Origin of the sequence: Kutzneria sp. NPDC051319 (assembly GCF_040682195.1) — a bacterium.
GTDB lineage: Bacteria > Actinomycetota > Actinomycetes > Mycobacteriales > Pseudonocardiaceae > Kutzneria.
The window spans coordinates 1-51,591 of the sequence record NZ_JBFBAM010000067.1 but is presented as its reverse complement, the minus strand read 5'-3'; the positions used below and the strand labels follow the sequence as shown (position 1 = coordinate 51,591).

The following is a 51,591-nucleotide window of genomic DNA, read 5'->3' as shown; positions in this document are numbered from 1 at the left end:
GCCCCGCTTCACACCGAAATGCAGAATCGGGCAGATCTGAGACTTGAGGCTCAGATCTGCCCGAAACTGTAATTCAGTGTGCCGGAGAGCGGGACTCGCCGGGGTGTGTCAGTTGCTGAAGGTGCGACGACGCTCGCCGCCGTAGCTGCGACCCTCGCCACGGGGACCGCCGTGGCCACTGCGGCTGCCGCGCTCGCCGCCGTAGCTGCGGCCGCCACGCTCGGCGGAGGAACGCTCGCCGCCGCGGTCGCCCCAGCTGCGACGCTGGCCGCCGCCGGCGCCGCCCGGACGCGCGGTGCGCACCTTGGGGACGAACTCCGGAATCGGCTCGCCGCTCGGGATGCGGGCGCCGGTGATCCGGACCAGCTCCTCGTCGCCGGGGCGCACGTTGGTGCTGGTCGGCTTGACGCCGGCCCGCGAGGTCAGGCCGTGCACCGCGCGCCGCTGGTCGTGCGTGACCAGGGTGACGACGGTGCCGGACTGCCCGGCGCGGGCGGTGCGGCCGGCCCGGTGCAGGTAGTCCTTCGGGTCGGCCGGCGGGTCCACGTGCACGACCAGGCTGACGTCGTCGACGTGGATGCCGCGGGCGGCGACGTCGGTGGCCACCAGCACCGGGGTGGTGCCGTCACGGAACTCGGCGAGCACCCGGGTACGGGCGTTCTGGGCCTTGCCGCCGTGCAGCGCGCCGGCGTTGACGCCGATGGAGCGCAGCTTCTTGGCCAGGCGGTCGACGTGGTGCTTGGTCCGCACGAACATGATCGTGCGGCCATCGCGGGCGGCCACCTCGTTGATCACGTCGGGCTTGTCGTCGTTGGACACCATCAGCAGGTGGTGGTCCATGGTGGTGACGCTGCCGGTGGGCGGCGACACCGAGTGCACGACCGGGTTGTTCAGGTACTCGCGGACCAGCTTGTCCACGTCCCGGTCCAGCGTGGCCGAGAACAGCAGCTTCTGGCCGCCGGGGGCGACCAGGTCGAGAATGGCCCTGACCTGGGGCATGAAGCCCATGTCGGCCATCTGGTCGGCCTCGTCCAGCGCGGTGAACTCCACGTCGGACAGCACGCAGGTGCCCTGCCGCACGTGGTCGGACAGCCGGCCCGGGGTGGCGATCAGCAGGTCGACGCCGCGGCGCAGCTGGTCGGCCTGGCGGGTGAACGAGGTGCCGCCGACGACCGTGCGGCACCACAGGCCCAGCGACCGCGCGTACGGCGTCAGGGCGTCGCTGACCTGCATGGCCAGCTCACGGGTGGGCACGAGCACGATGGCCCGCGGGTGCAGCGGCTTGGCGTGGCCGCCGTTGAGCCGGCTCAGCAGCGCCAGGCCGAAGGCCAGCGTCTTGCCGGAGCCGGTCTGGCCGCGGCCGAGCACGTCCCGGCCGGCCATGGTGTCGGGCAGCGTGGCGGCCTGGATCGGGAAGGGCTCGGCGATGCCGTTGGCGGTCAGCGCCTCCAGCAGCGGCTTGGCCAGGCCCAGCTCCTCGAACGAGGGCATCGGGCCCTCGGGCAGCGTCGAGGGAAGGTCCTCGGCGATGCTGGGGGCGTAGACCTCGACGGGCTTGCTGCTGCGGCGGCGGTTGGGCCTGCCGCCACGGTAGCCCCCGCTGCCGCGGGAAGAAGAGGAAGAAGAAGAGTTGCCGTAACGGCGGTCGGACGATGGTGCGGGCACAAAAAACCTTCCGGAACGTGGCACGTCACGGGGAAGGGCGCCGCGAGAAGCCGCGGAGATTCACAAGGACGGGCCCGGCGCGCTTGGTCGCGCCGACGGTGGGTGGGGCGCACCGCAAACCAGTCTCAGGTGGCAGTGGCGCCACAGCGATGCGCGTTAACTATAACTGATCACAGAGCCGGTCTGTTCCAGCAGCCCAGTGACCTGAGTTACCAGGCGCGGCCGCCCCGGTGGACGGCCGCGTCCGGCGGTCCGCTCAGCTCATGCCGGCCTCGGCCAGCAGCTCGCCGATCAGGCCTTCCGCGTTCGCCAGTTCCACGGGCAGGCCCTTGCTCGCGAACCAGGACGTGACATTGCGCACGTCTCGGGCCAGGAACTCGGGCCCGCGCGGGTTGGCCACCACGTCGACCACCTGGGGCAGGTCGATCAGCATCAGGCGGCCGTCGTGGACCAGCAGGTTGTACGCGGACAGGTCGCCGTGGGCCAGGCCCATCGACGCCATCGACCGCAGCGCCTCCACCAGCTGGTACCAGAGCTCCCGCAGCTCCGCGCCGACCGGCCGCAGCTGGGCCAGCCGGGGCGCGGCCGCGCCGTCGCCGTCGCCGAGGAACTCCAGCAGCAGTTCCGTGCCGGTGCGCTGCACCGGGTACGGAACCGGCGCGCCGACCGTCCACAGTCGACTCAACGCGGCGAACTCCGCGACCGCCCACTGCTCGGCGATCAGGTTGCGGCCGAAGGTGGTGCGCGTGGCGATGGCCCGCATCTCGCGGGACTTGCGCAGCCGTCGGCCCTCCAGGTAGCCGGCGTCCCGGTGGAACATCCGGTGCTCGTTGCTGCGGTACCGCTTGGCCGCCAGCAGTACGGACCGGTCCGAGCCGGGCAAGGATCGGCGCACCAGGAACACGTCGGCCTCCTTGCCGGTCTTCACCGGCCCGAGCTCGTGGTCGACCGCGGCGGCCTCGGTGATCAGCCAGTCCGGCCGGGGCTCGGGGCCCAGGTCGCCGTCGCCCCACGTTGACCAGCGGTCGGCCCCCTCGGGCAGCGCCGTCGCCACTGCGTCCGCCGCGTCGGAGCGCGCCTGAGCGAGAAGCCCCCTGGCCTCCTCGGTCAGGCGGCCCCGGCGGGCGGGGCGGGTTTCCTCGTCGTCGAAACGGCGCTTGCCGCGCCGCCGTTCGGGCATGGAAAAGTCGGAATCGTGCTCGCGCACTGGTGAGGTCTCCTCAAGAAAGAACTGGGAAGACGCCCCACCGAGCAGGTACTCGCCGCGCGGACCTCAGGTCCAGCGCTGTGCTGACCTCAGCGGGACGCCGGGACGAGTGCAGGCCACGCCCCGAACGACAGTCGTTGCCATGAGGGCACCTCCTCCGGTCGATCCACGCTCTACCTGAACGATCGGCGCATCATGCCGCCGACCGTCGGGACCCCGCAACCGAATTACGGCTTGCGGCCGACCGCCGCGTAGACGGCCGAGTCCTGCGGCCGATCGTCGACGTCCTCGGGCGACTCCGGGTGCCACTGCGGCGTGAACACCACACCTGGCTCCACCAGATCGAATCCGTCGAACATGGCCGTGAAGTGAGCCTTGGTCCGCGGCGTCACCGGGTTCTGGCTGGCTCGCATGAGGTCCACCAGCTGCCGGACCTGGTCGCCCATCGAGTCCTCGGTCACGTGCGACAGCGCGAGAAAACTGCCGCCGGGCAGGGCGGCGCGGTAGCGGGCGGCCAGCGCGAGCGGGTCGTCCGCCTCCGGGATGAAGTGGTAGACGGCGACCGAGAGCAGCCCGATCGGGCGGCTGAAGTCCAGCATCTTCCGGGTCTTCTCGTGCCCGAGAATGCTGTCCGGGTCACGCAGGTCGGCCTCGAAGGCCACCGCGTTGGGGTTGTTCTCCAGCAGCAGCTCGCTGTGCGCGACGGCGACCGGCTCGTTGTCCACGTAGACGACCTTGGCGTCCGGGTTGGCCCGCTGCGCGATCTCGTGCACGTTGCCGGCGGTCGGGATGCCCGAGCCGATGTCCAGGAACTGGTCGATGCCCTGCCGGCACAGATGGCGCACGGCCCGACGCAGGAACGACCGGTTGAGCCGGGTGAACTCGTAGACGCCGGGCGCGGCCGCGGCCAGCTTGCGGCCCAGCTCCCGGTCCACCTCGAAGTTGTAGCTGCCGCCCAGGAAGAAGTCGTACAGCCGCGCGGCGCTGGCCTTGTCGATGTCGACGTTCTTCGGCGCCCAGTCCGGCCGTTCCACCCGCACCCCTTCCGTGCGTCACCAGTCCGCGTCGACGGTGCCCGCGATGATCATCGGTTCCACCTCGAAGGGCAGCGACGGCGGCCCGAAGTGGTCGCCCTGCCCCAGTTCCACGCCCAGCTCCCGCAGCGCCGTGGCGTGCCGCTCGTGGTTCACGCCGACCGCGTACACCGGCAGTTCGGCCAACCGCGCCGCCGACACCACGTCGCTGATTGCCCGCTCGGCCGCCGGCTCAGGCTTGTCGTCCGCGCCCAGCGTGGCCACGAACTCCGGCGCCAGCTTCACGCCGTGCACCGGCAGACCGGTCAGCCCGTGCGGGCAGCCGGTGGCCGTCATACCCGTCACCAGCAGCCGGAAACCCAGCTCCTGGAACACATCCAGCACCTCGGCCGGATCGCCGTCGGCGTCCCGCAGCACGCTGTTGTCGACCTCCAGCGCGAGCTGGTCGTACCGCGCGCCGCTGGCCTCGACCACGGTTCGCAGCAGCGCCACGATGTCCTGGTCGCGGACCATGCGGTTGGGCAGCGCCACCGACACCGGCGGCGTCCGGTCGCCGTGCTCGTCGTGCCACTGCCTGGCCTGGTCGCAGGCCTGTCGAATGGCCCAGCTGCCCAGCGGCAGCATGTGCCCGGTCCGCTCGGCCAGGTGGAGAAAGTCCTTGGCGGACAACACACCCTGCTCCGGGTGATCCCAGGACAGGATCGTCGAGAAGCCGGCCAGGCCGCGGTCGCCGATGCGGGCGATCGGCTCGAACTCCACGGTGAACTGGTCACCGCGCAGGGCCGCCGGCAGCTGTGCCGCCAACTCGAAGTCGCGGCGCTGACGGCTGCCCCGATCGGCCTCGAACAGCGCCCACTGCGCCCGGCCGTCCTGCTTGGCCCAGTGCAGGGCCAGCTCGGCGTCGGCCAGCAGCTGCGCCGGATCCGAGCCGGCGGCGGCCCGTTCCACGATGCCCACGCTGGCCGTCACCGAGTACTCGCGGCCCTCGGCCACCACCGGATCGGCGATCCGAACCATCGCCCGCTCGACCACGCCGATCATGTCGGGGGTGGTGGACCGCACCGTGAGCAGCGCGAAGCGGTCGCCGTCGACCCGGCCCAGCAGCCCGTTGTCGTCCTCGACGACGGCGCGCAGCCGGTCCGCGGTGGTCTTGAGGATCTTGTCGCCGACCTGGTCGGACACGCCCGCGTTGATCACCGACATGCCGTCGAGGCCGAAACACGCCAGCCCGATCCGGTCACCCGGGCCGAGTCCGCCCACCGCCGTCTCCACCTTGGACACGAACAGCGCCCGGTTGTGCAGGTTGGTCAGCGGGTCGTGGGCCACCTGGTGGGTCCAGCGGTCCTGGAGCAGGTGCAGGTCGGAGATGTCCTCGATCATCACCACCGGGTAGTCCGGCCGGCCGTGCTCGTCCTTGATCAGGGTGACCGCGATGTGCACCCAGATCGGCTCGTTGTCGCTGCGCAGCATCTGCTGCTCGGAGCGCAGCGAGGTGAACTGGCCGTTGATCAGCTTGCGGTAGGCCGTGGACACTTCCTCGGCGTCCTTGCGCGGCATCAGGTCGTACGGCGTGCGCTGGCGCAGCTCGTCGGCCGAGTAGCCGAGCATCTCCTGCATGGCCAGGTTGGAGCTGACGATGTGGCCCTGGATGTCGCCGATGGCGATGCCCACCACCGACTCGGTGAACACGGTGCGGAACCGGCGCTCGCTGGCCCGCAGGGCCTTCTCCGCGGCGTCGCGGGCCCGGAACACCGCTTTCTTCAACGTTTCCTGCTGCTGGAAGATGTGGTCGCGCAAGGAGTCGACGTAACCGCCGGCGACGGCGCCGAGCAAGTCCACCAGCCGGTCGTCGTCGGCCTCGGGCCGCAGTTGGCGGCCCAGCACCCGGATCGTGGCGTCCAGCGCCTTCGGGCCGACCAGTTGGGTGGCGACCAGGCCGCGGCCGACCTCGATCGCCTGCGTGTGGTCGAACGTGTCGGCGCGCAGCGAGGCGGTCAGCAGCTCGGCGAAGCCCGTCAGGATGACCTGGAGCTCGCCCCGCGACAGCGGGACGTTGCTGGTCGGCAGGACCGCGCCGGTCCACAGCCGCGCGAAGTCGGCGAGGCCGGGATACATCGCCCCGCCCTGCTCCGGTTCGCCCGTCATCCCGCCTCTCCAGCCGTGATCAGACGACTGTAGCGCCGACTAGTCGGTCACCACGAGGTCAACCGAGGCGTCCCCGGTCTGCCGCAGCGTCAGCCCCGCCGCCGTGCCCGCGCGGACCAGCCCGGACAGGGTTGCCGGCTCCTTCTGGGCCGTCACCAGGACCCGCGCGAGTCTGCCCTTGTACGCCTTGTTGTGGTGGCTGACCGTCCGGCCGTTGGGCATGATCACCTTCACCGTGACGGCGTGCGGGATCCGGGCCAGCGCCGCGTAGGCGCCGCTGCGCATGTCCACCACCAGCTCGTCGGCCTCGGCCAGCACCGGCTCCAGCTCCGGCCGCCACAGCGAGCTCAGCGTGCCCACCCCGGGCAGCGAGCTGCCGCCGGACAGACGGTAGGCCGGGATCGGGTCGCCCGCGCGCACCACCCCGAACAGCGCCGACGCCACCGCCAGCCGCCGGTCGGCGCGCGCCTTCTCGGCCCTGGACAGGGTTTTCGCGTCCAGCGCGTCGTAGAGCACGCCCGTGTAGCGGGACAGCGCCGGCGCCGTCGGCGACGTCAGCAGCTCCGCGTTGCGGTGCACCTCGTGGTGCTGGCGCTCGGACAGCTCCAGCGCCCGCAGGCTCGCCGGCATGTCCTCGGCCAGCGTCACCAGCGCGTCCGACAGCTTGCGGCGCAGCGGCGTCAGCTCGGGGAACGACAGCGCGTCCAGGTCGAGCGGGCCGCCGGCGCCGCCGTCGGACTTCGTCTCGGACGGGGGTAGCAGCACCAGCACCCACCGAGATTACCGCGACCGTCGGCGGCGGTCGTGCCAGCGGTTTCCCGGCGGGTCTTGTCCGGCCGACGTGATAGCGCTTACACTCGTTTCGCCTCCGCCGAAAACCACTTTCCCGTGGTTCCGCTCGCCCCTGTGCAATTCCGAGCGGATCCGGGTTGAGGAGGCTGTGCGTGTCTCGAAGGATTCGCATGCTCGGCGGTATTCTGGCCGCCGCATCCCTGCTTCTGCTCGCGCCCAACGCCTATGCCCAGGTCGAAAGCGGCAGCTGGAAGACGTGGAGCCCCGGTTACAAGGTCCAAACGGCCGGCTGCGGCTCGGTCAGCGGCTCGACGTTCAAGCTGACCTGCTCCAGCTCCAGCGGCGAGCAGCGGGCCGAGCGCCGCTACGACACCTACAGCAGCGGCACCCACCAGTTCGAGGGCTATTTCAAAATTAACAGCATGGGCGGCAGCCGGATCAGCCTGAAGCAGACGTTCAACGAGAACAACGGGCCGTTCTTCCTGCTCGCCGTCGAGGCCGGCGGCCGGCTCTACGACGTCGAGGGCGGCGCCACCATTTCCAGCGGGGCCACCGTCGGCACCACCGTTCGCGTCAATACCGTGAACCAGGTCGGTTCATCCCATCGCACCTACATCAACGGTTCGCTGAAGAACACCGTCTCCAGTCCGAGCGGCAGCTACTACGACAAGTTCGGCTCCTACCGCACCGCCAGCGGCCAGGGGCCGATCTCCGTGACGTGGAGCAACATCAAGTTCTGGACCAAGTGAGCCGGTGACCGTCCGTCCGGGCCCTCACCCGGACGGACGGTCATCCTCCCCCTGCGAGGCAACCCCGTGAAACGTGCGCTCGTGCTCTGCTGTGCCGCCGTCGGGGCGGCGCTGACCGCCTGTTCCGCCGCGGCCCAGCCCCTGGCCGGCACCACGCTGGCCGCCACGATGACCTCGCCCGTCGACATCAGGCTGGACTGGACCGGGACCGATCCCGCCGCCGCCGGGCGGATCGTCGAGTTCGCCACCGCGCCGGACGGGCCGTGGACGACGCTGCAGTTCATGCCCGTGCGTCAGGACACCTTCACCCATCCCGACCTGATGCCGCAGACCTCGTTCTACTACCGCCTCCGTCCCTACTACGGTCCCGCGTCCTCCGCCGTCTCCGTCACCGTCCCCGGCGGTTCCGCGGGCAACGACACCAAGGACTGGCCTTCCCCCGCCACCCTGCCCGGCGGGCCGGCGGCCACTCACTCCGTCCACTCCGGCTCCGCCTCCGGCGCCCCGTCCGACCTGAAGGCGAAAGTCCTTCAGTCCAACGGGATTCTCCTCACCTGGACCGACAACGCCAGCGACGAGGAGGGCTACCTGCTGGAGGACAAGCCCGCCGGGGCCACCGACTACAAGGTGGTGGCCGTGGTGGACAAGGACATCAACTCCTTCGCCCTGATCACCCTGCCCGACGAGGACACCGCCTCCTACCGTGTCCGCGCCTTCTACTACGGGCCGTCGTCCAATGTGGTCACCCGGAAGACCGGAGGGGAGTGAGGTTCGGTCGAGGCCCGTGTCCGAGGCGGCACGGGCCTTGGCCTGTCGAGGAACAGGGCGGGATACGCTGCCGGTGGTGCCTCGAAACCGTGTGACCGGAGGATTCGGATGACGGCAGGGCGAGTGGTGCCCACGCAGGACGACGTGCTCGGATACTTCGAGACGCTGTCGAACTGGGGGCGGTGGGGGGATGAGGACGAGCGCGGGACGCTGAACCACATCACCGACGACGTGCGGCTGGCGGCGGCGCGGGCGGTGCGGCATGGGCGGAGCGTGTCGTGCGCGTGGGAGGTTGCCGTGCCGGGGGACATGGAGCGGTCGACGACGACGTGCCCGTGCTCCGCGGACATGCCGGGCGCGGAGAACATGCCGGCGGCGTTCCACAACGACCGGCGCTGGGGCTATTCGTCCGAGCGGCTGGGCATCACCTTCCACGGCAACACGCTCACCCACATCGACTCGCCGTGCCACATCTTCTGGGACGGCAAGATGTACAACGGGCGGCCGCACTCGTTGGTCGACGCCGCAACGGGATCGGCGTGGGCGGCCGTCACGGCGGCGGCGAACGGGATCATCACGCGCGGTGTCCTGCTGGACGTAGCACGGGTTCGCGATGTGCCGTGGCTGGAGCCGGGGCAGGGCGTGTTTCCCGAGGACCTCGAAGAGGCTGAGCGCCGCCAGGGTGTGCGGGTCCGCCCGGGCGACGCGGTGCTGCTGCGGACCGGCCACGGCCGCGCCCAGCATGAGGCCGTGGAGGGCGGCGGTTTCGCGCAGGCCGGTTGGCACGCCTCCTGCCTGCCGTGGCTGCACGAGCGCGGGGTCTCGCTGATCGCCGCCGACACGCCCCAGGACGTTCAGCCGTCGGGGTACGACAACGTGTTGATGCCGGTCCACGCCGTCGGCCTCGTCGCGATGGGCCTGTGGCTGGTCGACAACTGCGACCTGGAGGCCTGCGCGACGACCGCCGCCGAGCTCGGCCAGTGGGACTTCCACCTCGCCGTCGCGCCGGTCCGCTTCGCCGGCACCTCCGGCAGCCCGGTCAACCCCATCGCCACCTTCTGACCGAGCGAGGCGACGCCGGCAGCTGAGCGGGAATCAGGCGAAGGCGGGGGCGGTCTCCAGCAGGTCCAGAAAGGCCTGCTGGTGGACGGTGAGGTCGTCGCTGGAGTACAGGGTGGGGTTGGCGTCGAAGTCGATGCGGGGGCCGCCGCCGGCCTGGCCGCCGTGGACGGTGATGGCGAGGTCCTCGACGGGGCCGGCCGAGAGGGTGTGGGCGACAGCGGGGGAGCCGTCGAAGGAGAGCTCGTAGCTGATGGGGTTGATGTCGACGACGGGCCCGTAGAGCCGGGGCACGTGGAGCTCGTGGCGGAGGAGTTCGGAGCGGTAGCGCTCGTGGGGCTGGCACACCTTGACCTCCTCGGCGATGTCGCCGGCGAGCTCGGTGAGGGTGGCGCCGGGAGGGGTGAGCACGCGCAGCGGCATGGTGTTGGACGCGGAGCACGGCACGTTGAGGGCGGCGGTGCGGCGGCGGCACATGCGGGGGAGGCCGAGGACGACCTCGGAGGTGCCGGTGACGTGCCGCAGGTAGGCGGCGACGGCGGCGATCACGACGGCGGACCAGCTGGTGCGGCACCGGCTGGCGACCTCGGACCAGTCCTCCAAAGCGGTGCGGGGCAAGGAAACGGTGCGACGGAGGACGCCGGCGGACGGCGCGGCGGTGCCCTCGACGAGGCTGATGGGCATGGGCACGTCGGCGAAGCGGTCGAGCCAGAAGCGGCGGTCCCGGCGCCAACCGGCGGACAGGGCGTAGGCGACGTCCTCGTCGACCACGGGTCGTAAGGGGTCGAACGGTTCGCCCTCGAAGCCGCTGTACAGCTCGGAAACGCGGCGGTCCAACAGAAACAGGCCGTAGCGGTCGAGGGCGACGCGGTGACTGCGGTGGTACCACAGGGCACGGTCGGGCGACACGGTGATCAACGCCTGCCGGAACAGGGGACCGTCGGCCAGGCTGACGGGCGAGGCGAGGTCGGCCCGCATCCACGACAGGGCGGCGGTGACGGGGTCGGGCGACGAGCTGAAGTCGACGGTCTCCAACCGAAACGGCCGGATGTCGACGACGTCCTGGCAGCCGGTGACGGCGAACCGCATGTGCAGGGCCTCGGCCTCGGCGACGGCCTGCCGGGTGGCGGCCTCGAAGCGGGCGTGGTCGACGGGGCCGGCGATGTCGACGTACTCGGCGACGTTGTGGGCGGCGCCGCCGGCATCGGCCTGGTGGCCGGCGAGGACGCCGTGCTGGGCGGCGGACAGCGGCCACCGGGACGTCGAGAACGCGGTCATGCTCATCCCCCTGAGGTGACGGTGGCCAGCGCCGCGCGGGCCCGGGCCCGTCCGTGCGCGACGACGGTCCTGGCAACGTCCGGGTCGAACCGGGCGAAGCCGGACACCTCGAACTCGTCGGACGGCTCGACCAGCACGAACCGGGGAGCGGCCCCGGGTCTGAGCTCGGCCAGCTGCCGGGTGTGCTCGTAGTCCCGGAGCACGGCGAAGCGGGCGACGTTCTCGAACGCCAGGCCCAGCGCGTCGCCGAGCGAGGCGGGCTCGCCGGACTGCCGCCCGCACGAGGAGGTCACGACGACCACGGTCGACGGCTCGTAGGCCATGGCCGGCCGCAGCGGCGTGTTGGCGACCATGCCGGCGTCGACGTAGCTGCGGCCGTCGATGTGCACGGGCGGGAACAGGATCGGGGCGGCGGCGCCGGCCATCAGGTGGTCGACGGTCAACGCCACCTCGGTGAAGCCCGAGCCGGCGGGCGCGGAGTTGGTGAAGTGCACGACCTCGCCGCTGCACTCCTCGACGGCGGCGATGACGACCCGCACACCGTCCCGAACACGCAGCCGTTCGCCGCCCAGGGCGGCAGCCAGCGTCCGCCGGGCCGGGGCGGTGTCCAACAGCCAGGTCCAGCCGACGGAATCCAGGGCGTAGCCCATCAGGTCGCTGGTGGGCAGCCGGACCAGGCCGGCGGGCCGCAACAGCCGCCAGAGGTCCAGCCGCGGCTTGTAGACGTCATGCCCCTGCAACGACGTCCACAGCTCGACCAGCCGCTCCGGCGAAAGCCCGGCCGCCAGCAGGCCGGCGTTCAACCCGCCGGCCGACGTGCCGGACAGAACCGAGGGGTGCAGCCCCTCGTCGGCGAGGCCCTGGGCGACGCCCGCGCCGAAGTACGCGGCGGAGGCCCCGCCGCCGGACATCACCAGCGCGACCTCGTCGCTCACGACGTCAGCCTCGGCCGGTAGACCTGCCACAGCGAACCCAGGAAGAACGTGCCGAACCGCTCGAGAACCCCGGGGCTGACGGCGCGGATCGTCGTCAGCTCACGCAGGAAGTCCAGCCGGCCCAGCGTCATCGTCCCGGCCCCGAGCGTGACCCCGTCGGCCAGCACCTTGGTGTGCAGGGTGGTGGTGTCCGGCCAGATCGACGTCGGCGGCCCGGCCCGCAGCTCCTTGTGCCCCCGCAGCTCCAGCCGGCGGCCGTTGCCGTCGGTGAACGGCAGCCGGTACCGCATGCGTCGGCGGCCGCCGACGGACTCGGTCACCATCAGCTGGACCCGGCCCCGCGAGACCAGCAGCCGGCCGCCCAGGGCCTGGCAGTCCAGCCAGCCGGTGGCCCGGGCCTCGTGCCGTGGGTCGGCCAGGAAGACGTCCATGTCGTCGATCGCCACGGTCACGTGCACGCGCAGCGGTACTGGTCCCTCTCGTTCACCGAGGGTGACCTGGCCGGCCATCTCCTCGGTGAACGAGAGGGCGGCTGCACCGGTCCGACCCCCGCTGAGACGGGCCGGTGCGGCCGGAGTGGCCTGCGTCGTTCCCCCTGAACGGCGCTGACCACCGCGCGCGGGCGACCTCCCCGCCATCCCGCGCGCGAGCAACAGATGATCGCAGAGACGGTCGGCCATCGCGGCGATCGTCAGTGAGGGGTTCGCGCCCACCGGCCCCGGCATGGCGGCGCCATCGGCAACGTACAGGCCCGGGTGGCCGAACACCTCACCGTAAGGGTCGCAGACTCCCTCGCCCGGGTGGCGGCCGATCGGCGCGCCGCCGAGCGGATGGGCGACCGCGAGGCGCTTGCGGAACCAGAGCGGGTTGTCGACGTACTCCCCGCCCAGGGCCGAGGTGATGTCCTTCATGGTGCTGCGGACCCGGTCGATGTAGGTCCGGCTGGTCTCGGTCGTCCAGGACACGTCCAGCTCGCCGTCGCGCAGCCGCATGACGCCGTCCGGCACGTCGCGGCCCATGCCGAGCAGCGGCAGCGAGCAGTTGGACAGCGAGCCGGAGCCGATCAGCTGGCCGATGCCGTGCTCCAGATGGTCGGGGCCGGCCCAGCGCAGGGCCGCGCGCAGCCGGTTCAGGCTGAATCCGGCCAGACGGGACAGATCGCCCCGCACATCCATGTTCTGCACGATCCAGTCGAGGATCACCGGATAGCCGGAGTCCTGGATGTAGAAGCCCCGGCCGACACTGCCGTCCTCGTCCACCTCGTCGGGGACGCGGATGGTGCTGGTGATGACCGGCCCGCGGCTGGCGTGCATCGTGCGCGGGCGGCCGTCGCGGCGGGTGTGCAGGGCGAACGACAGCATGTCGCCGTTGCCGCTGAACCGGCTGCCCAGCGTCGGGCTGAGCCCGGGCAGGTGCGCGCGGTTGCCCAGCAGCAGGCGGGTGGTGCCGAACGAGCCGGCGGCCAGGATGAGCTGCTCGCAGTCGATGCGCTTGGACACCGAGCTGCCGTCCATGGCGTGCAGCAGGTAGCGCACCTGGTAGCCGGGGCCGCCGGGGCGGATGGCCTGCACCTCGCACAGCGTGCGCAGGTCGGCGCCGGCCGCCTTGGCCGCGGACAGGTAGGTGTGGTCCAGGCTGTTCTTGGCGCCGTAGTTGCAGCCGAAGTCGCACTCGCCGCACAGCCGGCAGGTGAGCCGGGGCTGCCCGTGCAGGTTGCCGTAGGACGGCTCGATCACCGGCAGGCTCAGGCCCGGCGGCCCGCCCGGCTTGGACGCGAAGGCCACCGCCAGCGGCGGCAGCTGCCAGTCCAGCCCGAGCTGGACGGCGGCCTCGCGGAAGGCGTCGGCCTTGGGCACGGTGGCGAACTGCGGGTCGTCGTACGGGTAGCGGCTCGGCGTCAGCATCGCCTCGACGGCGTCGTAGTGCGAGTCCAGGTCCTCGCGGCTGATCGGCCAGTGCTCGTAGCCGCCGCCGGGCAGCTCCGCGTCCTTGACGAACCAGCGCTCGTCCTTGCGCAGCAGCACGTTGGCGTAGATCAGCGAGCCGCCGCCGAGGCCGGCCGAGACCACCGAGTCGAAGCCGCGGAACTCCAGCACGTCGAACAGGCCGTAGTCGCCCTGGTCGGGGTCCCAGAAGTTGTGCTTCATCTCCTCGGGCGTGCGGGCGAAGCTGTCCGGCGGCCAGGCCCGACCGCGTTCCAGCACGACGACCGACAGGCCGGCGTCGGCCAGCCGGTGCGCGGCGACGGAGCCGCCGAACCCGGAGCCGACGATGACCGCGTCGACGGTCTCGACCCGGGGCATCAGCCGGCCGCCCGCTTGAGGAAGTCCACGATGTGCGGGAAGACCTCGAGGTCGGCGTGCTGGCCGATGAACGGGTCGAGGTGGCCGTAGCCGGGCAGCGTGCGCAGCTCGTGCCGGCCGGGGGCGGCCTCCTCCAGCCGGCGGTGGAACACCTGCTGGGAGTCGACGAACACCCGGTTGTGCGTGCCGGTGAGCAGCAGCAGCGGCGTGCGCACGGCCCCGAGGTCGGCGGTGTAGTCCTCGCCGGTGTCGTAGGCGACGGCCCGTCCGGCGAAGATGATCTTGCGCACGTGCCGGTCGTAGTGCACGCCGCTGGCCTGGCACAGGTCGCCGATCCGCTCGTGGGTGACCCGCAGCAGGTTGCGGTGCTCGTACATGGCCGGCCAGCCCGAGCCCCACATGGCGCTGAGCATGTGGCAGGCCGGCACCGAGCACTCCGGATGCAGCACCGACATCAGCTTGGACACCGCCCAGCCGGTGGTGAATGCCGGCGCCTGGTCCCACTGCGGGTCGAGGTAGGGCTGGTTGAGCCCGTACTCGACCACGTCCGGGCCGGCGACCAGGCGCATCCGCGACCACAGCGGCACCCGCGGCGTGAGGCCGACGCTGTTGCACACCATGCTCGCGATGTCCCCGACCGAGCCGCTGAACAGGCTCATCAGGAAGGACACGGAGCCGAGGCAGTGCGCGACCACGTGGATCCGCCGCCCCCCGACGTGGCGGCGGAGCTCGGCGAGCGCGGCGGGATAGTCCTGGCGCGCGAGGTCGTCGAGGGTGAAACGGTGCGCCGACTTGTTGTACGGCAGCCGGTTGCTCATCCGGGAGTCCAGCGTCCACACCTCGCCGAACCCGTTGTCCAGCAGCTGGGTGACCAGGTTGCGGTGCTCGGGCATGACGTACATGTCCATGGACGAGGTGAGCCCGTGCACCAGCAGCACCACGTCGTCGACGTGGTCGCGGCGGAAGCGGGTGAGGGTGAGGCCCAGGCCGTCCATCGTGGTGACCGGGTGAACGCTCGCATCCGCCTCGCGCACACCCTCGAGTGTGTACAGCGGGATCTCCCGGTTCATCGCGCCCCCCAGCGACTCGGTGGATGGTCGACGTCACCCTGACGGACCAGCGTCCCCATTTCCATCGTGGTAAACCACGACATTCGGTGTCCGGCCCGGCGTGACCTGGGTCTGAACGAGGTACGCCCAGGTCGGGGCCCATGTCCGCTGCGTGACCGTTTTTCCCGTGTTGGTCTCGTTCGGACAACGCGCCCGGGCCGGGATCGGTTGCCCGTCAGCTCTGGTCGAGATGCGGGCCCAGCACCCGGCCCAGGCCGCCGCGCGCCGGCACGCCGGTCTTGCCGAACACGCGGGTCAGGTGGGTCTCCACCGTTCTCAGGCTCAGCGACAGCCGCTCGGCGATCTGCGCGTTCGTGCGGCCTTCCACGACCAGCCGGGCGACCTCGAACTCCCGTTGCGACAATCCGAAGGGCAGCTCCTGGCGACGGCCCATCCGCGGCACGGGCACGCGCTGCCCGAGCCGCCGCTGCGCCTCGGCGGCCTGGGCGTGCAGCCCGCGGGCCCCGGACGTGGCGAACAGCTCGGCCGCGATGGCCAGCTGCTTGAGGCCGGCGGCGCGGTCGCCGGAGGCGGCGAGGCTCTGCCCGGCCCGCAGCCGCGCGCGGCCCTCTTCGAGGCGGTAGTCCAGGCTGGCCAACGTGTCCGCCGACTGCAGGGCCAGCTTGGCCGAGGTCGTTGGATCCGTGCCGCTGAGCGCGTGGGCCCGGATCAGGTCCGCGACCGCCACGTTGACCTCGTGGTCGGGGTGCCGGATGGCGTCGGCCCGGTCGGCCAGCGGCAGGCCCGCGCTCGGGTTGCCGGCGATGGCCTCGGCGTGGGCCATGGCCTCCAGGCAGATCAGCAGCAGCGTCTCGTCCCGCACGCCGCCGGACTCGAAGGCCTCGCACGCCGCCTCGACCGCGGGCCGGCCGGCCTGGAGATCACGGGAGTAGATCAGCACCAGGCTGCGCGCGCACTCGGACAGCACGGACCAGTAGACCTTGCTGGGCTGCTGGTTGCACAGCGCGCTCTCGCTCGCGGCTTTGAGCGCCGCGGGGTACTCGCCCGACCAGGCCAGGATCAACGCCTGCGAGGTGAGCGCCATCGTCTGCGCCTCGCCGGAGCCGACCAGCCGCGCGATGTCGCAGCCCTCCTCGGCCACCGGCGCGGCCTCGGCCAGCCGCCCCAGCCGCCCCAGCGCGAAAGCCTTGGCCGCCAACAGATACGCCAGCACGAACTGCTGACCCGTGGACCGGGCGATCTCGATCACGCGGTCCAGCCGGGTCAGGGCCTGGGCGTGCCGGCCGACCATCAGCTCGGCCCAGCACAACCACGCGGTGGTGTCCATCCACGGCGTGATCTCCGCGATGGTCAGCTGGGCCATCAGCCGGTCCACTTCGTCCAGCAGATCCAGCGCGCCCGGGATGTCCCCGGCGATGTAGGCCGGCATCACGCCCAGCGCCGCCGTGGCGAACGCCGTGGCCGGGTCGAGGTGGTCCAGCTTGCCCATCTCGCTCAGCATCCGCGCACACTCCGCGGCCTGGCCCGTGCCGATGTACTCGACGGCCAGCCGCAGGTACAGCGGAGCGGCCTCGACCACCAGCGGATTCGGCAGCTTGCGCAGCTCCGTGAGCAGGACCGCCTTGGCGGCCTCCCGCGAGCCCAGCATCCGCTCCATCGTGGCGCACAGCCGGGCCGCGATGGCTCGCCGCGCCAGATCCTCGGCCGGCAGCAGTTGCAGGGCCTCGCGCGCGGCCTCACGGCCCTCGCGGAGCTGACCGCTGCTCAGTTGGGCGTTGGCCAGCTCTAGCAACAGGTTGCAGCGCGTCGGGCGCGTGGCGTCGTTGTCCGGCAGCAGCCGCAGCGCGCTGCCCAGCCAGTGCGCGGCCGTCGCCGGCGCGCGTGAGACCACGGCCCGCGCCGCCGAGGCAAGCTCACCCACGGAGGCGAGGTCGCCGAACGGGGCCGAGTTCACGACGTGGTGCGCCAGCATCTGCGGCTGCGCGCCCTTGCCCCGCAAGAAGTGTGCCGCGCGGCCGTGCGCGCCCATCCGCCAGCCGGCCTTGGCCGAGGCGTAGGCGGCGTTGCGCACCAACGGATGCCGGAACCGGAACCGCGCGGCGTCGGGGCGCACGACGTCCCGCGCCACCAGCTCGTCCAGCGCGGTCAGGGCGTCGGCCTCGGCGATCTCGCCGGCTGCCGCCACCGCCGCCGGCTCGAACTCGTCACCGACGACCGCGGCCGCCTTGGCCACCAGCTGCCCGTGCTCGCTCAGGCTCGTCAGCTCCATCAGCAGCGCCGCTCGCACCGTGTCCGGCACCTCAGCCGTCATCGACGGGATCGCCGCGTTCAGCGTGTCCCGCTGCGCCGGCACGCTGCCGCCCATGCGGGACAGCGCCTCCAGGTAGAACGGGTTGCCGCCGCTGGCCTCGTACAGCTCCTGCCGCCGCGTGCGGTTGACGTCCGGGCCGAGCAGCTCGTCGGCCTCCTGCTCGGTCAGCGGCACCACGTCCAGCCGCACCCGCCGCGTCGGCTGGGCCAGTGCCAGGGCGGCGCTCAGCTGCGGGGAAGCCTGGCCGGGGCGGTAGGCCACCGCCACCACGATCCGGCCGCGGGGAGCGTGCCGCAGCAGGTGGTCCAGCAGCTCCACCGAGCTCTCGTCGGCCCAGTGCACGTCGTCGAGCACCAGCATCAGGCCGCCCGACTCGGCCAGCAGCTCCAGCAGGTTGCGCACCGCGCGGAACAGGCGGTAGCGGTCGGCCGCCTCGGCCGGCACGTCCGTGAGGATGCCGGCGAACACCGAGCCCAGCAGCCGGCGCTCGCTGTCCGACAGCCGGGTCAGCTGCCGCTCCGACAGCGTCTCCAGGTGGTCGTCCAGGGCGTCGGCCAGCGCGGCCAGCGGCGCGTCCCGCTCGAACTCCGAGGCCCGGCCCATCAGCGTCAGCATCGCCTTGCCGCGGGCCGCCGCGACCGCCTCGGCCAGCAGCCTCGACTTGCCCACCCCGGGCTCGCCCACCAGCTCCAACAGCTGGAAGGCGCCCTTGCCGGCCCGGTCCAGCGTCTTGTCCACCACGCGCAGCGCTTCGACGCGTCCGACCAGCGGCGTCCGGCCGGGGTCCTCCGCTGTCCCCCGGGTGCGTTCGCGCCGGCCGGTCACGGCACCTCGCAAGGGTGGGGTACGGGAATGAACATCGGCGTCAAGGGTGCCAGTCCTGGGCCGTTTCGGGCAAGAGACGGAAAGGCCGGGTTAACCCGCAATGCGAATTCACCGGACAATTCCGATGCCGCGTGATTCGTATCACCCTCGTATGGGGGAGAAGACGTTCGGCGTCAGCCCCTGATCATGGAGAACCGGACGGATCGGACCGGGTTGTCCACATTGGTGTCGACCAGGCAGATCGACTGCCAGGTGCCCAGCGCCAGCCGCCCGGCCAGCACCGGGATCGTCGCGTACGGCGGCAGAAGCGCAGGTAGAACGTGGTCCCGGCCGTGACCCGGCGTGCCGTGACGGTGCCGCCACGCCTCGTCACGGGGCAGCAGCTTCTCCAAGGCGGTCAACAGGTCGTCGTCACTGCCCGCGCCCGTCTCCAGCACCGCCAGCCCGGCCGTCGCGTGCGGCACCCAGACGTGCAGCAACCCGTCGACCGCTCCTTCCTCAGCCAAAAATCGCTCGCAGTCGCCGGTCAGGTCGTACACGACCTCGGCCGATCCGGTCCTGATCTGAATTTCCACACTCCGCACAGCAGTGAACGGTACTTTCGCCGCGCGTGCCGCGCGGCGCGACCTCGCATCCTCAGCGTGCCGGGCGTCGTAGGTTGGCGGTGTGCGCGAAGCCTTCGGCCAGACCTTCGACACCCCTGCCGGCTATCTCAACACCGCGAGCATCGGGGTCCCGCCCACCGCCGTCGCCGACGCCGTCTCCGCGGCGGTGGAGCGCTGGCGAGGCGGCGTGGACGTGCCGCCCGGGTTCGACGTCGATGTGGCGGCCGCGAGGACGGCCTTCGCGGCGCTGGTCGGCACGGATGCCGCCCGTGTGGCCATCGGGGCCAGCGCGGCGCAGTTGGTGGCCATCGCCGCCGCGTCCGTGCCGGACGGGTCGCGGGTGCTGGCGCCGGCCGGCGAATTCACCAGCACCACGTTCCCGTTCGCGGCGCAGGCGCACCGTGGGATCAAGATCACCGAGGTGCCGTTGGCCGAGATCCCGGACGCCATGCGGGACCACGACGTGCTGACCGCCTCCGTGGTGCAGTCCAGCGACGGCGCGTTGCTCGACCTGGCGGCCGTGCGTCGCAACAGCGAGGGCGTCACCGTCGTGCTCGACGTGACGCAGGCGCTGGGCTGGCTGCCGCTGAGCGACCTGGGCTGGGCCGACTACGTGATCGGCGCGAGCTACAAGTGGCTGATGGCGCCCCGTGGCGCGGCCTGGATGGCCGTTCACCCGGACGTGCTCGACCGCTCCCGACCCATCAACGCCAACTGGTACGCCGGCGAGGACCCGTGGCAGACCGTCTACGGCCTGCCGCTGCGGCTGGCCGGCGACGCCCGCCGCCTCGACCTCTCACCCACCTGGTTCGCCCAGGTTGGCGCGGCTGTGGCCCTGCCGTGGCTGGCGTCGCTGGACATGGAGGCCGTCCGCCGCCACAACGTCGGACTGGCCAACGACTTCCTCGCCCGCCTCGGCCTCCCGCCCGGCGACTCCGCCATCGTCTCCGTCGACGCCGACCCCGAACGCCTCGCCGCCGCCGGCGTCCGCCACTCGCTGCGAGCCGGCCGTGTCCGGCTGTCCTTCGCGCTGAGTAACACCCCCGACGACGTCGACCTCGTCTGCCAGGCCCTGATTCGGTGACGCGCGGTAATCCCGGCCTCCGAATCGTGTCGGAATCGGTCACCCGTTACGGTGCTGGTTGTGTCGGAGTCGTACCCCCAAGATCAGGCGACCTGGCGGACCGCCCCCGTGACGGCCGGGCCGGCTGACACCTCGCCGTTCCAGCTGCCTCCGGAGTTCTACGACGCGGAGCCCGCCGGCGGCGGCCCCACCCCGCCCGACCGGCGCAACAAGCTGCTGCTCCAGGGCCTGGGGCTGGTCGCCGTCGCCGTGCTGTCCGGGCTCGTGTTCTGGGGTGTGCAGCCCTCCCACGTCGCCGGCGTGGCCGAGGCCGCCTCCGGCCAGGTCAACAGCGCCGGCAAGTACACCTTCACCCGGGTCGCCGGTCCCGCCACCGACACCAACTGCGCCCAGCACGCCTTCAGCCAGACCCAGAAGTTCCTCCAGGAACACCCCTGCCAGCAGCTGATCCGGTCCCTGTACTCGACCGTCCTGCCCGACGGCACCGCCGCCGTGGTGTCCATCGTCGACGTGAAGATGCCCGACGGCGCCGGCGCCGAGCAGCTCCGGCGGATCACCAGCAGCGACAACACCGGCAACGTCTACGACCTGCTCAAGGACGGCGGCGTCGCGGTGCCCGGCATGCCCACCACCGCCCAGCTCCAGGACGGTGGCTACGCCGCCGCCACCACCGGCGACGTCACCACCATCGCGCTGACCGCCGTCGTCAACGGCCACCAGGACAAGCCCAAGCTCAAGGAGATCAGCACCGACGCCCTCCGCCTCGCCGGCAAGTGATGCAGGGAAGGACGCCTTACCCTCGTTGAACGCAGGGAAGGACGCCTTACCTGCATGGCGGCCCATGCAGGTAAGGCGTCCTTCCCTGCGTTCAGGGCTGGCCTGGGAGGGGTGGGGTGGAGGGGGTCTGGCCGGCGGTCTGGCGCCAGGTCATGGCGCGGACGGCGGCGTCGGTGAGGGCGTCCAGGGCGGTCTTGCGCAGCGCCGGGTCCATGGTGTGCTCCAGCACCGAACGCCAGGCCGCCACGGCGTCGGTCTCGGCCGACACCAGCAGCACGAAGGCCGAGGCCTGGTTGGTCAGCGGCTGGGGCGTCGAGTAGCCGGGCTCGGCCGACTTCGGGGTGGCGCCGGCCTTCTTGACCAGGGTGATGGTGGCGTCGCGGCGGGCGGTGTGGGCCTCTGCGCCCTTGGCCAGCGCGGGGTCGGAGGCGGGCGGCAGGAAGGCGCCGGCCAGGCCGTAGGCCCAGATCGCGGCGTGCTCGGCGGCCAGGGCCTGCTGGAGGGAGTCGGTCGCCTGGTCGGGCGAAGGGGACGTCACGAGAGCAGCTCCTTCAGGCAGGCGCAGCCGGCGACGACGGAGCCGACGAGCCCGGCGCGGTAGGTCGGGGCGGTCAGCGCGACCTGGCTGGCGGCGTCCTGGGCGGCCCCGAGCGAGGCGGCCATACCGGCGACGCCGGCGGCCTGGTCGGGGTAGCTGGTGCCCTGAGGAGGGCTCGACGGGGCCGCGGACGAGGTGGTCGGCGGCGGCGTGGCCCGGTCGATCTCCTTGCGCAGAGCGACGGCCTGGGCGTCCCGGTTGGTGGCGATGAGCTGGAACTTGGCGGCCAGCGCGGGGAACCTGCCGGCCAGCCCGCGGGCGGTGGCGGCGTCCTGCGCGGCGGCGTCGGCCAGTGCGGCCAGCGGGTCCGGCGGTGGCGGCGTGGTCGGCGTCGGGGTGCACGCGGCGACGGCGGGCGCGGCCAGGACCGTGAGCGCGCCGAGGCGCAGAAGGGCCCGGCGGCCGAGCTGAGGGGTCACGGTGAGTCATCTTGCCAGCAATCACCCGACCCACTCCGGTCCGTGTGCGTCTGGACGGCTCAGCGACGAGATACGCTTGGCGACCACGACCGGCGAACGGCATCGCCGGTCGATGTCGTCACGTCCGCGTGGCGACCGAGCAACAACGACCAGGGGAGTGAGAACGTGTCCAGCGCGCCGCGCGGGGAGATAACCGCGCAGCTCGAACCGGTCGTCCGGGATGCAGTCTCGGCGATCGGCTTCGATCTCGAGCTGCTCGACGTGCAGCAGGCTGGGCGTCGCCGACTGGTCAAGGTGGTGGTCGACGGCGAGCAGGGCGTCGGACTCGACGAGATCGCCGAGGCCAGCCGCGCCGTCGCGGCCGCGCTCGACGAGCACGACCACGTGCTCGCGGGCCCGTACACCCTAGAGGTGACCTCGCCCGGCATCGACCGGCCGCTGACCGCGCCGCGCCACTGGCGGCGGGCGAAGTTCCGGCTGGTCAAGGTGCGGCAGACCGACGGGGCCGAGTTCCTCGGCCGGGTCGGCCGGGTCACCGACGAGACGGTCCAGCTGCTGGTCGACGGCCAGCTGCGGGCGCTCGCCCACGGCGCCGTCGAGCGGGCCGTGGTGGAAGTGGAGTTCCGGCAGCCGCCGGTCGAGGATTTGGCGCTGCTGGAGCGCGGCTGTCAGGAGGAGTCCGAATGAACGTCGACATCGCCGCACTCCGGACCATCGAGCGGGACAAGGACATCCCGTTCGAGACCGTCATCGAGGCCATCGAGACCGCACTGCTGACCGCCTACAAGCACACCGAGGGCCACCGGCCGCACGCTCGGGTGGACATCGACCGCAAGTCCGGCCTGGTCCGGGTGCTGGCGCAGGACATCGGCCCGGACGGCGCGGTCGAGGAGGAGTGGGACGACACCCCGGAGGGCTTCGGGCGTATCGCGGCCACCACCGCCCGCCAGGTCATCCTCCAGCGCCTGCGCGACGCGGAGCACGAGCGCACCTTCGGCGAGTTCGCGGCCAAGGAGGGCGAGATCATCGCCGGCGTCGTGCAGCGGGACGCCCGCGCCAACTCGCGCGGCATGGTCGTCGTCCAGATCGGCGACACCGAGGGCGTGCTGCCCCCGGCCGAGCAGGTTCCGGGCGAGCGCTACGAGCACGGCGAGCGCGTCAAGTGCTACGTGGTCGGCGTGTCCCGCGGCGCCCGCGGCCCGCAGATCACCCTTTCGCGCACGCACCCCAACCTCGTGCGCCGGCTTTTCGCGCTCGAGGTGCCCGAGATCGCCGACGGCACGGTCGAGATCCCGGCGGTGGCACGTGAGGCGGGTCACCGTTCGAAGATCGCGGTGCGGTCCACGGTGCCCGGCGTGAACGCCAAGGGCGCCTGCATCGGCCCCATGGGCGCGCGCGTTCGCAACGTGATGAGCGAGCTGGCCGGCGAGAAGATCGACATCATCGACTTCTCGGAGGACTCGGCCACGTTCGTCGGGAATGCCTTGTCCCCGGCCAAGGTTGTCTCGGTTCGGGTGCTCGACGAGCGGGCCAAGACGGCCCGGGTCGTGGTGCCGGACTTCCAGCTCTCCCTGGCCATCGGCAAGGAGGGTCAGAACGCCCGGCTGGCGGCCCGGCTGACCGGCTGGCGCATCGACATCAAGTCCGACGCCGAGGTGGTCGCGCCGACCGGTCAGGTATCCGGTTCGGCAGAGTGAGTCCGAGGGGATAGAATCTTCTGTGGTTCGTCGTTCAGAACCGGCACCCCCGTCCACCGGTCCCATCCGGACGTGCGTGGGATGCCGCGCGAGGGCGTCGGACTCCGAGCTGCTGCGCGCGGTGGTCAGGGACGAGACGGTGGTCCCCGACCCGAGGCGCAGGCTGCCTGGCCGGGGCGCGTGGTTGCACCCCGATCCGGTGTGCCTGCGCGCCGCCGAGCGACGTCGGGCGTTCCCCAGGGCCCTCCGGGTCACGGCGGCGCTCGATCTCGCGGTTCTGACCGCTCACATCGAGTCGGTCGCGGCTGGGGGATGTGCGTCGCGGGACGACCCCGCGGTGGATGAGTAGAAAAGGCAGGTCGACCCGTCATGAGTCAGCCGTGAAGCTGAAGACATGATCGCGCGACGATAGGACGAGGTCGAGCGGGACTTTGCCGCCCGGCCTCCCTAGACGAGGAGAGCAGTGGCAGGCAAGGCCCGAGTGCACGAGCTCGCGAAGGAGCTCGGCGTCACGAGCAAGGAAGTGCTCAACAAGCTCGCCGAACAGGGCGAGTACGTGAAGTCCGCGTCCTCGACGGTGGAGGCCCCCGTGGCCCGCCGGCTGCGGGACGCCTACGAAAAGGGCGACACCAAGTCCAGGGGCGGCGCGCCGAGGCCCGGCCCCCGCCCGGGACCGCCGGCGCCGAAGACGGCTCCGGCCGAGACCGGTTCCGCGCCCCAGGGTGCGTCCACCCCCAAGCCGGCCGGCGCCCCCGGCCAGCGTCCTCCCATGCCCGGCCCGCGTCCGGGTCCCCGCCCCGGCCCCAAGCCGGCGGAGACCCCGGCCGCAGCTGAGGCCGCTCCGGCTCCGGTCGAGGCTGCTCCGGCTCCGGCCGCGCAGGCCCCGTCCGCTCCGAAGCCTTCTCTGCAGCCGCAGCTGTCCAGCCCGGCCCCCGAGCCGGCGGCCCAGCAGCGTCCGCAGCAGCAGCCGTCGCAGCAGGCCCCGGCCGCCGCGTCGGCCGGCCAGCAGGCCCCGTCCCGGCCCTCTCAGGGCCAGGGCCAGGGTGGCGGCCGTCCCGGCAGCGGTCCCCGTCCCGGCCCGCGGCAGCAGCCGCAGCAACAGGACGGCGGCTCCACGGTCCCGCCGCGCCAGCAGGGCCCCAAGCCCGGCCCGCGCGCGCCGCGGCCCGGCAACAACCCGTTCGGTGTGGGCTCCAACGCGCCCGCGCAGCGTCCGGCCGGGCCTCGTCCCGGCCCGCCCGCGCAGGGTGGCGGCGGCGATCGTCCGCGTCCCGGTGACGGCCGTCCGGAACGGGCCCCGCGTGGGGACCGTCCGTCCGGCGACCGCGGGGACCGCGGTCCCCGCCCGACCCCGGGCAACATGCCGCCTCGGCCCAACCCGGGCATGATGCCGCCCCGACCGGCCCGTCCGGCCGGTGGTGGCGGTGGTGGCCGTCCCGGTGGCGGTCCTGGTGGCGGCGGCCGTGGCCCTGGTGGCGGCGGCGGTGGCGGTGGCTTCCGTGGCGGTCCCGGTGGTGGCGGCGGCGGTGGCGGCGGTTTCCGTGGCGGTCCCGGTGGGGGCGGCGGCGGTGGCGGCGGTGGCTTCCGTCCCGGTGGGGGCGGTGGCGGCGGCGGTGGTTTCCGTCCTGGTGGCGGTGGTGGCGGTGGTGGCGGTGCCGGCGGTGGCGGTTTCCGTCCCGGCGGTGGCGGCGGCGCCCCGGCCGGTGGCGGCGGCTTCCGCGGTGGCGGCGGTCGTCCGGGTGGTCCCGGTGGTCGCGGCGGCGCCGCGGGCGCGTTCGGCCGTCCCGGTGGTCCCGCGCGTCGTGGTCGCAAGTCCAAGCGCCAGAAGCGTCAAGAGTTCGACAACATGCAGGCGCCCAGCGTCGGCGGTGTCCGTCTGCCCAAGGGCAACGGCGAGGCCATCCGGCTGCCGCGCGGCGCGTCGCTGACCGACTTCGCGGAGAAGATCAACGCGAACCCGGCGGCGTTGGTGCAGGTGTTGTTCCACCTCGGTGAGATGGTCACCGCCACCCAGTCAGTCTCCGACGAGATCCTGGAGCTGCTGGGCGGGGAGATGAACTACGTGGTGAACGTGGTCTCTCCCGAGGAGGAGGACCGCGAGCTGCTGGAGACCTTCGACATCACCTACGGCGGTGACGCCGGCGACGAGGACGACCTCGTGGTCCGGCCGCCGGTGGTGACCGTCATGGGTCACGTCGACCACGGCAAGACCCGCCTGCTCGACACGATTCGCAAGGCGAACGTGCACGAGGGCGAGGCCGGCGGCATCACCCAGCACATCGGCGCCTACCAGGTCATGACGCACCTGGAAGGCAACGAGCGCCTCATCACCTTCATCGACACCCCGGGTCACGAGGCGTTCACCGCCATGCGAGCCCGTGGCGCCAACTCCACCGACATCGCGGTCATCGTCGTCGCCGCTGACGACGGCGTCATGCCGCAGACGGTGGAGGCCATCAACCACGCCCAGGCGGCCGGCGCGCCGATCGTGGTCGCGGTGAACAAGATCGACAAGGAAGGCGCGAACCCGCAGAAGATCCGCCAGCAGCTGACCGAGTACAACCTGGTGGCCGAGGAGTACGGCGGCGACACCATGTTCGTCGACATCTCGGCCAAGCAGGGTCTGCACATCGACCAGCTGCTGGAGGCGATCCTGCTGACCGCGGACGCCGCGCTCGACCTGCGGGCCAACCCGAACATGGAGGCCCAGGGCGTCGCGATCGAGGCACACCTGGACCGCGGTCGCGGCCCGGTGGCCACGGTCCTGGTGCAGCGCGGCACGCTGCGGGTGGGCGACTCGATCGTCGCCGGCGGGGCCTACGGCCGCGTCCGGCGCATGGTCGACGAGCACAACGAGGACGTCATCGAGGCGACGCCGTCCCGTCCGGTGCAGGTGATCGGTCTGACCTCGGTTCCCGGGGCCGGCGACACCTTCCTGGTCGTGGACGAGGACCGGGTGGCACGGCAGATCGCCGAGCGCCGCCAGGCCCGCACCCGCAACGCCCTCAACGCGTCCCGCCGCAAGCGCGTCAGCCTGGAGGACCTGGACGCCGCGCTGAAGGAGACCAGCCAGCTCAACCTGGTCATCAAGGGAGACAACTCCGGCACCGTCGAGGCGCTGGAAGCCGCGTTGATGAACATCGAGGTCGGCGACGACGTCGAGCTGCACGTGGTGCACCGCGGCGTCGGTGGTGTCACGGAGAGCGACATCAACCTCGCCACCGCGACGGACAACACCATCGTGCTCGGCTTCAACGTCCGCGCGGAGGGCCGGGCCACCGAGCTCGCCAACCGCGAGGGCGTCGAGGTCCGGTACTACACGGTGATCTACCAGGCGATCGACGAGATCGAGCAGGCCCTCAAGGGCTTGCTCAAGCCGGAGTACGAGGAGGTGCAGCTCGGCCGGGCCGAGGTGCGCGACGTCTTCAAGTCCTCCAAGGTCGGCACCATCGCCGGCTGCCTGGTGATGTCCGGCGAGCTCAAGCGCAACACCAAGGCGCGTCTCATCCGCGACAACGTCGTGGTGCAGGAGAGCCTCACGCTCACCTCGCTGCGTCGCTTCAAGGACGACGTGACCGAGGTCCGCGAGGGCTTCGAGTGCGGTCTGACCCTCGGCAGCTACGGCGACCTGCGGGTCGGCGACACCGTCGAGACGTACGAGATGCGGGAGAAGCCCCGCAACTGATCAAGCGGCGTGCGGCGGGGGCCGGCTTCCGGCCGGTCCCCGCCGGCGTCCAACCATGGTGATGCGCATGTTCGTCGGTGCCCTCGAGTTGGACGTGCTGCTGGGCGACGTCCGCTCGCTCAAGGAGAAGCGTTCCGTGGTCCGGCCCGTGCTGGCCGAGATCCGGCGCAAGTACGAGGTCTCGGTCGCCGAGGCCGGTCATCTGGACCTGCACCGCCGCGCCCTGTTCGGGGTGTCGGTGGTCGCCGCCGACGCGGGGCACGTCAAGGATGTGCTCGACGCGTGCGAGCGGCTGGTGTCGTCCCGGCCCGAGCTGCAGGTCCTGTCCGCTCGGCAGCGGTTCCTCGGCCCCGAGGACGACTAGTTCCAACTGTCACTACTCATGAGGAGGAGCGCCGTGGCCGACCAGGCCCGCGCCCGCAGGCTCGCCAAGCGGATCGCCCAGATCGTGGCGTCCGCGCTGGAACACGAGGTGAAGGACCCCCGGCTGGCCCGGGTCACCATCACCGACGCCAGGGTCACCCCCGACCTGCACGACGCGACCGTGTACTACACCGTGCTCGGCGACAGTCTGGAGTCCGCTCCCGACCACGCCGGCGTGACGGCCGCGCTGACCAGCGCGACCGGGGTGCTGCGCACCATGGTGGGGCAGCAGACCGGCGTCCGGTTCACGCCGACGCTGGCCTTCGTCGCCGACACCGTGCCGACCGACTCCAAGCGGATCGAGGAGCTGTTGGCCATCGCCCGCGAGTCGGACGCCGAGGTGGCGCAGCTGGCGTCGGCCGCGCAGCCGGCCGGCGAGGCCGACCCGTACAAGGCTCCCCGCGAGGAGGAGTCCGACGCGGAGTGACGTAGCTTGCCTCGTGTGAGCTCATCCGATCAGGTCGATGTCGCGGCCGCCGCGGCCCTGCTGGCCGCGGCGGCCGACGTCACGCTGCTGGCCCACGTCAATCCCGACGCCGACGCGCTGGGCAGCGCCATGGCCCTCGGCCTCGCGCTGCGGCGGCGTGGCGCAACCGTCCGGGTGTCCTTCGGCTCACCGTCGGCCGTGCCGGAGTCGTTGCGGATGCTGGACTCCGGCGACCTGTTCGTGCCGGCCGCCGAGGTTCCGCTCCGCTGTGACCTCCTGGTCGCCCTGGACACCGGCAGCCTCGACCGGCTCGGTCCGCTCGGCGACCGCGTGGCCGCTGCCGGCGCCTCGCTCGTCGTCGACCACCACGTCTCCAACACCCGCTTCGGCCGCCACAACCTGGTCGACGACCGGGCCGAGGCCACCGCTGTGATCGTCGCCCGGCTGCTGGACGAGCTCGGCGTCGAGATCGACGAGCCCATCGCCCGCTGCCTGTACGCCGGCGTCGCCACCGACACCGTGTCCTTCCGCTTCGCCAAGCCCGAGACCCACCGCTTGACCGCCCGGCTGCTGGAAGCCGGCGTCGACGGTCCCGGGCTCATCCGCTCGCTCATGGACAGCCACCCCTTCGCCTGGCTGGGCATGCTCTCCTCGGTGCTGGCCGCCGCCCAGCTGGAGCCCGATGCCGCGCAGGGCCTCGGTTTCGTCCACGCCGTCGTCCGTCGCACCGACGCCGCCGGCCTTCGCGCCGAGGAGATCGAGAGCGTGATCGACGTAGTGCGCTCCACGTCGGAGGCCGAAGTTGCCGCAGTCCTGAAAGAAACCCCGGCCGGCGCGTGGACCGTCTCCCTGCGGGCCGTCGGCCGCCTCGACGTCCGCTCCGTCGCCGTCCGCTTCGGCGGCGGCGGCCACCGCCTGGCCGCCGGCTTCACCGCCGCCGGCACCCCCGACGAGGTCATCGCCGGCATCCGCGAAGCCCTCGCCGAAGCCCCCACCGCCACCTGACACCCGTCGCCTCTTTCGCCACATGCGCTTCCTCTGTGGCGTCCGGTGCCATATGGGAAGCGCATGTGGCATTCCCGCCGTATTTCGGCCTGCCGATGGGGTGGAGTGTGCTCGACGGTCCGGATCTGGTCTAGACCACCCCGGGGGGCACGGGTATCGTCGGGAGTCCGGCCGCCGCCACCCTTCGACGATGGGAGCTGGCCATGTTCGGTCGGATATCGCGGACCCTGACGGCAGTGCTTGCCGCCGCGCTAGCCGTTCCGGCGCTCGGTCTGGCCTCCGCCACGGCGACCCCTGCGTCGCCGCAAGCGGACACCTGCGCCGTCAAATCGAGGCCCGCGGGCAAGGTCCTGCAGGGCTACTGGGAGAACTGGGACGGGGCGGCCAACGGCGTGCACCCGGGGCTGGGCTGGATACCGATCACCGACAGCCGGATCGCGCAGCACGGCTACAACGTGATCAACGCGGCCTTCCCGGTGATCCGCTCCGACGGCACGGCGCTGTGGCAGGACGGCATGGACGCCGGCGTCAAGGTGTCGACGCCGGCCGAGATGTGCGCGGCCAAGGCCGCCGGCGCCACCCTGCTGCTGTCCATCGGCGGCGCGGCCGCCGGCATCGACCTGAGCTCCAGCACGGTCGCCGACAGGTTCGTCAACACGATCGTGCCGATCCTGAAGACCTACAACTTCGACGGCATCGACATCGACATCGAGACCGGCCTCACCGACACCGGCAACATCAAGACGCTGTCGGCGTCCCAGTCCAACCTGATCCGCATCATCGACGGCGTGCTGGCCAAGATGCCGTCCAACTTCGGCCTCACCATGGCCCCGGAGACCGCCTACGTCACCGGCGGCTCCATCACCTACGGCTCCATCTGGGGCGCGTACCTGCCGATCATCAAGAAGTACGCCGACAACGGCCGCCTGTGGTGGCTGAACATGCAGTACTACAACGGTTCCATGTACGGCTGCAAGGGCGACTCCTACCAGGCCGGCACGGTGCAGGGCTTCACCGTGCAGACCCAGTGCCTCAACAACGGCCTGGTCGTGCAGGGCACCACCATCAAGGTTCCCTACGACAAGCAGGTTCCCGGCCTGCCGGCCCAGCCCGGGGCCGGCGGCGGCTACATGTCGACCAGCCTGGTGTCGCAGGCCTACCACGGCGTCAGCGGGATCAAGGGCCTGATGACGTGGTCGGTCAACTGGGACGGTTCGAAGAACTGGACCTTCGGCAACAACGTGAAGTCGCTAGAGGGCCGGTAGCACGAACACCGCCCAGCCGTCGGCGTCGGGATGCCTGGTCATCCCGGCGCCTGCGGCCAGGCGGATCGACGGCACGTTGTCCGGCCGGGTCTCCACCAGCACCGGCCAGCTCGGGTGTAGCTCCCTCGCCACGGCGATGGCCTTGGCCGCCATCTCCGTGGCGATTCCCTTGCCGCGCAGGTCCGGCCACATCCGGTAGTACAGGTTCCACACCGGCTTTCCGTGCCACGTCCTCGGTTTCACGCCGCCGTAGCCGGCCGTCCGACCCTCGAACTCGATCCGCCAGTAGCCGTGCTCGCCGCCCTCCCAGACCGCGCAGAAGTCCTGGAGCAGCTTGGTGATCAGCTCCGGCGGCCGGCGGCTTTCCAAGGCGTGCAGGGCAAGGAAGTCGTCCAGGTCGCCCATGGTGACCCGGTGCAGCAGAAGCCGTTGCGTGGCACGGCGTTTCACCGGCAGCCAGGACGAGAGCCGTGGGACGAGGTCGGCGACGAGGTCCGGGCCGAACACGCAGAGGGTGTGTTCCCAGGGATGGCCGAAGGTTCCCTGGCTCATGTCCTCGGTGAGGAAGGCGTGGTAGTCGCCGTTGGGGAACGGCAATACCGGCGTGGCCGGGCTCTGTGGCGGCAGACGATAGGTGGTGTGCTGCCAGTCCAGCACGATCAGGTCCTCGGTGAAGACCCGGCGGAATGCGCCGAGCACCTCGTCGTCGAGCCGGCGTTCGCCCGCGTCGAAGGCTTCCTGGTCGTCGGCGTCGAAGACCGGCGACAGGTCGAAGGTGACGGCGCCGGCCGGTTCGCGAATCGCCGGGCCGTCGCCCCGGTGGTGTTCGAGCCGGAACCGGAAGTCGTGCTCGAACCGCTGCCACAGCGACTCGTCGTCCGGAACGGGGTGCCACGCCTGGGAATTCACACCAGCACCTCGCTCAGCACGTGACGGGACAGGGCGGCCAGCCCGGGATTTGTCGTGCGGTAGTAGGGCAATTGGATCAGGGCGATGGACATGGCCCAGGCCCGGCCCCGTTCCCAGGTCTCGTCGTCGACGTCCAGGGCGGCACGGAAGACCTCACGCGCGTTGCCGGTCAGCAGGTTCCACGCCACGACGAGGTCGACGGTGGGATCGCCGACTCCCACGCCGCCGAAGTCGATGACGGCGGTGAGGCGGCCGTCGCGGACGAGGATGTTGCCGGGGGAGAGGTCGCCATGGGACCAGAAGGGGCCGTCGGGCGGATCGGGCAGCGCAATGGCCCGATCCCAGATCTCCAGGGCCCGCGCGGTATCGATGTCGTTGTGCAGCTGGGAGATGGCGTCACGGGTCCAGGAATCCCGCTGGGGAGTGTCGAGCGGAACGCCACGCTGCTGTTGCGGACCGCCGGTGGGATCGATCTTGCGCAAGGCCTGGATGAACGTGGCGAGATCGACGGCCAGCTCGGCGGACCCGACAACGGGATTGGTGCCGGGAATCCAACGGCAGACCGACCACGGCAGGGGAAAGCCCTCGCCGGGCTCGCCCCGGCCGACGGGCTCGGGGACGGCGAAAGGGAGCTGGGGGGCGAGGAACGGCAGCCAGCGCTGTTCGCGGTGCACGTTGTCCTCGGCCCGGGGCAGGCGGGGGAGGCGGACGGCCAACGAGTCGCCGACGCGGTACATGGCGTTGTCGGTGCCGGCGGACTCGACCCGTTCGACCGGCAGTTCGGCCCACTGGGGGAACTGGGCGGCCAGCAGCCGCCGGACCAGGTCGGGGGAGGTGTCGATCTCGTCGGCGTGCATCCGCATGGCCACATACTGGGACACCGCATCCGTAAGTGCCATCACATAACTCGCGGGCCGAGCGACGCTCGGTGCACATTGGGCGGGTGACGGTGCGCGCGGGTTCGGCTCGACAGGTGTTCGCCCTGGCGGTTCCGGCCCTGGGCGTGCTCGCGGCCGAGCCGCTGTACGTGCTCGTCGACACGGCGGTGGTGGGCCACCTCGGGGCGCTACCGCTGGCCGGGCTGGCGCTGGGCGGCCTGCTGTTCTCGCAGGTGTCGAGCGCGCTGACGTTCCTCTCGTACGGCACGACGTCGCGCACGGCCCGCCTGCACGGCGCGGGGCGGCGCGGGGACGCCGTGGAGGAAGGCGTGCAGGCGACGTGGCTGGCGGTCGGAGTCGGCCTCGCGGTGCTGATCCTGGGCCAGCTCCTGGCCACGCCGGTGGCGGAACTGTTGGCGGGCAAGGGACCCATCGCGGACGCCGGCGTGAGCTGGCTGCGTATCGCGCTGTTCGGCGCGCCGATGGTGCTGATCACGATGGCCGGCAACGGCTGGATGCGCGGCGTCCAGGACACCAAACGCCCGTTGGTGTACGTGCTGCTGGGCAACGGGTTGTCCGTGATCCTCAACCCGATCCTGGTCTACGGGCTGGGCTGGGGCCTGGAGGGCTCGGCCGTGGCCAACGTGTTTGCGCAAACGGTGGCGGCCACGCTGTTCGTCTTCGCGCTGGTCAAGGAGAAGGTGCCGCTGAAGCCGGTGCCACGGCTGATCAGGGCCCAGCTGGGGCTCGGCCGCGACCTGGTGATCCGGACGCTGGCCTTCCAGCTGTCGTTCATCTCGGCACTGTCGGTGGCCTCGCGGACCTCGACGGACGCGGTCGGCGCGCACCAGATCGTGTTGCAGCTGTGGAGTTTCCTCGCGCTGGTGCTGGATTCCCTGGCCATCGCGGCGCAGTCGCTGGTCGGCGCGGCGCTGGGCGCGGGCCGTGACGGCGAGGCGAAGTCCTTGGCCTGGCAGGTGACCCGTTACGGCCTGGTGTTCGGCATCGTGCTGGGGGTGGTGTTCGCCGCGTTGTACAGCGTGCTTCCGCGGGTGTTCACCTCCGCGCCCGGCGTGCTGGCGGAAATTCCGCACGCCTGGTGGCTTTTCGTGCTGCTGCAACCGATCGCCGGCGTGGTGTTCGCCCTGGACGGGGTCCTCCTCGGCGCGGGAGACGCGAAGTTCCTGCGTACGGCCACAGTGGCCAGCGCGTTGCTCGGGTTCGTGCCGCTGGTGTGGCTGTCGCTGGTGTTCCACTGGGGACTGCTCGGGATCTGGACCGGACTGTCCACTTTCATGGTGTTCCGGCTGGTTGCCGTGGTGTTGCGCACCAAGTCGGGCCGCTGGGCCGTCACCGGCGTGTGACCGAGTCCACGTCTGAAGCGGTTAACACGACGCTGACCAGCGGCGATCATAGGTATGGACATCCCACGTTTTCCACCCCTTGGAAGGACAGCCGTGCCGGCCTCGCGCGCCACCCGTCAAGCCTGGGTGGTCTGGATCACCGCCGTCGTCGTTTACCTCTTCGCCGTGTTCCACCGATCGTCGCTCGGCGTGGCCGGGCTGGCCGCCGCCGACCGGTTCGGTGTCGGCCCCGCCGCGCTCAGCACGTTCACCGTGCTCCAGGTTTTCGTCTATGCCGCCATGCAGGTGCCGACGGGCCTGCTGGTCGACCGCTTCGGCCCGCGCAAACTGCTCACCGCGGCCGCGATCTTCATGGGCCTCGGCCAGATTCTGTTCGCCGTCGCCGACAGCTACCCGCTGGGCCTGCTGGCCCGCGGCGTGCTCGGCCTGGGCGACGCCATGACGTGGGTCAGCGTGCTGCGCCTGATCGGCGGGCACTTCCCGGCCCGCAAGTACGCCGTGGTCATGTCGCTGTCGGCCATGATCGGCTCGGCCGGCAACCTCGTCGCCACCGTGCCGCTCACGCTCCTGCTGCACAACGCCGGCTGGACGATGACCTTCCTCGTCGCCGGCGCCGCCACCGCCGTCTACGCCACCGTCGCCGCGACCCGGCTGCGTGATCTGCCCCACGGCGTGCCCGCGCCGGTCGTCGAGCGCGTCACCCCGCGTGAGGTCGTGCGCAGCATCGCCCGCGCGTGGCGCACCCCCGGCACCCGTCTCGGTTTCTGGGTGCACTTCAGCACGATGGTCGCGCCGACCACCCTCGGCCTGCTCTGGGGCGTGCCGTATCTGGTGCAGGCGCAGGGACTCAGCGTCGAGACCGCCGGCTCCGTGCTGAGCCTGCTGGTCATCGGCGGCCTGATCCTCAGCCCGGTCGTCGGCACGCTGATCAGCCGCAACCCCGAGCTGCGCGTGCCGCTGGCCGCCGCCTACCTGGCGACCTCCGGCGTCCTGTGGACGCTGCTGCTGGCCCTGCCGGGCCGGATCCCGTTGTGGCTGCTGGTGATTGCCTTCGCGCTGTTCGCCGTCGGCGGCCCGGCGTCGTCCGTGGGCTTCGCCCTGGCCAAGGACTACAACCCGAACCGCATCGTCGGCACCGCGACCGGCGTGGTCAACGTCGGCGGCTTCGTGGCCACGACCATCGCCGCCCTCGCGGTCGGCGTGCTGCTCAGCCTGACCGCGGGCCTGGGCTCGCAGAACGCCTTCCGCATCGCCTTCGTGGCCATCCTGGTCGTGCAGTCGCTGGGCACCTGGCGGATGGCCATCTGGTGGCGTCGGGCCCGGGCCGTCGTGCTGCACGCCGCCGCGCGCGGCGAGGAGGTTCCGGTGCAGCTCCGTCGCCGTCGGTGGGACGACGTCATCGAACCCGCGGCGGCGTGAAGATCATCGCGGCGTGACAGAATCTTTGGCTGTGTCACAACCGCTTCGCTCCCGACGTCCCCAGAACCGACAGCGCACGCCCGGCACCACGGCCAACGCCGGCCTGGTGGTCGTGGACAAGCCGGCCGGCCTGACCTCGCACGACGTGGTCGCCCGCGCGCGCCGCATCCTCGGCACCCGCAAGGTCGGGCACGCCGGCACGCTGGACCCGATGGCGACCGGCGTGCTCGTGCTCGGCGTCGAACGGGCCACCAAGCTGCTGGGGCACCTGGCCATGGACACCAAGGCCTACCTGGCCACCATCCGGCTCGGCGCCGCCACCACCACCGACGACGCCCAGGGTGAGATCACCTTCGAGGCCGACGGCTCGGCGGTGGACGAGGCCGAGGTGCTGGCCGGCATCGCCGAGCTGTCCGGCGACATCCAGCAGGTGCCCAGCTCCGTCAGCGCCGTCAAGGTCGACGGCAAGCGGGCCTACGCCCGGGTCCGCGCCGGCGAGGAGGTCGAGCTCGCCGCCCGGCCCGTCACGGTCAGCCGCTTCGACCTGCTCCTGCTGCGTCGTGACGAGACCGCCACCGAGCTGGACGTCATGGTCGAGTGCTCCTCCGGCACCTACGTCCGGGCCCTGGCCCGCGACCTCGGCCGGCGGCTCGGCGTCGGCGGCCACCTGGTGGCCCTGCGCCGGACCCGGGTCGGCCCGTTCGACCTGCGCACGGCCCGCACCCTGGAGCAGCTCGAGGAGGAGCCCGCGCTGTCCCTGGACCTGGGCGAGGCCGTCAACACGGCCTTCCCGCGCCACGACATCGACCTGCCGTCCGCGGCCGCGCTGTCCCACGGCCGCAAGCTCCCGGCGGCCGGGATCGAGGGCCCGTACGGTGTGTTCGGACCGGACGGTCGGGCCCTGGCCCTGGCCGTGGACACCGAAGGCGCCTCGAAGCCCTTGGTGCTCCTGGCGATCGACTGAGCCTCCAGCCCGGAGAGTGCGCGGCCGAGCCGCGCCCGGGACGCGCGCTAATCTCACACCGTGCAGCGCTGGCGTGGGCTTGAGCATCTTCCTAGCGGCTGGGGCCGCTGCGTCCTGACGATCGGTGTGTTCGACGGGGTGCACCGCGGACACCGTGAGCTGATCAGCCGGGCCGTCGAGCTGGCGGCGAAGCGGGACCTGCCGAGCGTCGTGATGACGTTCGACCCGCACCCGTCCGAGGTGGTCCGCCCGGGCAGCCACCCGGCCCAGCTGACCACGCTCAAGCGGCGCGCCGACCTGGTGGAGGAGCTGGGCGTGGACGTGTTCTGCGTGCTGCCCTTCACCCCGGAGATGTCCCGCATGCCGGCGGACGCCTTCGTGCACGAGCTGCTGGTGGAGCAGTTGCACGTGGCGGCCGTGGTGGTGGGGGAGAACTTCACCTTCGGCCGGGGCGCGCAGGGCGATGTGGCGCTGCTGCGCACCCTGGGCAGCCGCTTCGGTTTCACGGCCGAGGGGGAGGGCCTCGCCGGCGAGGATCACCTGGTCTACTCGTCGACGTACATCAGGGCCTGCATCGACGCCGGCGACGTGGTGGCGGCCGAGCACGCGCTGGGCCGGCCGCACCGGCTGGAGGGCATCGTGGTCCGGGGCGACGGGCGTGGCCGCGACCTGGGCTTCCCGACGGCGAACCTGTCCACCCCGAAGTTCGCGGCCGTGCCGGCCGACGGCGTGTACGCGTGCCGTTTCCTTCAGGGTGGCCAGGTGCGTGACGCAGCGGTGTCGGTGGGCACGAACCCCACCTTCTCCGGGCGGGAGCGCCGGGTGGAGGCGTTCGTTCTGGACGTGCACGAGGATTTCTACGGCCAGCGGGTGGCGCTGGACTTCGTCGCGCGACTGCGCGGGCAGCTGAAGTTCGACTCCAGCGACGCCCTGGTCGTGCAGATGCACAAGGACGTGGAACAGGCACGGCGGCTGCTGGCCTGAACGGCCTTTTCCACCCCTGGCGATCAGCTACGATCGGTCCCGCGTGCGAATGCAAACCGGACAAGGGGGACCCTTGGAGGACCACAAGATCGTCCAGCGCAACCTGGCGCTGCAACGTGAGTGGTACGGCGAGCCGCTCGGCGACCGGGTCCGCCGGCTCGTGGTGGCCTTCGACATCTCCCAGGCCTATCTCGCCGACGTGCTGGGCATCAGCGCACCCATGCTCAGCCAGGTCATGAGCGGTCGCCGGGCCAAGATCGGCAACCCGGCCGTGCTGGCCCGCCTGATCATGCTGGAGCGCAAGATCCTCACCCCCGGCGTCGCCTCCGGCGACCGGCCCTCCATGCAGCAGGCCCTCGACGACGTGCGCGACTCCCGCCCCACCGTGGACCGCGACGCCCTGCCCGTGCACGACGGCCGCGCCGACGTCGCCGCCGTGCAGGCGCTGCGCCGCGTCGCCCGCCCCGAGGACCTGACCCGCGCCGCCGAGACCGTCCGCGAACACCACCCGTGGCTGGCCGAGCTCCTGCGCCGGGCGGCCTTCCCCCAGGTATGAGGTTGTTCACCTCGCTCGTCCCGTCGCGGGACGCGGTCGAGCACCTGGCGGCGGCACTGGCCACAGTCGACGGTCCTCAGTGGATCGACCGGGACAAGTGGCACATCACACTCTGCTTCCACGGCGAGGGCGACGACCCGGTCGCCCGCGCCGCCCGGCTGCGCGAGCGGGCCTCGGCCCTGCGGCCGATCCGGCTGCGGCTGGCCTCGGCCGGCGTCTTCGGCGAGGTGCTGTGGATCGGCGTCGAGTCGGACGACACGCTGGCCGAGGCGGCCGCCGCGGTCCGCGATCACGCGCCCGGCCACGTCGAGCGGCACGACTTCACCCCGCATCTGACCGTGGCGCGAGGCGCCGGCTACCCGGGGCCGAGCCCCGCGCGGAACGCGCGGCATGGGCACGATAATTCGCTCGACGTCGTCCCACTTCTGGGTTACAAAGGACCTTGGTGGACGTCGAGCGAGCTGGTGCTCTTCAGGAGCGAGCGAACCCCGGAGGGGTACCGCTATTCAGCCGTCGACGCGGTACTGCTGCGCGGGCCCTCGTGAGCACCTGCTAACCTCGGTGTTTGGGTCCGGCTGCGGTCCGTGGCGGCCGGTACCGACAACCCCCTGCTCAACGGGGGCCGCACGGTCAACCGCGACAGAGATGAGAGCACCACAGTGGCACTGTCCACCGAGCAGAAGAAGACCATCCTCGCCGAGTACGGCTTGAAGGATGGGGACACGGGATCTCCCGAGGCGCAGATCGCGATGCTGAGCAAGCGCATCAGCGACCTCACCGAGCACCTGCGTTTCCACAAGCACGACCACCACTCGCGTCGTGGTCTGCTGCTGATGGTCGGCCGCCGTCGCCGGCTGCTGAACTACCTGACCAAGACCGACATCCAGCGCTACCGGTCGCTGATCCAGCGGCTCGGCCTGCGTCGATGAGCAGCGAGGGGGAGCGGCCGACGGTCGCTCCCCCTCTCCGCAAGTAAGCAAGCAACCGAAAACACAAAGAACAACGGGACACGCGCAGCGGCGCACGGCGAGTACGGGTACGCCGGTCCTCGGTAGTGGTCCCCGGGAACAATCCCCGTGGACTTCGATCGAAGACCGGCCTCGTCGCCAGGGACCGCGGGCGTCTCCCAGTGACGAGGAGAACCAACTACATGACCGATTTCGAGGTCCACGAGACCACCGCCGTGATCGACAACGGCGCGTTCGGCCAGCGCACGGTGCGCTTCGAGACGGGCCGGCTGGCCCGCCAGGCCGCCGGCAGCGTCGTCGCCTACCTGGACGACGAGACCATGCTGCTGAGCGCCACCACGGCGTCCAAGCACCCGAAGGACCAGTTCGACTTCTTCCCGCTGACGGTGGACGTCGAGGAGCGGATGTACGCCGTCGGCCGCATCCCCGGCGCCTTCTTCCGCCGTGAGGGCCGTCCCTCCACGGACGCCATCCTCACCTGCCGCCTGATCGACCGCCCGCTGCGCCCGTCCTTCGTGGACGGTCTGCGCAACGAGATCCAGGTCGTCATCACGGTGCAGAGCCTGAACCCGGCCGACCTGTACGACGTGGTCGCGATCAACGCCGCGTCCGCCTCCACCCAGCTGGCCGGCCTGCCGTTCTCCGGCCCGATCGGCGGCGTCCGCGTCGCCCTGATCGACGGCCAGTGGGTCGCCTTCCCGACCTACGAGCTGCTGGAGCGGGCCACCTTCGACATGGTGGTCGCCGGCCGCATCGTCGGTGACGACGTCGCGATCATGATGGTCGAGGCCGAGGCCACCGAGAACGTGATCGACCTGATCGCGGGCGGCGCGAGCGCGCCGAACGAGCAGGTCGTCGCCTCCGGCCTGGAGGCCGCCAAGCCGTTCATCCGCGCCCTGTGCGTGGCCCAGCAGGAGCTGGCCGACAAGGCCGCCAAGCCGACCGGCGAGTTCCCGCAGTACCTGCCCTACCAGGCCGACGCGTTCGAGGCCGTCGAGTCCGCGGTGAGCGGCGAGCTGGCCCAGGCGCTGACCATCGCCGGCAAGCAGGAGCGCGAGGGCCGCCTCGACGAGGTCAAGGCCGCCGCGCTGGAGAAGCTGGCCGAGCAGTTCGAGGGTCGTGAGAAGGAGATCGGCGCCGCGTTCCGGTCGCTGACCAAGAAGCTGGTCCGCCAGCGCGTGCTGCGCGACAAGATCCGCATCGACGGCCGTGGCCTGACCGACATCCGCCAGCTGTCGGCCGAGGTCGCGCTCATCCCGCGGGCCCACGGCTCGGCGCTGTTCGAGCGCGGCGAGACCCAGATCCTGGGTGTCACCACGCTGAACATGCTGCGCATGGAACAGCAGATCGACTCGCTGTCCCCGGAGACGCGCAAGCGCTACATGCACCACTACAACTTCCCGCCCTTCTCCACCGGTGAGACGGGCCGGGTCGGCTCGCCCAAGCGGCGCGAGATCGGCCACGGCGCGCTGGCCGAGCGGGCGCTGGTGCCGGTGCTGCCCAAGCGCGACGAGTTCCCGTACACGATCCGCCAGGTCTCCGAGGCGCTGGGCTCCAACGGCTCCACCTCGATGGGCTCGGTCTGCGCCTCGACCATGTCGCTGCTCAACGCCGGTGTGCCGCTGAAGGCCCCGGTCGCCGGCATCGCCATGGGCCTGGTGTCCGACGAGGTCGACGGCGAGACCCGCTACGTCGCGCTGACCGACATCCTCGGCGCCGAGGACGCGTTCGGCGACATGGACTTCAAGGTCGCCGGCACCAAGGACTTCGTGACGGCGCTGCAGCTGGACACCAAGCTGGACGGCATCCCGTCCGAGGTGCTGGCCCAGGCGCTCGGTCAGGCCCGCGACGCGCGCCTGACCATTCTCGAGGTCATCGAGGAGGCCATCGACCGTCCGGACGAGATGTCCCCGTTCGCCCCGCGCGTGACGGCCATCAACATCCCGGTCGACAAGATCGGCGAGGTCATCGGCCCGAAGGGCAAGATGATCAACTCGATCACCGAGCAGACCGGCGCCGACATCTCCATCGAGGACGACGGCACGATCTACGTCGGCGCGGCCGACGGCCCGTCGGCCGAGGCGGCCATCGGCCTGATCAACGCGATCGCCAACCCGCAGCTGCCCAAGGTGGGCGAGCGCTTCCTGGGCACGGTCGTCAAGACCGCCGCCTTCGGCGCGTTCGTCTCGCTGCTGCCCGGCCGCGACGGCCTGGTGCACATCTCCAAGCTGGGCCAGGGCAAGCGCATCAACAAGGTCGAGGACGTCGTCAAGGTCGGTGACAAGCTCCGCGTGGAGATCGCCGACATCGACAACCGCGGCAAGATCAGCCTGGTCCTCGTGTCCGAGGACGAGGCCGCGGCCCCCGCGGCCGACGCCCCGAAGACGGACGCTGAGCAGCCGGAGCCGGCCGCCCAGTGAGTGAGCGCACTTCAAGGACGGCCGCGGGGGTTTCCCGCGGCCGTCCTGGCTATCGGCAACGTCCGGGCAGCACGCTGACCCTGGAGCGCACCGCCGGCGGCGGCGCGGTCCGGCGCAGCCTGCTGCCGGGTGGCCTGCGTGTGGTCACCGAGCAGATCCCCGGCGTGCGGTCGGCCTCGGTCGGCATCTGGGTCAACGTAGGCTCCCGCGACGAGCCGCTGGCCGTCGCCGGCGCCGCGCACTACCTGGAGCACCTGCTGTTCAAGGGCACCGACCGGCGCACCTCGGCCGGCATCTCCGAGGAGATCGACGCGGTCGGCGGCGAGCTGAACGCGTTCACCTCCAAGGAGCACACCTGCTTCTACGCGCACGTGCTCGACGAGGACCTGCCGCTGGCGCTGGACCTGGTCAGCGACGTCGTGTTCCACGCGGTGTGCGCCGAGAAGGACATGGAGACCGAGCGCAGCGTCGTGCTCGAAGAGATCGCCATGCGTGACGACGATCCCGAGGACCTGCTGCACGAGGCGTTCTGCGAGGCCCTGATGGGCGATCACCCGCTGGGCCGGCCGGTGCTGGGCACCGAGCAGTCCATCGGGGCGATGAGCCGGGACGCGCTGTACAACTTCTACAAGAAGCGCTACACGCTGCCCCGCATGGTGTTGGCGGTGGCCGGCAACGTGGAGCACGCGCAGGTGCTGCGCCAGACCCGCAAGCTGCTGGGGGACCGCCTCAAGGGCGAGGTCCTGCCGGTCGCGCCGCGGGCCGGTCGGGCCCGCATACCGGTGCGGCGCGAGCTGGTGCTCAACCCGGACGACACCGAGCAGGCGCACCTGATGCTGGGCATGCGCGCCCTGGACCGGCATGACGACCGCCGGTTCGTGCTGGGCGTGCTCAACGCGGCCCTGGGCGGCGGCATGAGCTCGCGGCTGTTCCAGGAGGTCCGTGAGCGCCGCGGCCTGGCGTACCAGGTGTATTCCTCCACGGCCGCGTACGCAGACACCGGCAACCTGTGCGTGTACGCGGGCTGCACGCCGGACAAGCTCGGCGAGGTCGCCGGCGTGGTCCGCAGCGTGCTGGACGACGTGGCGCACAACGGTTTGAGCGCGGCCGAGGTGGCCCGCGGCAAGGGCCAGCTGCGTGGCGGCCTGGTGCTGGGCCTGGAGGACACCAGCTCCCGGATGTCCCGCATCGGCAAGGGCGAGCTCAACTACGGCGACCACCTGACCGTCGAGGAGACGCTGGCCCGGATCGACTCGGTCACCGAGGAAGAGGTCGCCAAGCTGGCCAAGGAGCTGCTGCGCCGCCCCGTCTCGGGCTCCGTGGTCGGACCTTACGATCACCAGGACGACCTGCCTTCCGAGGTGCACGAGGTGATCAAGTGACGCGGGACTACGCCGTCGATCCGTTGCGGGTCGGCGTGCTCGGGGCCAAGGGCAAGATGGGCGCCGAGGTCGGCAACGCCGTGGACCGGGCCGACGACACCACGCTGGTGGCGGCCATCGACCAAGGCGACAAGCTGGAGACCCTGACCGACGCCGGGGTCGAGGTCGTCGTCGACTTCACCCACCCCGACGTGGTGATGGGCAACCTCGAGTTCGCGGTCAACTGCGGCATCCACTGCGTGGTCGGCACCACCGGCTTCACGCCGGAGCGGCTGGCCACCCTGTGCGGCTGGCTGGACGTCTCGCCCGGGCTGGGCGTGCTGATCGCCCCGAACTTCGCCATCGGCGCCGTGCTGACGATGAAGTTCTCGGCGATCGCGGCCAAGTACTACGAGTCGGTCGAGATCATCGAGCTGCACCACCCGCGCAAGGCCGACGCCCCCTCGGGCACGGCCATGCGGACCGCCCAGGTGATCGCCGCCGCGCGGGCCGAGGCCGGCCTGCCGGCCAGTCCGGATGCCACCAGCCAGGAAGTCGACGGCGCCCGCGGGGCGCTGGTCGACGACGTCCGCGTGCACGCGGTCCGGCTGTCCGGCCTGATCGCGCACGAAGAAGTGCTGTTCGGGGCGGACGGCGAGACGCTGACCATTCGGCACGACTCGATGGACCGCAAGTCGTTCATGCCCGGTGTGCTGCTGGCCGTGCGCAACGTGCCTCAGCTGCCGGGGCTGACGGTCGGCCTGGATTCGCTGCTCGGGCTATGAAAGCACTGTGGACAGCGATCGTCCTGACGGCCGCGTTGGTCGTCTACCTGGTCCTGTTGGCCGACCGCGCCGTGCTGCTGATCCAGGCGGGCGGCGTGGTCGGCATCGGGCTCGGGGTCGCCGTGCTCGTGCTGCCGCTGATCGGCGTCTGGTTCGTCGTGGCGCAGTGGCGGAACGGGATCAAGATCAACGGGCTGGCTCGGCGGCTGGAGTCCGAGGGCGGGCTGCCCGACGTCTCCGGGCTGCCGCGCCGCCCGTCCGGACGGGTCGACCGGGACGCCGCCGACGAGTGGTTCGCGCAGCGCAAGGTCGAGGTCGAGCAGTCCCCCGAGGACTGGCGCGCCTGGTTCCGGCTGGCCCACGCCTACGACGTGGCCGGCGACCGGGGGCGGGCGCGGGAGGCCATGCGCAGGGCGATCGAGCTCGGTGGCTGATCGTCGTTTCCGGTAAGGTCTACGCGGGGGCAGAGAGTCGTGGGGCCACTGTGGGATTACGGAGTTGGGTACCGGCCGAGGTGGATGTCACCAAGCCGAGTGCCGCACGCGTGTACGACGCCTTTCTCGGCGGCGGCCACAACTTCGCCGCCGACCGCGAGTTCGCTCGCCGCGCCGAAGAGGTGTTGCCCGGCGTCACGCTGTCCAGCCGGGCCAACCGGAAGTTTCTGCGCCGCGTCGTGACGTACGCGGCCGAACAGGGCATCCGGCAGTTCCTGGACATCGGCTCGGGCATTCCGACCGCCGGCAACGTGCACGAGATCGCGCTGCAGGTCAGCCCCGAGAGCCGCACCGTCTACGTGGACAACGAGGCCGTCGCCGTCGCGCACAGCGAGCTCATGCTGGCCGACGTCCCCCAGGCCTCGGTGATCGACGCCGACCTCCGCTCGCCCGGCGAGGTGCTCAACCACCCCGTGGTGCGCGAGACCATCGACTTCGAGCAGCCCGTGCTGCTGCTCATGCTGGCCGTGCTGCACTTCGTGCCCGAGCCCGCCGACCTCACCCCGCTGATCGACCGCTACCGGGCCAAGCTTTCTCCCGGCAGCATGCTGGCCATCACGCACGCCACCGGTGATCACCGGCCCAAGGAGCAGGAGGAGGGCCTGGTGAACCTGTACTCGAAGAGCACCAACACCGCCTTCAACCGCTCCCGCGCCCAGATCACCGCCCTGTTCGGCGACTTCGTCCTCATTCCGCCCGGGGCCGTCTACGTCCCCGAATGGCGTCCCGACGACGGCGAAGCCGAAGACCACCCCGAACGCTTCCTCTTCTTCGGCGGCGTAGCCCTCAAGCCCTGACCCACCCCCGCGAGTCGCGCTCTCAGGCAGTGCGAATGTAGGTCTCAGGCACATGTGCCTGAGACCTACATTCGGTGTGTCCGAGAGCGCGACTCGCGGGGGTTCGTTACTTCCAGACCTTGATGAGCTTGGCGGAGTGGGGGGCGAGGTTCGCGGAGAAGGAGTTGGTGTAGCTGCCCAACTGCTGGTGGGACCAGACGTCGCGGACGGCGGCGTGGCCGTGGAAGCCGAAGTCGGACCAGTTGGCGGTCACGGTGGCGGGCTTGGTGTCCAGGTTGAACAGGGCCACGGTGTAGGAGCCGTCGGCGTTGCGGACCCACCAGGTCTGCTGCGGGGTGTGCGCGACGACGGGCTTGGCGGCCCGGCCGGCCTGGTCGATGGCGATGACCTCGTCGTTGGTCAGCAGGGACAGGCCGTAGGAGTCGAGCTTGGCGAGGTCGTCGCCGGTGTAGAGCGGGGCGGCCTCGATGGCCCACAGCGTCATGTAGAGCTGGCGCTCGTCATTGGTCAGGCCGTCCATCGGCCCGCTGCCGACGTCGAGCGAGTCGAGGTTGTTCCAGCCGCCGCGGCCGGTGTCGGGGATCCACTGCACGACGTCGTCGAAGCGGCGGGCCAGGGAGTTCTGCCAGCTCACGAGGGTGTCGCAGTAGCACTCGACGTCGGTGTCGATGCGCCAGCCGTTGGTGTAGCGCTGCCAGGTGTCGATGTTGTCGTGGTCCAGCGACCAGGACACCAGGAACTGGATGTTGCGGCCGGTGTGCACCAGGGACTTGGACCACGCGGCGACATCGGCGGTGTTGTCGTAGTTGGGGCCGGTCTTGTCCGAGCCGGGGCCGACGCCGTCCAGCTTGAGGAAGTCGATGCCCCACTTGGCGAACATCTGCGCGATGGAGTCGATCCACCTGGCGGCGCAGGGGTTGGCGAAGTTCAGCTTGTACGAGCTGTCCCAGCCGTTGGTGGTGCGCAGGTCGGGGTAGACGACGTCACGGGTGAAGCAGCCGGGGGCGCCGTAGATCGGGGAGTTGCCGCCGTTGTAGGCCTCCTTCTCCATGCCGACGGGCATGTAGGTGCCGGCTTTCAGGCCCATGGCGTGGATCTTGCGCACGGTGTCGGCCATGCCGCTGGGGAAGCGGGCGGCGTCGGTCAGCGGCCGGGCGTACTGGTCGTACTCGGGCGTCCAGTCCCACTTGCGCCACCAGCCGGCGTCGATGTTGACGTACTCGTAGCCGTGCGAGCGCAGCTTGGTCGACATGACCTTGGTCTGCTCCAGCACGTGCTGCTCGGTCAGCCAGCTGTAGTCACCCTGCGTGTTCACCCCGGGGTACTTGGTCGACTGCAGGCTCCAGCTGCTCCACCCCATGTACGGTGTGTTCGCCGTGGGTTTGCTCGGTGTTCTCGCAGCTTGCGCGGGTGTGAGGCCGGCGAGCAGCGTGCACAGCGCGGCGAGCAGGACGATCATGCGGGAACGACGCATGGCGGCGCACTCCTGTCGGAAGGGGCACTCATGGCGGCGGCGGGTTGCTGGCATGAAACTCCGCGTCCGATCGGGTGTCAAGGTCGTTAATTTCTGAGGGAAATAATGTTTGCTATGGTCAACGTCGTGTCCGCCGCGGTCCAGGTGTTCGCCGTGGTGCTGAGGCACGGCCCGATCTCGCGCGTCGAGGTCACCGCCCGCACCGGCCTGTCACCGGCCGCGGTGACCAAGGCGGTGCGCCCGCTGGTGGACGCCGGCTACCTCACCGAGCGCCCCGACGAGCGCGCGCCCTCCCGCCTCGGCCGGCCGGCGATGCCCGTGCACGTCGTCGCCGATCGGGCGTTTTTCGTCGGCGTGAAGCTGACCGCCGACGAGGTGATCGCGGTCCGCACCGATCTCTGCGGCGTCACCCGGGACGTGGTGCACCGGCCGCTGACTTCCACCGACGTCGCCGACGTCATCGAAGTGGTGGCCGAGGTCGTGCACGGCCTGGCCCTGGGTTGCGAGGTGGCGTGCCTGGGCGTGTCGCTGGCCGGGGACGTGCTGCGGGACAGCGGCATGGTCCGCTTCTCGCCGTTCCTGAACTGGCGCAACGTGCCGCTGGCCGAGCTGGTCTCCGCCGCCACCGGGCTGCCGACGCTGATTGAGAACGACGTCCGGGCGCTGACCGTGGCCGAGCACTGGTTCGGCGCCGGCGTCGGCGTGTCGTCGTTCGCCCTGGTGACGGCCGGCACCGGTATCGGCTGCGGGCTCGTGGTCAACGACGTGCTGCTGCCGGCCGGCGAGCTCGGCCACGTAGCGATCGATGTCGACGGGCCCGAGTGCTACTGCGGCGGCCGGGGTTGTGTCGAGGCCCTCGCGGCCGACCGAGTTGTGCTGGCGGGATGCTCCGCGGTCGTCGGGCGGGACTTGACCATGCCGGAGGCGATCGAGCTGGGCCGGAGCGGCGATGCGGCCGTGCACGCCGTGTTCGAGCGGGCCGGTCGGGCCCTCGGGCTGGCGCTGGCCGCCGTGGCCAACCTGGTCGGCCCGGAGCGGATCGTGCTCACCGGCGAGGCCGTCGGCGGCTACGACCTGTACGCCGAGCAGATCCGGCAGGCGCTGGCCGCGCAGGCCTTCGGCGCCGCGGCGACGTGCGAGCTGGTGGTGCGGCCGCTGCCGTTCGATGAGTGGGCCCGGGGCGCCGCCGTCGTCGGCATCCAGGACCTGATCACGCGAAGTGGGGCAGCACGTGGGTCAACAGGCTCGGTGACGCTGCCAGTGCGGTGAACCGGATGAACCGGCCGGCCAGTGTGGTCACCACGAACGCCATCACCGACATCCGGGCCACCCCGGCCAGCACGGTCGTCGCCATGAACGGCGGCATGCCCACCACCGAGCTGACGCCGGTGGTGGCGATCATCAGCTTCGGGTGCTGCTCGCAGCGGCGGCGCAGGCTGTTGAACCACACGGTCACCTTGGCCCAGACCAGCGTCAGCCAGGTCACCCGGCGCGGCTTGTCCTTGGGCCGCAACCACTTCGGCAGCGTGATGTGCCCGCGGGCGGCGAAGAAGTAGAGCAGCTTGCCCACCACCTGGCCGATCGCGATCACACCGCCCAGGACCCAGCAGGCGATCGGCGGGTGGTGCCCGCCGACGACCATGCCGATCAGGAACAGCTCCACGCTGATCAGCGGGCACAGGGCCGAGCCAACGGCGACACCGAGGGAGAGCGCCAGCCACAGCAGCACGGCGTTTCCCCTCCCCGGCCGGATGATCTCTACCGGATCGAGGCTACCGGAGCCGCACTGGCGTTTGAGTCGTGCCAGGGGCCCATTCCTGGTGGGCTTTTGTCCACCCCTGGGACTACTTCCGGATGTCGCTGACGTAGCCGTAGAGCACGTGGTTGAGGTTCGAGTCATAGCCGCCGGTCATGCCCAGCAGGGCCCGGTTGCCCTTGCCGTCGGGCGGGGTGGCGAACATGTTGGCTGCCGTGGTCACGCCGTCGTAGTCGATCATCGACCAGGCCCACCACTTCGGCACGTCCGCGCCGCTGATCGAGCTCTTGAACGGGGTGAACTGGCGGACCGGCGCGATCGTGGCGTCGCCGTTGTCCCAGAAGTTGTCGCTCTGCGGCTGGGCCCGCCAGATCACCTGGCCGTTCTGGCGGATCTCGGAGACCTCGTAGGGCTGGTTGTACTGGTAGCCGTTGCCCATCGAGCTCATCGCCGCCGCCGCCCGCAGCGGCGTGGTGGCCAGCGCCCTGGTGCCGGGGATGTAGTCGATGCCGGCGTCCTGGTAGTGGTCGGTCGGAACGACGCTGCCCAGCGCCTTCTCCACATCGTCGCCGAGCGGGCCGGCGGCCGAAAAGGCGTCGTTGAAGCCCTGCTTGAGATAGTCGGGGCCGCCGTAGAAACCGAGCACTGCTCCGGTCTTGTCGTCCACCGAGGCCATCCCGATGTGCACGTTGCGGTCCTGCGGCTTGTTCGGGTCCAAAGTGGACATCCGCTCGTCCACGGATTTCTTGGCCGCCTGCATGTAGTCCTGACGGAACGTGGTGACCACGGTGTAGCCGCCGCGGCCGACCGCGTTGGAGTCCGGCACCGACGGGTCCTTCTCGTGCAGCCGGTCCAGGTTCTGCATGGCCGCGTCCACCATGTAGCCGTTCATGCCGCCCATGTCGTCCGGCTCGTACTTGATCGGCGTCGGGAACTGCAGCGTGGCCCGCTGCTGCGCGGACAGCTCGTGCTCGGCGACCATGCCGTCCAGCACGTACTTCCACCGGTCCTGCAACGCCTTCAGCGCCTTCGGGTCCTTGTCCGCGGTCGCGTAGTAGTAGGGCGACTGGATGACCGCGGCGATGTAGGCGGCCTTGGCCGGATCGGTCAGCCGCGTGATGTCCAGGCCGAAGTAGGCCAGCGACGCGGACTCGATGCCGTAGGCGCCGCGGGCGAAGAAGATGGTGTTCAGGTAGTCGGTGAGGATGACGTCCTTGGACTCGACCTGGTCCAGCTTCACCGCCACCAGGATCTCGTTCAGCTTGCGGGAGAACGTCTGCTGCTGGGTGAGGTAGTAGTTCTTGACGAACTGCTGGGTGATCGTCGAGCCGCCCTGCAGATTGCCGCCGCCGCTGCTGGTCAGGTCGTTCTTCAGGGCGCGCAGCAGGCCCATCGGGGAGACGCCCGGGTCGCTGTAGAAGGTGCGGTCCTCGGCCGCCAGCACCGCCTGGCGCATCACCAGGGGAATCTGGTCGAAGGTGACCGGGCGGCGGTTGGTGCCGATATGGGTGATCTGGGTGGAGGCGTCGGCGTAGGTGAAGATCGTCGCCTGCTGCAGGGCGTCCTCGTTGGGCTTGGGGATCTCGACCGTGGCCACTGCCACGACGAAGCCGGCGACCAGACCCACGACCAGCGTCGCCGAGGTCCCCAGCACCAGCTTCCACGAGGGCAGCCAGCGGCGCACACCCCGCTTGTTCTGCCGCGGGTAGTCGATGAGGCGCACTCGGTTGTCCTTCCCCAAGCCCGATCAGTGTCGGGGGGTACGACTCCGAAGACGCGGGGAAGGTTGTCCCTGGTTCAGGAAATGATCAATTTCAGGTCGGTGGGGCCGGTCACCCGGGCCTCGCGGAACGGCCGCCCGCCCGCGTCCAGCGTGCGGACCACGCCGTCGGTCTCCCAGCCCGCCGAGTGGTAGAAGCCCAGCGACGCCCCGTCAGCCTCCGGCACCCAGCTCACGCCCCTGGTCGCCCCCAGGCCCCGTAGCGTCTCCGCCCCCGCCGCGAGCAGCCGCCCGCCGTGGCCTCGGCGACCCCAGCGCGGCTCCACCAGCAGCGTCGCCACCAGCCCCGTCGTGGCCGCATCCTCGGGCAGGCGCCCGTCCGCCTCCGCGACCTCGCTGTCCGGGGCCGGGCCCACCACGCAGAAGCCGACCGTCCACTCGCCCTCGATCGCCACGTGCACCGTCGCCGTGCCCGCCTCGACCAGCTCACGCATCGCGTCCACGTTGTCCAGGCCGGCCAGGACGTCCTCGGGCAGCAGTTCCCGGTACGCCGCGCGCCACGTGTCGCGCTGGATCCGGGCGATCTCCTCGACGTCGGCGGGGACGGCAGGACGAACAGACGCTTCAGCCACGGTGCAGACGGTATCGGGTGGTGGTTCGGTGGCCGCCAAGGCAGGGGAGTGCGAGGCCCCGCCGATGCTTCGCCCGGTTGCCGGATTTCGCCCGCCGCCACCCGACGCGCGCACCCACCTGGGCCGATGCGGCGGGCTAAATCCGGCAAGGGCGAGGCGTCGGCTACCCGGGGGCCGAGCCGCGACGCCGAAGGCGGCGCAATCAGAACTGTCAGGGGTGCGTGGCAGCATCTTGTTCGTGCTCAAGATGTCCTCGTTGGCGGCTCGTCGGACCGCCCTGGCCGCGCAGGGGTTCGCCCAGGCCCGGCCGTCCGGCGCGGTGACCAGGCGACACCTGCAGGGGGTGCTCGCCCGGACCCAGCTGCTGCAGCTCGACTCCGTGAACGTCGCGGTGCGGGCCCACTACGTGCCGATCTTCAGCCGGCTGGGCAGCTACCCGATGGAGCTGCTGGAGGAGGCGGCCTGGTCGAACAGCGCCCGCAGGCCGCGGCTGCTGGTCGAGTACTGGGCGCACGAGGCGAGCCTGGTGCCGGTGGCGGACTGGCCGCTGCTGCGGTGGCGGATGCGTCAGCACAAGGAGCATCCGAGCAAGTACTGGCAGAGCTCCGGCGGGCATCACCTGGCCGACGAGGTGGTGACGGCGGTGAAGGAGCTCGGCCCGATCACGGCCGGCGCCCTGGAGGAGCAGATGGGCCTGAAGGTCGCGCGGGAGCGGGCGCCCGGCGGCTGGTGGCACCGGTCGGACGTGAAGCGGGCCTGTGAGTACCTGTTCGCGACGGGGGAGCTGACGACCGGCACGCGGCGGGGCTTCGAGCGGCACTACGACATCAGCGAGCGTGTGCTGCCGCCCGAGGTGCTGGCCGCGCCGGAGCTGTCGCAGCAGGAGGCGTCACGGCAGCTGATCGCCAAGTCGGCGGTGGCGCTGGGGGTCGCCACCGAGCCCGACCTGCGGGACTACTACCGGCTCAAGCCCGAGTGGTCGCGGGCGGCGGTGGCCGAGCTGGTGGCGGAGGGGGTGCTGGAGCCCGTCGAGGTGGAGGGCTGGCGGCACCAGGCGTATCGGCACGTCGACGCCCGCACGCCGCGTCGGGTGCAGGCGCGGGCGCTGCTGTGCCCGTTCGATCCGCTGATCTGGGAGCGGGCCCGCACCGAGCGGCTGTTCGACTTCTTCTACCGCATCGAGATCTACGTGCCGGAGCCCAAGCGGGTGCACGGCTACTACGTGTTCCCGTTCCTGCTGGGCGAGGACCTGGTGGCCCGCGTCGACGTCAAGGCCGACCGCTTGGCTGGGGTGCTGCGCGTGCCCGGCGCCTTCGCCGAGCTCGGGGTGGACCACGTCGAGGTGGCGCGGGAGCTGGCCGTGGAGCTGCGGCTGATGGCCGACTGGCTCGGGCTCGACGGTGTTGTGGTGGGAAAGCGGGGTGATCTGGCCTCGCGCCTCGGGGCCCTGGTCTGACCCCCAACCGAATCGGGCGGATTTCCCGGCCGTGCCGGGGCTTTTGTCCCATGCCGCCGGGAAGGCCGCGGTTGCAGCATCGAGCCATGTCCTTCACACGCAAGCTGCTGTTCGTGGTCGCCGCGGTCGCGGTGGCCGGGATTGCGGTGGCCGGCCCCGCTTCGGCGCTGGCCCGGCCGGCCGCGGTGGCCGACGCGCCGCAGCCGTTCCCGGCCTTCGTGGCCCTGGTGGACGGACCGGGTCCGTTCCCGGCCGTCACCGACTCGCCGGCGGGTGCGCCGGCCCGGCCGTTCGAGGGCGGCCCGCCGACCAAGAACATCACCACCGGCCGCGAGGGTGATCCGCCTGGCCCGTTCGGGCCGACGCCGATCCCGGCCGCGACCCCGAGCGGCAACTCGCGTGCGTCGGGGCCGGTCACCCTGGCGCGTGGAAGCATTGCGGTGTAAGAATGTCTGTGCAGGGGGAGGGGAGACACAGCCTCGGGGGGGCGCACCGTGATTGTGGCCCCCGCGGCGGTGGGCTAGGTCG

At 71.3% G+C, this 51,591-nt stretch carries 47 protein-coding genes; 28 read left to right on the top strand and 19 right to left on the bottom strand.

Annotation, left to right across the window (positions count from 1 at the left end; all coding sequences use genetic code 11):
* Positions 1-108: 108 nt before the first annotated feature.
* The 5 genes from AB0M73_RS39625 to yaaA form a co-directional block, all read right to left on the bottom strand.
* Positions 109-1,491 carry a DEAD/DEAH box helicase gene (locus tag AB0M73_RS39625; protein ID WP_363902645.1) on the bottom strand — a complete coding sequence of 461 codons (1,383 nt, stop codon included), beginning with the start codon at positions 1,489-1,491 and terminating at the stop codon, positions 109-111.
* A 430-nt stretch (positions 1,492-1,921) separates the two neighbouring features.
* A complete protein-coding gene (locus AB0M73_RS39620) occupies positions 1,922-2,872 on the bottom strand; it encodes an RIO1 family regulatory kinase/ATPase (protein WP_363902628.1) in 951 nt (316 codons plus the stop codon).
* Between the two features lie 227 nt (positions 2,873-3,099).
* Positions 3,100-3,906, bottom strand: a complete 807-nt coding sequence (locus tag AB0M73_RS39615; protein WP_363902625.1) for an SAM-dependent methyltransferase — start codon at positions 3,904-3,906, stop codon at positions 3,100-3,102.
* An 18-nt stretch (positions 3,907-3,924) separates the two neighbouring features.
* Positions 3,925-6,051 carry an EAL domain-containing protein gene (locus tag AB0M73_RS39610; RefSeq protein ID WP_363902622.1) on the bottom strand — a complete coding sequence of 709 codons (2,127 nt, stop codon included), beginning with the start codon at positions 6,049-6,051 and terminating at the stop codon, positions 3,925-3,927.
* A gap of 39 nt (positions 6,052-6,090) precedes the next feature.
* Positions 6,091-6,822, bottom strand: coding sequence for a peroxide stress protein YaaA (yaaA, locus tag AB0M73_RS39605; RefSeq protein WP_363902619.1), 732 nt, complete (start codon positions 6,820-6,822; stop codon positions 6,091-6,093).
* 191 nt (positions 6,823-7,013) lie between these two features.
* Between yaaA and AB0M73_RS39600 the strand changes: the two genes are divergently transcribed.
* The 3 genes from AB0M73_RS39600 (at position 7,014) to AB0M73_RS39590 (ending at position 9,422) form a co-directional block, all read left to right on the top strand.
* Complete coding sequence (locus AB0M73_RS39600) at positions 7,014-7,592, top strand: hypothetical protein (protein WP_363902642.1); 579 nt, start codon at positions 7,014-7,016, stop codon at positions 7,590-7,592.
* 66 nt (positions 7,593-7,658) lie between these two features.
* Positions 7,659-8,360: a fibronectin type III domain-containing protein gene (locus tag AB0M73_RS39595; RefSeq protein WP_363902616.1), complete on the top strand. Its 702-nt coding sequence runs from the start codon at positions 7,659-7,661 to the stop codon at positions 8,358-8,360.
* A 108-nt stretch (positions 8,361-8,468) separates the two neighbouring features.
* Complete coding sequence (locus AB0M73_RS39590; RefSeq protein WP_363902613.1) at positions 8,469-9,422, top strand: cyclase family protein; 954 nt, start codon at positions 8,469-8,471, stop codon at positions 9,420-9,422.
* A gap of 33 nt (positions 9,423-9,455) precedes the next feature.
* Here AB0M73_RS39590 and AB0M73_RS39585 read toward each other — a convergent pair whose 3' ends face one another.
* The 6 genes from AB0M73_RS39585 to AB0M73_RS39560 form a co-directional block, all read right to left on the bottom strand.
* Complete coding sequence (locus tag AB0M73_RS39585) at positions 9,456-10,697, bottom strand: condensation domain-containing protein (protein ID WP_363902610.1); 1,242 nt, start codon at positions 10,695-10,697, stop codon at positions 9,456-9,458.
* Between the two features lie 2 nt (positions 10,698-10,699).
* Positions 10,700-11,632, bottom strand: a complete 933-nt coding sequence (locus tag AB0M73_RS39580) for a patatin-like phospholipase family protein (RefSeq protein ID WP_043722976.1) — start codon at positions 11,630-11,632, stop codon at positions 10,700-10,702.
* Positions 11,629-13,935, bottom strand: coding sequence for a GMC family oxidoreductase (locus tag AB0M73_RS39575; protein ID WP_363902607.1), 2,307 nt, complete (start codon positions 13,933-13,935; stop codon positions 11,629-11,631). The genes AB0M73_RS39580 and AB0M73_RS39575 overlap by 4 nt, the downstream gene beginning before the upstream one ends.
* Positions 13,935-14,969 (bottom strand): alpha/beta fold hydrolase, encoded by a 1,035-nt coding sequence (locus AB0M73_RS39570; RefSeq protein WP_363902604.1) that lies wholly within the window; start codon positions 14,967-14,969, stop codon positions 13,935-13,937. The genes AB0M73_RS39575 and AB0M73_RS39570 overlap by 1 nt, the downstream gene beginning before the upstream one ends.
* Before the next feature lie 250 nt (positions 14,970-15,219).
* A complete protein-coding gene (locus AB0M73_RS39565; RefSeq protein WP_363902601.1) occupies positions 15,220-18,141 on the bottom strand; it encodes an AAA family ATPase in 2,922 nt (973 codons plus the stop codon).
* A 173-nt stretch (positions 18,142-18,314) separates the two neighbouring features.
* A complete protein-coding gene (locus tag AB0M73_RS39560) occupies positions 18,315-18,725 on the bottom strand; it encodes a secondary thiamine-phosphate synthase enzyme YjbQ (protein ID WP_043722979.1) in 411 nt (136 codons plus the stop codon).
* Between the two features lie 82 nt (positions 18,726-18,807).
* Between AB0M73_RS39560 and AB0M73_RS39555 the strand changes: the two genes are divergently transcribed.
* Positions 18,808-19,830: an aminotransferase class V-fold PLP-dependent enzyme gene (locus AB0M73_RS39555; RefSeq protein WP_363902597.1), complete on the top strand. Its 1,023-nt coding sequence runs from the start codon at positions 18,808-18,810 to the stop codon at positions 19,828-19,830.
* A gap of 60 nt (positions 19,831-19,890) precedes the next feature.
* Entirely contained in the window at positions 19,891-20,607 is a 717-nt protein-coding gene (locus AB0M73_RS39550; RefSeq protein WP_363902594.1) for a hypothetical protein, read from the top strand.
* A gap of 91 nt (positions 20,608-20,698) precedes the next feature.
* On the opposite strand, the gene AB0M73_RS39545 is transcribed toward AB0M73_RS39550, so the two are convergent.
* Both AB0M73_RS39545 and AB0M73_RS39540 read right to left on the bottom strand, forming a co-directional pair.
* On the bottom strand, positions 20,699-21,145 hold the full coding sequence (locus tag AB0M73_RS39545) for a ferritin-like domain-containing protein (RefSeq protein WP_363902591.1): 447 nt from the start codon (positions 21,143-21,145) through the stop codon (positions 20,699-20,701).
* Positions 21,142-21,624, bottom strand: a complete 483-nt coding sequence (locus tag AB0M73_RS39540) for a hypothetical protein (RefSeq protein WP_363902588.1) — start codon at positions 21,622-21,624, stop codon at positions 21,142-21,144. The genes AB0M73_RS39545 and AB0M73_RS39540 overlap by 4 nt, the downstream gene beginning before the upstream one ends.
* Positions 21,625-21,789: 165 nt before the next feature.
* Here AB0M73_RS39540 and rimP point away from each other — a divergent pair, with 165 nt between their 5' ends.
* From rimP to AB0M73_RS39500, 8 genes are all read left to right on the top strand, one after another.
* Complete coding sequence (gene rimP, locus AB0M73_RS39535; RefSeq protein WP_363902585.1) at positions 21,790-22,311, top strand: ribosome maturation factor RimP; 522 nt, start codon at positions 21,790-21,792, stop codon at positions 22,309-22,311.
* Positions 22,308-23,321 (top strand): transcription termination factor NusA, encoded by a 1,014-nt coding sequence (nusA, locus tag AB0M73_RS39530; RefSeq protein WP_363902582.1) that lies wholly within the window; start codon positions 22,308-22,310, stop codon positions 23,319-23,321. The genes rimP and nusA overlap by 4 nt, the downstream gene beginning before the upstream one ends.
* A gap of 10 nt (positions 23,322-23,331) precedes the next feature.
* The gene (locus tag AB0M73_RS39525; RefSeq protein ID WP_363902639.1) at positions 23,332-23,670 is read left to right on the top strand and encodes a YlxR family protein; all 339 of its coding nucleotides are present in this window, start codon (positions 23,332-23,334) and stop codon (positions 23,668-23,670) included.
* A 114-nt stretch (positions 23,671-23,784) separates the two neighbouring features.
* Complete coding sequence (infB, locus tag AB0M73_RS39520) at positions 23,785-27,006, top strand: translation initiation factor IF-2 (protein ID WP_363902579.1); 3,222 nt, start codon at positions 23,785-23,787, stop codon at positions 27,004-27,006.
* Positions 27,007-27,073: 67 nt separating this feature from the next.
* Complete coding sequence (locus AB0M73_RS39515; RefSeq protein ID WP_363902576.1) at positions 27,074-27,370, top strand: DUF503 domain-containing protein; 297 nt, start codon at positions 27,074-27,076, stop codon at positions 27,368-27,370.
* Between the two features lie 33 nt (positions 27,371-27,403).
* The gene (rbfA, locus tag AB0M73_RS39510) at positions 27,404-27,856 is read left to right on the top strand and encodes a 30S ribosome-binding factor RbfA (protein WP_363902636.1); all 453 of its coding nucleotides are present in this window, start codon (positions 27,404-27,406) and stop codon (positions 27,854-27,856) included.
* Between the two features lie 15 nt (positions 27,857-27,871).
* Positions 27,872-28,861: a bifunctional oligoribonuclease/PAP phosphatase NrnA gene (locus AB0M73_RS39505; RefSeq protein WP_363902574.1), complete on the top strand. Its 990-nt coding sequence runs from the start codon at positions 27,872-27,874 to the stop codon at positions 28,859-28,861.
* Positions 28,862-29,064: 203 nt separating this feature from the next.
* Positions 29,065-30,126, top strand: coding sequence for a chitinase (locus tag AB0M73_RS39500; protein WP_363902570.1), 1,062 nt, complete (start codon positions 29,065-29,067; stop codon positions 30,124-30,126).
* Here AB0M73_RS39500 and AB0M73_RS39495 read toward each other — a convergent pair.
* Together AB0M73_RS39495 and AB0M73_RS39490 are read right to left on the bottom strand one after the other, a co-directional pair.
* Positions 30,112-31,035 carry a GNAT family N-acetyltransferase gene (locus tag AB0M73_RS39495; protein ID WP_363902567.1) on the bottom strand — a complete coding sequence of 308 codons (924 nt, stop codon included), beginning with the start codon at positions 31,033-31,035 and terminating at the stop codon, positions 30,112-30,114. The two genes, AB0M73_RS39500 and AB0M73_RS39495, sit on opposite strands and share 15 nt — an antisense overlap.
* Positions 31,032-31,898 (bottom strand): aminoglycoside phosphotransferase family protein, encoded by an 867-nt coding sequence (locus tag AB0M73_RS39490; RefSeq protein WP_363902564.1) that lies wholly within the window; start codon positions 31,896-31,898, stop codon positions 31,032-31,034. Before AB0M73_RS39490 ends, AB0M73_RS39495 begins: the two co-directional genes overlap by 4 nt.
* An 80-nt stretch (positions 31,899-31,978) precedes the next feature.
* On the opposite strand from AB0M73_RS39490, the gene AB0M73_RS39485 reads away from it, so the two are divergent.
* The 12 genes from AB0M73_RS39485 to AB0M73_RS39430 all read left to right on the top strand — a co-directional run bounded on the left by AB0M73_RS39485 (position 31,979) and on the right by AB0M73_RS39430 (position 44,025).
* On the top strand, positions 31,979-33,277 hold the full coding sequence (locus AB0M73_RS39485) for an MATE family efflux transporter (RefSeq protein ID WP_363902561.1): 1,299 nt from the start codon (positions 31,979-31,981) through the stop codon (positions 33,275-33,277).
* A gap of 93 nt (positions 33,278-33,370) precedes the next feature.
* Positions 33,371-34,696: an MFS transporter gene (locus tag AB0M73_RS39480; protein ID WP_363902558.1), complete on the top strand. Its 1,326-nt coding sequence runs from the start codon at positions 33,371-33,373 to the stop codon at positions 34,694-34,696.
* Positions 34,697-34,799: 103 nt separating this feature from the next.
* Positions 34,800-35,660, top strand: a complete 861-nt coding sequence (gene truB / locus AB0M73_RS39475) for a tRNA pseudouridine(55) synthase TruB (RefSeq protein WP_363902634.1) — start codon at positions 34,800-34,802, stop codon at positions 35,658-35,660.
* Between the two features lie 60 nt (positions 35,661-35,720).
* Entirely contained in the window at positions 35,721-36,644 is a 924-nt protein-coding gene (locus tag AB0M73_RS39470; protein ID WP_363902556.1) for a bifunctional riboflavin kinase/FAD synthetase, read from the top strand.
* A gap of 73 nt (positions 36,645-36,717) precedes the next feature.
* Positions 36,718-37,200, top strand: coding sequence for a helix-turn-helix transcriptional regulator (locus AB0M73_RS39465; RefSeq protein WP_043722999.1), 483 nt, complete (start codon positions 36,718-36,720; stop codon positions 37,198-37,200).
* A complete protein-coding gene (thpR, locus tag AB0M73_RS39460) occupies positions 37,197-37,745 on the top strand; it encodes an RNA 2',3'-cyclic phosphodiesterase (protein ID WP_363902551.1) in 549 nt (182 codons plus the stop codon). Before AB0M73_RS39465 ends, thpR begins: the two co-directional genes overlap by 4 nt.
* Positions 37,746-37,859: 114 nt before the next feature.
* Positions 37,860-38,129 (top strand): 30S ribosomal protein S15, encoded by a 270-nt coding sequence (gene rpsO, locus AB0M73_RS39455; RefSeq protein ID WP_043731685.1) that lies wholly within the window; start codon positions 37,860-37,862, stop codon positions 38,127-38,129.
* A 221-nt stretch (positions 38,130-38,350) separates the two neighbouring features.
* The gene (locus AB0M73_RS39450; RefSeq protein WP_363902548.1) at positions 38,351-40,588 is read left to right on the top strand and encodes a polyribonucleotide nucleotidyltransferase; all 2,238 of its coding nucleotides are present in this window, start codon (positions 38,351-38,353) and stop codon (positions 40,586-40,588) included.
* Positions 40,585-41,970 (top strand): pitrilysin family protein, encoded by a 1,386-nt coding sequence (locus AB0M73_RS39445; RefSeq protein WP_363902545.1) that lies wholly within the window; start codon positions 40,585-40,587, stop codon positions 41,968-41,970. Before AB0M73_RS39450 ends, AB0M73_RS39445 begins: the two co-directional genes overlap by 4 nt.
* Positions 41,967-42,734, top strand: coding sequence for a 4-hydroxy-tetrahydrodipicolinate reductase (dapB, locus tag AB0M73_RS39440; RefSeq protein WP_363902542.1), 768 nt, complete (start codon positions 41,967-41,969; stop codon positions 42,732-42,734). Before AB0M73_RS39445 ends, dapB begins: the two co-directional genes overlap by 4 nt.
* Positions 42,731-43,168, top strand: coding sequence for a tetratricopeptide repeat protein (locus AB0M73_RS39435; protein WP_363902539.1), 438 nt, complete (start codon positions 42,731-42,733; stop codon positions 43,166-43,168). The genes dapB and AB0M73_RS39435 overlap by 4 nt, the downstream gene beginning before the upstream one ends.
* 50 nt (positions 43,169-43,218) lie before the next feature.
* Positions 43,219-44,025 carry an SAM-dependent methyltransferase gene (locus AB0M73_RS39430; RefSeq protein ID WP_363902536.1) on the top strand — a complete coding sequence of 269 codons (807 nt, stop codon included), beginning with the start codon at positions 43,219-43,221 and terminating at the stop codon, positions 44,023-44,025.
* A gap of 106 nt (positions 44,026-44,131) precedes the next feature.
* On the opposite strand, the gene AB0M73_RS39425 is transcribed toward AB0M73_RS39430, so the two are convergent.
* Complete coding sequence (locus AB0M73_RS39425) at positions 44,132-45,499, bottom strand: glycoside hydrolase family 27 protein (protein WP_363902534.1); 1,368 nt, start codon at positions 45,497-45,499, stop codon at positions 44,132-44,134.
* 126 nt (positions 45,500-45,625) lie between these two features.
* Between AB0M73_RS39425 and AB0M73_RS39420 the strand changes: the two genes are divergently transcribed.
* The gene (locus AB0M73_RS39420) at positions 45,626-46,768 is read left to right on the top strand and encodes an ROK family transcriptional regulator (RefSeq protein WP_363902531.1); all 1,143 of its coding nucleotides are present in this window, start codon (positions 45,626-45,628) and stop codon (positions 46,766-46,768) included.
* On the opposite strand, the gene AB0M73_RS39415 is transcribed toward AB0M73_RS39420, so the two are convergent.
* The 3 genes from AB0M73_RS39415 to AB0M73_RS39405 form a co-directional block, all read right to left on the bottom strand.
* Complete coding sequence (locus tag AB0M73_RS39415) at positions 46,710-47,228, bottom strand: hypothetical protein (protein ID WP_363902528.1); 519 nt, start codon at positions 47,226-47,228, stop codon at positions 46,710-46,712. The two genes, AB0M73_RS39420 and AB0M73_RS39415, sit on opposite strands and share 59 nt — an antisense overlap.
* A 115-nt stretch (positions 47,229-47,343) precedes the next feature.
* Complete coding sequence (locus AB0M73_RS39410) at positions 47,344-48,978, bottom strand: transglycosylase domain-containing protein (protein WP_363902525.1); 1,635 nt, start codon at positions 48,976-48,978, stop codon at positions 47,344-47,346.
* Between the two features lie 74 nt (positions 48,979-49,052).
* Positions 49,053-49,607 carry a GNAT family N-acetyltransferase gene (locus AB0M73_RS39405; RefSeq protein WP_043723010.1) on the bottom strand — a complete coding sequence of 185 codons (555 nt, stop codon included), beginning with the start codon at positions 49,605-49,607 and terminating at the stop codon, positions 49,053-49,055.
* 247 nt (positions 49,608-49,854) lie between these two features.
* On the opposite strand from AB0M73_RS39405, the gene AB0M73_RS39400 reads away from it, so the two are divergent.
* Positions 49,855-51,063, top strand: a complete 1,209-nt coding sequence (locus tag AB0M73_RS39400) for a crosslink repair DNA glycosylase YcaQ family protein (RefSeq protein ID WP_363902630.1) — start codon at positions 49,855-49,857, stop codon at positions 51,061-51,063.
* An 86-nt stretch (positions 51,064-51,149) separates the two neighbouring features.
* Positions 51,150-51,509, top strand: coding sequence for a hypothetical protein (locus AB0M73_RS39395; protein ID WP_363902522.1), 360 nt, complete (start codon positions 51,150-51,152; stop codon positions 51,507-51,509).
* Positions 51,510-51,591 lie beyond the last annotated feature (82 nt).

Excerpts from the sequence above, each read along its gene's own strand:
- AB0M73_RS39590 (WP_363902613.1), top strand. The coding sequence starts at position 8,469 with ATGACGGCAGGGCGAGTGGTGCCCACGCAGGACGACGTGCTCGGATAC.
- AB0M73_RS39395 (WP_363902522.1), top strand. The coding sequence starts at position 51,150 with ATGTCCTTCACACGCAAGCTGCTGTTCGTGGTCGCCGCGGTCGCGGTG.
- AB0M73_RS39500 (WP_363902570.1), top strand. The coding sequence starts at position 29,065 with ATGTTCGGTCGGATATCGCGGACCCTGACGGCAGTGCTTGCCGCCGCG.
- AB0M73_RS39575 (WP_363902607.1), bottom strand. The coding sequence starts at position 13,935 with ATGCCCCGGGTCGAGACCGTCGACGCGGTCATCGTCGGCTCCGGGTTC.
- thpR (WP_363902551.1), top strand. The coding sequence starts at position 37,197 with ATGAGGTTGTTCACCTCGCTCGTCCCGTCGCGGGACGCGGTCGAGCAC.
- AB0M73_RS39425 (WP_363902534.1), bottom strand. The coding sequence starts at position 45,499 with ATGCGTCGTTCCCGCATGATCGTCCTGCTCGCCGCGCTGTGCACGCTG.
- AB0M73_RS39610 (WP_363902622.1), bottom strand. The coding sequence starts at position 6,051 with ATGACGGGCGAACCGGAGCAGGGCGGGGCGATGTATCCCGGCCTCGCC.
- AB0M73_RS39435 (WP_363902539.1), top strand. The coding sequence starts at position 42,731 with ATGAAAGCACTGTGGACAGCGATCGTCCTGACGGCCGCGTTGGTCGTC.
- AB0M73_RS39515 (WP_363902576.1), top strand. The coding sequence starts at position 27,074 with ATGTTCGTCGGTGCCCTCGAGTTGGACGTGCTGCTGGGCGACGTCCGC.
- AB0M73_RS39625 (WP_363902645.1), bottom strand. The coding sequence starts at position 1,491 with ATGCCCTCGTTCGAGGAGCTGGGCCTGGCCAAGCCGCTGCTGGAGGCG.
- AB0M73_RS39585 (WP_363902610.1), bottom strand. The coding sequence starts at position 10,697 with ATGACCGCGTTCTCGACGTCCCGGTGGCCGCTGTCCGCCGCCCAGCAC.
- nusA (WP_363902582.1), top strand. The coding sequence starts at position 22,308 with ATGAACGTCGACATCGCCGCACTCCGGACCATCGAGCGGGACAAGGAC.
- AB0M73_RS39400 (WP_363902630.1), top strand. The coding sequence starts at position 49,855 with ATGTCCTCGTTGGCGGCTCGTCGGACCGCCCTGGCCGCGCAGGGGTTC.
- AB0M73_RS39450 (WP_363902548.1), top strand. The coding sequence starts at position 38,351 with ATGACCGATTTCGAGGTCCACGAGACCACCGCCGTGATCGACAACGGC.
- AB0M73_RS39600 (WP_363902642.1), top strand. The coding sequence starts at position 7,014 with ATGCTCGGCGGTATTCTGGCCGCCGCATCCCTGCTTCTGCTCGCGCCC.
- AB0M73_RS39490 (WP_363902564.1), bottom strand. The coding sequence starts at position 31,898 with ATGCGGATGCACGCCGACGAGATCGACACCTCCCCCGACCTGGTCCGG.